The following is a 55,445-nucleotide window of genomic DNA, read 5'->3' on the forward strand; positions in this document are numbered from 1 at the left end:
AGTGGTCTTGCGGGACGTGATCCTCAAGCGAGAACTCGTAGAACAACGCCGGTTGCACCTCCTGCCGCGGTCCCATCATCGCCGATCCTCCCACCCTTCGCAGGAATTGAATCAGCCAGATGCCCCCCGATCAAGGACGAGTTTTTCAACGGAATAAGCCCTTCCACGACATTCGGCGGCGCTCGAATTCCGGCCCAGACCAAGGCCGTCTCGCTTTTTCAGATTAAGTGGCGCGTTCATCCTTAGGTGATCCCATCACGATGTAGGACGTGATGGCATGGACATGGGATTGGGTGCCCAAGACCTCCGTGTGGAAGCGCTTGTATTCCGAGAGATCGGCGCTCTCGACGCGAAGGAGGTACTCGAAAGCCCCTGCTACGTTGTGGCACTCGACGACTTCGGGCGCGACCGACATGGCGCGCTCGAAGCCCTCCTGTGCCGACTTGGTATGGGAGGACAGCCCGACCATGACATAGGCGGCAAAACCGCGACCCATCTGTTCGGGGCTGGTCACGACCCTGTAGCCTCGGATGACCCCAGTTCGCTCCAGCTCCTGAACCCGTCTCAGGCAGGCCGAGGGAGACAGGCTGACACGTTCGGCCAGAGCGACATTGCTGATCCGCCCGTCGCGCCGTAGCTCGCGCAATATTTTCTGGTCGATAGCGTCCATAGGCCGGCAATCATTGTGCAAATATCTATCAGAGTAAAGCATTAGACGACATGTTGCGACCTTTGCCCGCTATTGTTGCGCACAAGCAGTGTTGGAGGAACGCCCCATGAATCTCGCTTTCCTGACCGCCCTTCTGGGCTTCGCATTCGTCGCCACCGCCACGCCGGGGCCGAACAACCTGATGCTGATGGCATCCGGTGCGAACTTCGGCTTCCGGCGGACCCTGACGCACATGCTCGGCATCGCCGGGGGCGTGACGGTGATGGCTCTTCTCGTAGGTGTGGGGCTGATGGCGCTGTTCGACGCAGTGCCTGCGCTGAACCTGGTGCTGAAGGTCGCCTCCGTTGGCTATCTGCTCTGGCTCGCATTCAAAATCGCGACGGCCGCTCCGGTGGAGGAGCGGGACGCGGACAGCCGTCCCATGACCTTTCTTCAAGCGGCCATGTTCCAGTGGGTGAATCCCAAGGCCTGGGCCATGTGCCTTTCTGCCATCACGCTCTACGCGCCTGACCGCTCGCTGCTGTCGGTCGCCATCGTAGCCGGTGCGTTCGCGCTTGTCTGCTTTCCGGCGATCTCGGTCTGGGCATGGCTCGGGACCGTGGTCCGGAAATGGCTGTCGAATGCGACCCGGCTCAGGGTCTTTAACATCACCATGGCGGCTCTGCTGGTGGCCTCGCTCTATCCCGTGCTCGGTCTCGGAACCTGACAGTGGTGTTACTAAACTCGGCTTCGGCAACGTGCGCCTAAACTGCCTGTGGTGTTGGGATGGGGTCCGCTCTGTCCGCATCGGCGGCGCTGCGACGAGACGCAGCGAAAGGTGGGTTTAGATTCCCTGGTTTGACGCAGCCTTCAACGACCGCTTCCGTGATCTGCGCCGCGACGCAGAACCCCGCCGGTTGCAGGTGCCAGCGCCTCCATTGTCATGCTGCAGTTGCATCGGTTGGCCACCGAATGACCGGAAAGTCCGCATAGCGGACCAACACGGTTTGCGGACACCCTCTAAAACTATCCCAGCTGGTGGACCACTTCAGTGGGGGCACTCCACCGGGACCAAAATCCAATATTCAAGGCCAGTGCCGAAGCACAGCAAAACCGCGATAGCCGCAGCGGGTGCGGCGAACGACGACACGGATTGAAACTGGTCGACCGACGGGCCGACCAGTATGCGCGGTGGCTTTCATGCCGAAGCAAGAAAACCTTCAAACGCACGCCGCTTGATCGGGCTCTTTGGCAACCGGATATCGTATTGCTCCACGATCCGGCGCGCCGAACGCACGAGATCGCGATAGATCGCCTTTCTTTCTTTTGGCGCTTCCGGCAGCGTCTTCAGATCAACCGATAGAATTGGCGACGACTGGCTATCGGGGCGAAAGGTCACGCACTCGACCGATTCATCCGCGCCAAGGATCACCTCGACACCAACCTGTATGGCCCCGCCCAGATTACAGTCACGAATAATCGGGAAGCCGTGGCGCGGGCTGTGCGATATCGTGAGACCGAAATCTGCCCGGTCCACGGCCGCCTTCATCTCGACCGTCCGGTGCGCCGTGTAGTGCTTGTTGATGATCGCGTGACGATGGTGTCCGGCAATCGCCTGCCGCAGTCCGTCTTCCACGCCATGCTGGCTCAACATGCTCAGGAAGGTCTTTCGAAGCGCATAGAAGTCCTCGTCGAAATCCTTCAAACCAAGACGTGACAGCATACGCCCCATTGACCGCGAGAAATTCTCCGACGCTTTTCCAGTTTCCGAGCGTTTTGCCGCATCCGGAAAGAGCAGCGGGCCATGGTCATCTGGCAAGGCGCGCACCCAATCGATGAAACCGAGATCAAGAAGAACCTGAGGAATGGGCAGGAAGCGCTCCCCGTCCTCGGTCTTGCTGTGGAGCAGAAGACCGTAGACCCCGTTGCGCAACACGAGCGCCCGGCGCGGTGCGAGGACGATTTCTTCATCGCGGGTCCCGACCGCAAGCCAGAAGAGCGGGATCCAATAGGTGCCGTCGCGCGTGATGACCTGCCCGCGTTTCCAACGGCGATGCGGAGAGGAGTGATCGGTGAATATCGGGCTCTTCAAGAACGCTGAAAGCCGCTCGGCGCTCCATGGCAAGCGGATCTTCGGCTGGGTGACCCGCATGTGCAGCGCGTCATCGGATACGTTCGAGGCTTTCACGATGCGATCGATATCCTTGTAGCCGACCATTGGCGGAACCTCGGCCCCCAGTTCCACGGCAGCCTTAAAGATGCGGGAGAGACCGTCCCGATTGCGCCGGATGGTCAATCTCGCCAGACGTGGCGTAAGGCGTTCTGCGAGCAATTCACGTTTCTCCGGAACCGAAAGGTCCTTGGCACGAATCTCAGCAATGATGAGAGCGTCATCTGCATCGGCCTCGGCAATCTCGGCGTTTTTGTCGAGGAGCTTGCCAGTTTTTTCGAAGCGGTTCCGCCCATGCTTCTTGCCGTGCACTTTCGGCAACCGGGTCATCCAGGTGAAGAATTCTTCCTGGCGCGTTTTCGTAATCGACGTGATCGCACAATTGCCGAAATGATAGCGTGCGAGCTTTGCGATCGCGTCGATGTTCCCCTTCATGTCCTTGGACGGATACAGGCGATAGGTCTCGGCGATCGCATCCTCGAGCAGGATCGTGGGCGCGACGAATTTATCGACGGGCTTGTCCGAAAACCGCGCGACGACATCGCGGGCAAGGTGCCGCGGGTCTTCGAGCTCCAGCGACGCGGTCTTGATATCGAGAAGCTGGCGCTTCAGCGTTGCGCCCTGTAAGGCCAGACCGGTCGGCAGATCATTGGGAAGATCCACGCCTGCAATGCGTGCGGCATCCTTGAGGCGCGGCGTGAGCGCACTGAAATCCCGCGCTCGCGCGCTGGCTTTCAAGGCCTCCCGAGCCTCCTCGATGCGACAGGCGTCGGTCTCCGCGAAAAGCGCTCCCGAGTCGTAACGCTGCAGCAGGTCCGCCAGCTCGGAGCGCAGCAGTTCCATCAGGACGCTGTTGGCCTGAGCGGGTGTGAGGGTTGTGATTTCGGCGAGTTGGGTCATCTGGGTCTCCGCAATTTCAAGGGCGGCGAGGACCCGTCCAACACGGATCATCGCCTCGGAGACCAAGTGGGTTCGCAAGGAAAAACAGATGAACGCGCGTTTGACCCGATTTGCCAGGCAGCCCGAAAGGCGCTTTCGGAAATAGTAGATGCGGCCCCGGCGCTGAAGGTAGGGACCCGCGCTTTTCGCAGATCCCGGTGTCTGGCGTCGCCCCGAAGATCGGACCACAGGTGCCCTCTGCGGCTCTGTCGGCGCGACGTCGCGCGACGGGGCATGTGTCACACCCTGTGTCAGGGTTTGTGTCATACCCCGAGGAATTCGGGCGGTTTCGGTTTTGGAAACCGGCTTTTGGACCCTATGTTCTGGGGTCTTTTCGGACTGAGAGGAAAACATGGCTGGGGTGGTAGGATTCGAACCTACGGTACACGGTACCAAAAACCGCTGCCTTACCGCTTGGCTACACCCCAACTGCGCGCGTATCTACGGCGTCCTCTCCGGGGGATCAAGAGCCGTCGGCAAAATTTCCCGGCGCTTTCGGCGATACATCCGGCGGCGGCTGGCAGCGGGGTTCGGCAAGTATCACGCGGCCGCGGCCTGCAGCTTTGGAGGCGTAGAGCGCCCGGTCCGCCTGCCCCATCAAATCCTCGGTCGAGACATCGCTCCCGCCATGCCAAAGCGCGATCCCTGCGCTCGCGGAGATCGCGTAGATGCGGTCGTTCATCCGGCGCTCCCGCTCGATACGGCCGATCAGGCGTTCGCAGAGCCGGATCAATTGATCAGCATCGGCGAGGCCCGGAAAGACAAGGAGAAACTCGTCCCCGCCGATCCGCGCGGCGAGATCCCCCGGACGGACCGCCTCCGTAAGATCGCGCGCCACGTCTTGCAGGACGATGTCTCCGGCCCTGTGACCGAACCGGTCATTCACCTGCTTGAAGAAATCGAGGTCGACATGAACGAGGCTGAAGGGTGTTTCGCCCGCCTCCAGCGTTCTCAGGGCGAGGTCCGCGGCACGACGGTTCGCAAGACCGGTCAGCCCATCGGTCGTGGCCTCCGTCTCGGCAGCAAGACGGGCCACGTGCAAACGGCGGTTCAGCTTGCGAGAGGCAGCCATCGCGGCTTGCTGCGCCTCGATCAGGAAGAGGATTTCGAGCGTCAGGTCCGTCGCCGAAAAATCAGCGGCGGTCAGCCCGTGTCGCCGCACGGCCTCGGCCACGCCAATGCCGAACCCGAAATCGATCACCATGCCCCCTGCCTCGTCCATCGCGATCTGCGCGACCATCGGCGTCTCGGGCGCGCTCCGCGCCCGAACGTGCAGTTTTGCACCCGATTGGGCCCGGAGCGCGCTCAATGTTCCAATCCCCTTCGGCCGCGAGACGTCGAGCATGTCGAAAAGGGGCGTGCCGACGATATCACCGAGCACCTTCCGCGTGGTCGGTCCGACCGAAACGATGGCTCCAGCAGCATCCACGCAGAGCGACATCGGTCTGAGCGATGACAGGACCGAGCTCTGCGTGCTCATCCCGTGCGGGCCTCGCCTGCCAGCGAAAACGCCCGCCCTGCCGAGAACCTGTCCTGCGCAACGGAGATCGAAAGCAGGTCCCTGTCGCCGCGCCCTTTCGTCAGGTCCAGGATCGCCAGCGCGCCGTAATCGTCCGACATTGCCCGCAAGAGCCCCAGAAGGACGTGGCTGGCACCTGGTGGCTTATCCCGGATCGCAAAGACGATGCGGTTCTCGTCCACCGCCTTGAGGTCGATATCCGGCAGCTCTAGATCCGGAACCGCAAGGCGCACCCGATCGGGCAGCTCGTCGAGCGCATGAAGAAAATCGCGGAAAGAGCGCCCTGAGAACCGCAAGAGCCGGCGCAACGCTTCCCGCCGGGGGTGCGAGACAAGGTAGTGTCCCACATCTTCGAGCAACGTGCCGGGTAGACGCCCCAGCTCCTCCGCGATCGCGGAGACAAGGCGCGCCGTCAGCTCGTCTTCGTAGCTGAGCATCGCCTCGAACCCTGCCGCATCCAAATGCAGCGCGCAGAGCACCTTCGCCCAGCGCGCATCGCCATATGTATCCCGCATGAAGCATTGCAGTGTCGTGTTGATGAGCCCGTGCATCGGAGCCTGCGAAATCCGTTCCGGAGGCTTTATGCGCGCGTCCGGTTAAGATCCGGCAAACGGACATCGGGTCGCGGCCAGCCAGCCCGGCAGACCTCCGATGTCGGGCAGGACCACCTCCGCGAGGGGTGCAAGCTCCGAGTGCGTGGCGATCCCGGTCAGAACCGCGGCCGCGCGCATACCTGCCGCACGCGCCGCCGAAAGGTCATGGCTCGAGTCTCCGACCATCAGGACGCGGGCCGGGGCGACCCCGACACCATTGGCAAAAGCCAGAAGCGGCTCCGGATCGGGTTTTGCGCCGAACCCTGAATCCGCGCCGATCACGAGGCGAAATCGATCGGCAATTCCCACGGCCGCGAGATGCGCCCGCGCGACGGATTCGCTGTCGTTGGTCATAACGCCGAGGGCGAGGCCGCGCGCGTCGAGGTCTGCCAGGAGCGCGGGCAGATCGGTTGCTGGCACCGGGTGCGCGGCGGCGGCCTCCGCGTCGAGCAGGCTGCGAATGTCCCGCGCACTCAGGTCGGGAAGATGCGGCACAAGGCACTCCGTGACCTCTTCGGCGGTTCCGGCAATGACCGGGCTGTCAGGAGAGAAACCCTGATCGCTATCAAAGCCGATCGCGTTCCCGAGCCTACGGGCCAGTGCCGTATCGCCGCCCGAAAGCCGGTCGAGCACCCCGGCCGCCCAGCCCTCCCAGGTCAGTCGAAAGTCGAACAGCGTGCCGTCCTTGTCAAAAAGGATCGCATCGATACCGGGAAGATCGGACGTCACGTCCAATGCACCGCCTCGCCGCCCGGCAGCATTGCGCGTGCCGACATCGGCGCAGTGTAATCGAGGCCGGCATCGTCGCAGAAGGCCGTCAGCCACGCATCGTCCATCAATAGGAAGTCCAGCACCGATCCCTGGAAGTCGGGATCCGAGACGCTGTCGCGGAATTGCGCCTCCGAGGCGCCGGTCGCCCCCAGAAATACCGCAAGCAGCTCTTCGTTCCCTGCCAGCCACCCCACGGCCTGCAGGCCGATGATCTCTGCATTCTGGCGGTTCAGAGCCATTCCCGTGCCTTCTGAAAATGTTTGTTAACCTTTGTGCATAAAGACTATCCGGGCCGGTCGGCGCAAGCGCGACCTGCATCCTGTCAATTATCGGGAGGCGCGGGATTGCCTGGGCGCATTCTCATCCTCGACAGCGTGGCGATCAACCGGGTCGTGCTGCGCGTCAAGCTGGCCGCTGCCTGCTACGAGACCTTCCAGGCCGAGACCCTGGCAGAGGCGCTACGCGTCGCGAAGGCAGCCCGCCCCGATATCCTTCTCTTCTCGGCAGCCGCTCCGGGGGTGGACCCTGCCCGCCTGGTGTCTCGTTTTAAGACACTCATGCCCGGTCATATCATAGCGATCATGATGATCGAGGCAGGCAGCGCGCCAGCCTCACCGGAAGCGGCGCTGGCGGCCGGAATCGACGAGGTGCTGCCACGGACCTGCGAAGACGCCTTTCTCACCGCACGCCTGAGGGCTGTGTTCCGCGCACTCGAGGAGCGGCGCGAATTGCAAGCGCACGAGGATGAAACGCGGCTTCTCGGTTTCGCCGAGGCCACCGCCGCCGCGCCGGGACGGCGACGCGTGGCGCTTGTTGGCAGTCACGTGACGGGAGAGCCGGACCGGTTGTCGGACGCGATCTCGGGACTGGCCGACGCGAATATCGAGCGGCGCAGCGCAAGGGAGGCTTTGAGCGCATCAGGGAGGGGAGCGGACGGATACGTCATCTCTGACGCCGGCCTCGACGGCGATGGATGCCGCAGCCTCATCGCGGATCTGCGATCCCAGACGCAGGGGCGCGAGGCGGCGATCATCGTCTTGACCGATGGTCCATCCGCGCAGGAGCGGGCCGCGGCCGCGCTCGATATGGGTGCCGACGACGTACTCCTTGCTGACGCCAGCCGCGCTGAGATTGCGATCCGCGTGCGGCGTCAACTCGACCGGCGCGCAAGCCTTCGGCGGCAGCGACTCGGCCTTGAGGCCGGGATGCGCGCGGCTCTGACGGATCCGCTCACCGGGCTGTGGAACCGGCGCTATGCGCTGCCAAGGCTCGGCGCATGGCGCGCGTCGGTCGCCAAGAACTCCCGGCCGCTTGCCGTGATGATCGCGGATATCGATCGGTTCAAGGCGGTCAACGATCGGTTCGGGCATCCATTCGGCGACCGCGTGATCGCAGAAGTGGCGACATGCCTGTCAAGCGCCGCGGGGCCCGAAAGCCTTGTTGCGCGGCTCGGCGGAGAAGAATTTCTTATCGCAATGCAAGATACCGGCAGCGCCGAAGCGATCCAGGCGGCCGAGGGTCTGCGGCGTGCCGTCGATGCATGCGGTGTGCTTGCCGATTTCGGAGCCGAGCCGGAGATTGTGCGAGTGAGCGTCTCTATCGGATGCGCGATTTTGACAGTCTCTGACGCAGCCGACCTCGACACCGGAACGTTGATCTCGCGCGCGGATGACGCGCTTTACGCGGCAAAGGATGCCGGGCGCGGGCGCGTCGTCTGCATGTCGATGGCGGATGCGCGCGACCGGGCGATCAGGCGGCTGCCGGCGGGCACGGGCTGAGGCTCGAGGCGCACCCGATACTCATTTCCGTCGATCGCGCCGCGCCTCCATCGCTGCTTCCAGCCGGTCCGCATATTCGTTGCGTTCTTCCGCGCTCATCGTCGAGATCCTGTCGATCAAGGCCGATTGGCCGATCTCCCGCAATTGGTCGCCGCGGGCATTCTGCGCCTCGATGACATCCGCGAATGCCGCGGAGTCGAACGGCTCCGCTCGCAAGATCGACAGCGCGCCGGAGGCATCCCGGATCGACGGACCGCCGATCTCGCGCCGGGCGGTCCGCAGTTCGCTGAAGATCGCGCGTCGATCTGCCTGATCCAGCGCACGCGCATAGGCGAAACTATCGAGCCGGTCGCTCGGGCCTGGCGGGCCGCGCTTGGCGAACGTTCCGACGACGGTGCCGACGATCAGGAGGTTGAGCCCCAGCGACAGCACGAGCAGGACTTTCATCCAGCGCGGCATCGAGCGTGTTTTTTTTTCCGTCCCTGCCATCGCTCAGCCCTCCTGATCCAGGTTGTCGAACCCGAGCGCCGGATCGAGATAAACGGCCATGTCGGCCTCACCCCACCACAGCGCATCAACCGACGGCGCCAGCGTGGCGGGCGGGGACACGCCGATCCAGAGCCCCGCCACAACCGTCGCACCCAGTGCCGCCACGGCACGCCAGCCGCCGAGCGCCTCGAGGACGCGCTGGAGGAACGGCTCACGCGGACCGGGTCTCGGGCGCGTCAGAACCTCCCGCTCGGCGTCGTCCGTGAGCCGCGCGAGGAAATCGCGATCGATCTCGGGCGGCGTCGCGCGGGCGGCCTCGAGATGGTCCTCGAAGAGATCGTCATCGGGCGTCTCAGTCGTCTTCATACCCCAACTCCTTCCGCCTTCCTGCCAGGCGCGCGGTCAGCGCTTTACGGCCTCGCGCAATCAGACTTTCCGCAGCCCTCGGGCCTATGTCCATGATCCGCGCCACCTCTCCGGTGGGCATGTCGTCCAGATGCTTCAACACCACGGCCTGCCGCTGCCGCGCGGGAAGCGTTGCGAGTGCCGCCTCGAGCGCGGCAACCCGCTGTGCGTCGGTCATCCGCTCCCCGACAGGGGGTGCCTCGTCCGCGATCTCGGGCGCGTCCTCGAGATCTGCGCTGCGCCGTCGGCGGATGCGGTCGATGCAAAGATTGGCGGTCACGCGGTAAAGCCAGGTTCCGACCTGCGCCCGTCCCGGCTCCCAATCTGGCGCGATGCGCCAAAGCTTCATCAAGGCATCCTGTGTAGCATCCTCCGCCTCGGCCCGGTCGCCAAGAAGTCGGACCGCATGGGCGAAAATCCGGGGGGCGAGACGCAACGTCAGCGCGCGCGCTGCCGAAGCATCGCCAGAGGCGACCCGCGCCATCAGCTCGTCTTCGCTCTCGTCGTTCATCGCGTCCAGTGCCACGGGCAAAGATCCGGCCTTGGGGTTAGAGCGCCCTCACCCGCCGGGCAAGGGCGCTTGGCGTGCGCGCTTCAGTTGCGACGCGGGCCACGCTTACGGAGCTCGGCGAATTCTTCCGCCGAAACCTCGCCGTCGCCGTCACGGTCAAGCCGCTCGATCATGCGGTCGGGGTTGGCACGGGCAGATATTTCCTCGAGGCTGATCGCGCCGTCTCCGTTGGTATCGAGGCGGTTCATCATCCGCGCCTGCCGCTTGTCGGCGCGATCGGCGCGTGCAGCGTCAAGCTCTGCCGCGGTCAGCTTGCCGTCACCGTCCGTATCGGCGCGCGCGAAGCGTTCGATGCCAAAGCGCTTCAGCTCCTCCGCGCTGAGCCCGCCGCTGCCATCGGTATCGAGTGTCTCGAAGGCGGGCATCTTTCCGCTCGGGCCGTCCTGGGCCGTTGCGATCTGCGGCACAACGAGGCCGAGTGCGATGAAGGTTGCCGTCAGAGCGGCGGGGGCTGCGATGCGTTTCATGCCTGTTTCCTTGAGTTTGAACCAATCCGCGACGCCACTTCCGAGCGGCGCATGTTCGTTACACGCACCGCCCCGCGCAATCCGTCGATTTTTTTCGGCGCCACGCGACCTGCCAGCGGCATTGCGCGACATCCAGCCGCAACAACGGAATGGCACCTTTATATAGCGACGCCGACAGTCCATCTTGTGCAGGTCACACAAGCCCGAAGGAGCGCGCATGTCTGCCGCGCAAGACCACGCCCAGGAACGCGATACGATGCCGGCCCTCATCAAGGGATGGCGCCGGAAATGCCCGAGTTGCGGCAATGGCCCGCTGCTGTCCGGCTACCTCAAGATCCGCCAGAGCTGCACGGTCTGCCGCGAGGAGCTGCATCATCATCGGGCGGATGACGGGCCGGCTTACCTCACGATCCTGATCGTCGGGCACCTGATGGCACCGCTGCTGCTCATCGTGTTCGAAACCTGGCGGCCGCAGCCGCTCACGCTCTTCACCATCTTCGCGGTTGGCTGTGTCGGGCTTTCCCTCTACCTTCTGCCCCGGCTAAAGGGGGCGATCGTCGCCTTCCAATGGGCGCGCGGGATGCACGGTTTCGGACAGGATCCTGTCTGAGGGCCGAGGCCGCGCAGACAGGGCAGAATGAGCGACAGCAGCACGACCGACCGAACCGACAAGACCGCTATCCGCGACGCCGCCACCGTGATCGTGCTGAGAGACCGCGCGACACGGCCGAGCGTCCTGATGGGACAACGCGGCGCGAAGGCAGCCTTCATGCCGTCGAAATTCGTCTTTCCGGGCGGCGCGCAGGATCCTGGCGACCGCGACGTCCCGCTTGCGGAAGACCTGCCCGCAGGGTGCCGCGCCCGGCTTCTGGAAGATACCGAGCACGCCCACGTCGCCGAGGCACTTCCGCTGACCGCCATCCGCGAGCTTTTCGAGGAAACCGGTCAGGTTCTTGGCGCGCCAGCCCCTTGGGAATCGCCGCCGCCCGACTGGCAGGGCTTCGCCGCGACGGGGCATCGGCCATCCGCCGCAGGGCTTCAATTCGTCTTTCGCGCGATCACGCCGCCGGGCCGGCCCCGGCGCTTCGATGCGCGGTTCTTCCTGGTGGACGTGGATGCGCTTGCGAGCGATCCCGATGATTTCTCCGCGGCATCGGACGAGCTCAGCCACCTCAACTGGGTGGCGCTCGACGAGGTTCGGGCGCTCGATATGCCCTTCATCACCGAGGTGGTCCTGGCCGAGATCACAGCGCGCGTCCATGATACCGCGCCGCCCGCGTCAGTGCCGTTCTTCCGCAATGATGACGAGGAGAGCCTCTTTCTGAGACTGAGGGGCCGCGCGCTCTAGCTCGCGGCCCGTCTCAGTTCAGATTTCCTTGGCGAGCGCGTCCGCGAGATCCGTCCGCTCCCAGGAGAACCCGCCATCCGCATCGGGCTCGCGCCCGAAATGCCCGTAAGCCGCGGTGCGCTCGTAGATCGGCTTGTTGAGATCGAGATGCGTGCGAATGCCGCGCGGGGTCAGGTCCATGACCTTCGGGATCGCGCGCTCGATCGCGGCGGCATCCACCTCGCCGGTGCCGAACGTGTCGCAATAGATCGAGAGGGGCTTGGCGACGCCGATCGCGTAGGAGAGCTGGATCGTGCAACGCTCCGCAAGGCCCGCAGCCACCACATTCTTCGCAAGGTATCGCGCCGCGTAGGCCGCCGAACGGTCCACCTTGGTCGGATCCTTGCCCGAGAACGCGCCGCCGCCATGCGGGGCCGCGCCGCCATAGGTGTCCACGATGATCTTGCGGCCCGTCAGGCCCGCATCACCGTCGGGCCCGCCGATGACGAACGTGCCCGTGGGGTTCACCCACCATTCGGTGGCATCGTCGATCCAGCCTTCGGGCAGAACCTCGCGGATATAGGGCTCCACGATGGCGCGGATGTCCTCGGAGGTCTGCGCCTCGTCCGCATGCTGGGTCGAGAGCACGATCTGCGTCACGCCAACCGGCTTGCCGTTCTCGTAGCGCACCGACAGCTGCGACTTCGCGTCGGGGCGCAGGAGCGGCTCGGCGCCCGATTTGCGGGCCTCGGCCAGCCGCTTCAGGATCGCGTGGGAAAAGAGGATCGGCGCGGGCATGAGTGCGTCGGTCTCGTTCGTCGCGTAGCCGAACATGATGCCCTGATCGCCCGCGCCCTCGTCGCCGCGCTCGCCTGTCACGCCTTGCGCGATATGCGCCGATTGCTCGTGCAGAAGATTGGTGATCTCGCAGGTCGCGTGGTGGAACTTGTCCTGCTCGTAGCCGATATCCTTGATGCAGGCCCGCGCGATATCGGGGATGCGGGCCATGTATTCCGTGAGCTTGGCCTGATCGCTCAGTCCGATTTCACCGCCGATCACGACGCGGTCAGTGGTCGCGAAGGTCTCGCAGGCAACGCGAGCCAACGGATCCTCGGCCAGAAGCGCGTCGAGAATGGCGTCGGAGATGCGGTCGCACACCTTGTCCGGGTGCCCCTCGGACACGGATTCCGAGGTGAAGATGTAGTTATTTCTGGCCATGAGAAGTGCTCCATTATGGTCTGCTGCCACGCCAGGAAGCCGTTGTGACAGGGTATAAGACGCAACCTGCTAGACCGGACCCGAACCCGCGTCAATGCGATTGCGCCCCCGGGCCAGGACACCCGCACCACAGAGTCCGATGAGCAACAACAGGATCGGCCAGTCATGGGTTTTCGCATAGAGGGTCGGAGCGCGCGGCGCAGGGATAGGCGCATCGACGAACCCCGTCTCACCGAGGCCGAGCGACGCGGTGATGCGCCCCCACGGATCGATCGCCGCCGAGACGCCGGTATTCGCGGCGCGTAGCACGGGAAGCCCCTGCTCGATCGCGCGCATCCGCGCCTGCATCAGGTGCTGATACGGTCCTGACCATGTGCCGAACCATGCATCGTTCGTCAGTTGCAGGATCATGGCAGGCCGCGCCTCTGTGCCGCGGGTATCTTGTGGGAAGACCGCCTCGTAACAGATGAGCGGCAGGGCCTGGCCGAGCGGACCAAGATCCAGAAGCCGTGGGCCGGGCCCCGCAGAATATCCATACTCGGCGCGCTGCGCGAGGCCCGAGACATTGATATGCCGGAAGAGCCATGCCGCCGGCATGTATTCTCCGAACGGAACGAGGTGGTGTTTGTCGTAGACATCCGCGATCCGGCCCCCCGCATCGAGAACGACGGCGGAGTTGTAGTAGGCGCCGTCCGCCTCGCGCTGGATCCCGAGGACAATCGGCGTATCGCCCGCCGCCCGCGACGCCACGGCCAGCGCCTCGCCCGCCTGGTTCAGCAGCATCGGCACCGCCGTCTCGGGCCAGAGGATGAGATCGGGCGTGCCGTCCGCGCCAGTGGCCCGGATCAGCCGGTCGAAGAAAAGCCGGGCATTCTCGCGCTGCCATTTCTCGTCTTGCGGCGCGTTGGGCTGGACCAGACGGATGACAGGGCGATCCTCGGAAGTCTCAGCGGCCGGAACGAGCCACGCGCCTCCGAGTGCCAGCGCGAGGCCAAAGACGACGGGCGGCGCGGCGAGGCGTACGCTCCGCTTGGCCAGACCTCGGCCAGTGACCGCTGCAAGCGCGAGGGTAAGAAGCGTCAAACCGTAAGGTCCGATCCAAGCAAGCGATTGCACTGCGCCTGTCGGTGCCCAGACATAGGCCACGAGGCCCCAGGGAAAGCCTGTCAGGATGTACCCGCGCGCCAGCTCGGACAGCGCCCAGAACGGCACCACCAGCCACGGAACACCGAGCCGCAGCGCCGCCCATGCTGGCCAGGTCCAGAACAGGGCGAAGCCGGCGGCAGCCAGAGCCAGCGCGAACGGCGCCATCCACCCCGTCACAGCGGCATCGATCATGAAAGGTTCGACGAGCCAGCTGAGCGAGAGGCCGAAATAGCCAAGGCCGAAGGCCCAGCCCGTCCAGCCTGCCTCTCGAGCACCGGCGGCGCGAAACAAAAGCCAGAACAGACTGGCGAGCGCGGGAAGCGCGAGATACCACAGATCCAGCGGCGCTTGGCCTGTCGCGAAGACGAGCCCGGCCACGAGCCCGAGCGCCACGCGCCGCTTTCGCAGGGCTGCGCGCTGCACCGCGGACGTCTCAGCCATTGCGGTCGGCCTGAACCTCCGAAGATGCGCGTACACTCGCAGCGGCCGCCGTGCCCGTGGCGCCCGGCAGACGAACCCTCAGACGCTTGATCCGGCGCGGATCGGCGTCCACCACTTCGAATTCGAGGCCAGCGGGATGCGGCACAACCTCGCCCCGCGCTGGCACGTGCCCGGCAAGGACGAAGACGAGCCCGCCCAGCGTCTCGATTTCCTCGCCATCGATCTCCTCGTCTTCGGTGAGGTCGATGCCGATCTCTTCCTGGAATTCGTCAAGCTGCGTCTTGGCGAGCGCGAGGTAGCAGCCGGACTTCTCGAGCCGCCAGTTCTTGCCCTCTTCGGTGTCATGCTCGTCCTCGATCTCGCCGATGACCTGCTCGATCAGGTCCTCGATCGTGACGAGTCCGTCGACACCGCCATACTCATCGATGACGAGTGCCATATGACGCCGTTCCGTCTGCATCTTGGTGAGCAGCACGCCTATCGGCATGGACGGCGGCACGAAAAGAAGCGGACGGAGCATTTTCTTGAGGTTGAACTGCGTGCCCGAGCCGTTGAAACCGTGCATCAGAGCAAAATCTTTCAGATGCGCCATGCCGACCGGCGTGTCGAGCGTGCCGGAATAGACCGGCAGTCGGGTCAGCCCGCTTTCCCGGAACACCTTGACGAGATCGTCCCGTGTGATCGTGTCGGGAACCGCGATAATGTCGGCCTTCGGGATCGACACATCATCCACGCGCATGCGGCGTAGATTGGCGAGCCCATGCCCGCCGCCAGTCGCCGGGTGCTGCATATCGCCCCCGTCTTCATCCTCGTAGCCGCTGAATCCTTCGAAGAGCCTTCTGAAGAATCCCGGCCGTTCACTGTCGTCCGTATCGAGCGCGCCTTGCGCGGCGCTAGACGATGCGTCGCTGTCACCCATTCCTTTTCCCGTCTGTGCTGGGCCTTGTCATGCCCGTCCCCGTGAATATGGGTCCGGCAGGCCTAATGTGCCAAGTATTTCGACTTCACGCCGTTCCATCAATGTGGCGTCACCGTCACGAACATGGTCGTATCCCAAGAGATGTAACACGCCATGAACCACAAGATGAAGAACGTGTTCCTCGGCGGGGATCCGCTCTTCGGCGGCCTCGCGCAGGCAGGTCTCGCGCGCAATCGCGATATCCCCTAGGAAATGCGGCGCCTCTTCGGGCTGCGGCAGGTCAGGCGGCTCGCCCTCGGTCTCGGGGGCGAGATCTTCCTCGGGCCAGGACAAGACGTTGGTCGGCTGCGGTTTTCCGCGAAAATCGCCGTTCAACTCCGCGATCCGGTCATCGTCGCATCCAAGGATCGCGATCTCGAACGTCTCGGGCGAGAGCCCCAGATGCTCGAGCGTCGACACCGCCCCGCGCTCGGCCAGAGCCGGCAGATCCAGCGCCAGCCAACCTTCGTCTTCGAGGATCGTCTCGGTCAGCATACGTTTCTCAGCCGGTCTCGGCGTCCTTGTCGTAAGCTTCGATGATCGCGGCCACGAGCGGATGCCGCACCACATCCTTCGCCGTGAAATAGTTGAACGAGATCTTCGGGATGCCTGTCAAAAGACGTTCAGCATCTTTCAGCCCCGACTGCACTCCGCGCGGCAGGTCCACCTGGCTGCGGTCGCCGGTGATGACCATGCGGCTGCCCTCCCCAAGACGGGTGAGGAACATCTTCATCTGCATCGAGGTGGCGTTCTGCGCCTCATCCAGCACCACGAACGCATTGGCAAGCGTGCGTCCGCGCATGAAGGCCAGCGGTGCGATCTCGACGGCCTTTTCCTCACGCAGGCGCGCAAGCTGCTTGCCCGGCAGGAAATCGTTCAGCGCGTCGTAGAGCGGCTGCATGTAAGGATCGACCTTGTCTTCCATCGCGCCGGGCAGGAAGCCGAGTTTCTCGCCCGCTTCCACCGCCGGACGCGAAAGAATGATCTTGTCCACGAGCCCGTTGATGAACATGTTTACGCCCACCGCGACGGCGAGATATGTCTTGCCCGTGCCCGCCGGTCCGATTCCGAAGGCCAGCTCATTGGCGTAGAGAGAGCGAACATAGGCCTTCTGAGCCTCGGTCCGCGGCTCGATCAGCTTCTTGCGGGTCTTGATCTCGACCTTGCCGCCCGAGAACATCTCGAGCTGATCCTCGCCCGGCTCGTCCTGGCTCATGCGGAATTCGCGATCGATGTCGCCGCGGCCGACCTCCTTGCCCTGCTCGAGACGGTTGTAGAGGCTCGTCAGCACCTCCACCGCCTCTTTCTGAGCGTCGGGCTCGCCGTGGATCGCAAGCTGGTTGCCGCGGCGCAGGATCTGGACGCCGAGGCGGCCTTCGATGTCTGTCAGGTTTCTGTCGAACTCGCCGCAAAGCTCGATCAGGAGACGGTTATCGGGAAATTCGATGGATGCGTCGGTCAGGGTGCCGGTCGTCACGCAAGGCTCCGTATCTGCGAGTCTGCCTCCACTGTCCCAGCAGGGCGGCCAAAGGGCAAGCGCATTAGGGGCTCTGTCCGGGCGTCCACGCAGGAAAACGCCGCGCGAAGTGGCACTTCGCACGGCGTCGTGATCAATCGGACGTATCGGATCAGAGCGGATCGCCGATGATATTGGTCGAACCCTGCTTGAAATCGCCGGTCGCAACGGTCGGCGGAGCCACGCCCGAGCAGACCGGACGACCATACTTGTCGATCCGTGCCGAGAGGTATCCCTCGACGCCGTCGTCGATGATCCAGTGATCGCAGCCATTGGGATCGACCCAGATGCCTGCGCGCATGGTGGACAGGTCATCGGAATCGATGCCGCGGTCGATGGACTTGTCGGGGCCATAGGCGCCGACACCGTCGGCCAGCTCGCAGCCCGCAAGCGCGATGCCGGCAAGACCGATGAGGGCGAATCTCGTGAGTTTCATGTTATGCGCCCCTTTCAGCGGATGCAGACAATTTCGACGCGGCGGTTCTTCGCCATGCCGGTCGCCGTGGCGTTCGATGCGACGGGCATCCGCTCACCGTAGCCGCGAACGTCGGTGATGCGCGCGCCGACCGACGACCCGATCGCTGCGACCGCGTTCGCGCGGTTGTAGCTCAGGCGCATGTTGTACTCGTCGCTCGCCCGGCTGTCCGTGTGACCCGTGATGACATAGGCCGTCGCGGTGGATTGCTGGAAGAACTCGGCCAAACGCTGTCTGCCGGCATGGCTGATCTTCGCGCTGTCGGTCGCGAAGAACTGGTCGGAATTCATGACACCGCAGACATTGCCGCGCCGGCAGACCGGAATGCCCTTCCGATTGACGTGGGGGCTCATGTAGCCCTCGACGCCGTCATCCATGACCCAGTGCTCGCAGCCATCCGGATCGACCCAGATGCCAGGGATGTACCGCTCGCCGCGGATCGTCGTCGTGTTCTGGGTCGAGATGACCGGCACGCGCGCTTCTGCGGTGTCGGCCGATGCCGCGCCAGGCAGCGCCAGAGACGCGGCGACGGCCACACTCAGGATCGCTGTCTTGGCGATGTTGAAAACGGAATGCGCCACAGCTTCGTTCCTTAATCTTTATTCATTGCCCCACGCTTTGCTTCCGGACGCTGGCAGCGAGGAAATGCAAAGCTACTATAATCAACACTTTAGCAACTAAATTAGCCCTGTGAAGCAAAAACACGCCTATATTGTGCGACAGCGGGAAACAATCGCAGGGATGCCGCAAGGCCGCGAGGCGCGACATATTTTGGCCGCAATTTCAGGCAGATGGCTGCGTTTTTACCAGGTGCGGAGGGCTACAGGACTGTTCCCATAAGCGAATTCGGCCCGCTTTCGAGGACACGAACGCGCCGCAGATCGCCCGGAGCCACATCAGCTCCGGTGACGTGGACGGCATGAAGGTATTCCGATTTACCAACCATTTGACCGTCCGTCCGGCCCGGTTTCTCGAAGAGGACCGACACGTCGCGCCCAACCATCGCATCCTGCAGCGCGCGCTGCTGACGGGTCAGCAGGGACTGGAGCCGTTGCAGCCGTTCGGTCTTCTCGTCTTCGGGCACTTGGGCGCGCTCCGCCGCCGGAGTACCGGGCCGGGTCGAATACTTGAACGAGAAGGCCGAGCCGTATTCGACCGCCTCGACCAGATCGAGCGTCGCCTGGAAATCCGCCTCGGTCTCTTCGGGGAAGCCGACGATGAAGTCGCCCGAGAGGTGCAGATCGGGCCGTGCGGCGCGCAGGCGCTCGATGAGCTTGAGATAGCTCTCGGCTGTGTGCTGGCGGTTCATGCGCTTGAGGATCTTGTCGGAACCCGCCTGCACCGGCAGATGCAGATAGGGCATCAGCTTGTCGCAATCCCCATGCGCCGCGATCAGATCGTCATCCATGTCGTTGGGATGAGAGGTCGTGAAGCGGATGCGCTCGAGACCGTCGATCTTGGCAAGCTCCCGGATGAGCCGGGCCAGCCCCCAGTCGGCGCCTTCGGGCCCGACACCGTGATAGGCGTTGACATTCTGGCCCAGAAGCGTGATCTCGCGCACCCCGCGTTCAACAAGGTCGCGCGCCTCCGAGACAACGCGGTCGACCGGGCGCGACACTTCCGCCCCGCGCGTGTAGGGAACGACGCAGAAGGCGCAGAACTTGTCGCAGCCTTCCTGCACCGTCAGGAAGGCAGCCGGCGCCCGGCGTGCCTTGGGCCGGGCTGTCAGGTGCTCGAACTTGTCTTCTTCGGGAAAGTCGGTGTCGAGGGCCCGTGCGCCCGTCTTCGCCTTCGCCAGCAGATCCGGCAGGCGATGATAGCTCTGCGGGCCGACGACCAGATCGACCATCGGCTGACGCCGCACGATCTCTTCGCCCTCGGCCTGCGCGACACAGCCCGCCACACCGATCTTGAGATCCGGTTTTTCGGCTTTCAGACCCTTGTAGCGCCCCAGCTCCGAATAGACCTTCTCCGCCGCCTTCTCTCGGATATGGCAGGTATTGAGGAGGATCATGTCCGCGTCATCGGGACTGTCGGTGGGCACGTAGCCCTCGCCGCCCAGCGCCTCGGCCATCCGCTCGCTGTCATAGACGTTCATCTGACAGCCATAGGTCTTGATGAAAAGCTTCTTGGGCGCGGTCATGCCCGGCCTCCCGGTGTCGCAGTTTGAGCGCGGCTCTTAACTTAGAATCTCCGCATCTTGCAATGGATACGAAATTTCAGGACTTTTCTCGCAAAACATTCGGGCACGTATGCATTTCAACTCGCTCTCCGCCTGTCTTTCAAAGACCGACCTTGCCAAAGGCAAGCTTCCTCTGGCGATGATCTTCGCAGAGGACACGGTGGAGCTCGACACCACGATCCGCCATCACCAGCATTCGGGCTTCGGGACGGTCCTCGTCTTCATGGCCGATATCATGCCGCTTGCCCCGGACCTGCAGGACAGCGTGATCCGCATCGATTACGACATGACCGCGGTCGATGCCGTGCCGAATGCGGTCAATCGCGTTATCGACGCCGCACCGGGCCGGTGGATGTTCTACTGCTACAACGCCGAATACCTGTTCTACCCGTTCTGCGAGACGAGGACGGTCGGGGAACTCCTGGCCTTCCATACAGAGGAGCGGCGCGAGTCCATGTTGACCTACGTGGTCGACCTCTACGCCGCCGATCTCAGCCGCTACCCGAACGCGGTGTCGCTGGATCAGGCGTATCTCGACAAGTCAGGCTATTACGCCCTGGCGCGGAACGATCCCGCCAACCACAATTACCCCAAAGAGCGGCAACTCGATTTCTTCGGTGGGCTGAGATGGCGCTACGAAGAGCATGTGCCTGCCGCGCGGCGCAAGATCGACCGGATTTCACTTTTCCGCGCCAAGCCGGGACTCGAGCTAAGCGCGGATCACACGTTCTCGGACGAGGAATACAACACCTATGCCTGCCCGTGGCACAACAACCTGACCGCCGCGCTCGCCTCGTTCCGAACGGCCAAGGCGCTCAAGAAGAACCCGGGCTCCACCTTCGATATCCGCACCTTCACCTGGCACAATTCGACGCCCTTCGAATGGCACTCACGGCAGTTTCTGGACATGGGGCTGATGGAACCCGGTCAGTGGTTCTGAGCGCGGCTCAGTCGAATTCCTCGGTGATGATGTCGTCTTCCGGCACACCGATTTCTTTGAGGCATGCCGAGATATCGTCGAGCATCGCGTCGGGCCCGCAGACATAGCATTTGCCGTCGCCCGGCGTGACGTGCTGGGACAGCATCTCTTTCCCGATCTCGCCGGTATAAAGCGGGCTGTCTTCCTGGTCGGTCACGGTGAAGACGCATTCGAGGCCTTTCATGCTCTCGAACGTGTCGCGCAGGATGATGTCCTTCTCGGTCTTGTTCGAGAAGATCAGCTTGCAGCCTTCGAGCGTGCCTTTGTCCTTCAGACGCTGTTTCAGGATCGCGATGAAGGGCGTCACGCCCGCGCCGCCGGCGATGAACCAGCCCGGCCCCTTGTCCTCGATCGCGCCCCAGGGATCGTCGATGAGAACCTTGTCACCCGCCTTGAGCTGCCCGATCTGCTCGGTCACGCCGTCATGGTCGGGATAGGACTTGATGACGAACTCGAGCGTGTCGTCCTCGGGCAGCGAGGTGAAGGTGAAGGGACGTTTCTCGTCGCGCCAGCCCTCCTTGTCGAGCGTAAGATCGACCGCCTGCCCCGGCTTGAACTCGATGCCTGAGGGCTTCTCGAAGACGAGGTGGTTGGTGTCGTGCGTAACGGGTTCGATGGATTTGAGCGTGAGGCTGTGCGCCATGAATGACCTCCTGTCGGTGTTCGGAGGACAACGACAGCGGGCACGGGCGGTTCCCTCAGCTGCAGATCCCCTTGGATCGCATCGCGTCCCGGATTCGCCTTCCGTCGTCGCGCGTGCAGGCTCCAAGGTGGCGATCATAGCTCATCTCGCCGGTCAAGCGGCACGAGAGCGCCCTTCCCCGGGCGGCCCGGACCAGGTGCTGTTTCGCGGTCTCGCCAGCGGACGTTCCCAGCTCGGGACAGTCCAGATCGGTGAAGCGAACGGGCACGCCGCCGATCTCGAGCGTGTCACCATCGCGGATATGGCTGACGCGCCCGGTCAGCACGGCATCGCCCCCAGGGGCAATGAAGGGAACGTCAACCGGTCCATCGCCGCTTAGCTTGTCAGCGCTGAGACGCAGGGTATCGAGCGAAACGCCGGTATGTGCACCCTGAGCCACCGCGAAAAGTCCCACGGAGAGAGCGGCGATCAACAGCAGCAACCGCCGACCTGGCCCTCGCCTGCGCCCGCGCCGTCTAAATGGGATCACCTTCTGCATGCGATCAGTATCAGGACGAAATCGGGCGCTAATTTGGCGCATGTCGCCGGGTCGTCCGATGATCCAAAACGCCTGCCACCTGTGCCACATGCGTCTTGGACCCAAGCGGTCGCCAGTTCAGATATTGTCGTATTGCGGCATGCCGAGGACGTGGAAGCCGCCGTCGATATGGATGATCTCGCCCGTCGTGCAGGCGCCGGCATCGGAGGCGAGCCAAACGGCCGTGCCGCCCACCGCTTCCAGCGTCGCATTGGAGCCGAGCGGCGCGTTCTGGTCGGTGAACTTGAAGGTCTTCCGCGCCCCGCCGATCGCCGCGCCCGCCAGCGTCTTCATCGGCCCCGGCGACAGCGCATTCACGCGGATGCCATCCCGGCCGAGATCATTGGCGAGATAGCGCACGCTCGCCTCGAGCGCCGCCTTGGCAACGCCCATCACGTTGTAATTGGGAACGACCTTGTTCGACCCCTGATAGGTCAACGTCATCAGCGTGCCGCCGGTCTCGGCCATGAGTGGATGCGCGCGGCGCGCCAGTTCGATGAAGGAATAGCAGGAGATGTCGAGCGAGTTCTTGAAGTTGGCCCGGCTCGTGTTCATGAACCTGCCTTGCAGCTCGGACTTGTCCGAATAGGCAACCGCGTGGACAAGGAAGTCGAGCCCGCCCCACCGCTCCGAGATCATCTCGAAGGCGGCATCGAGCGATGCCTCGTCGGTCACATCCATGTCGACAAGCATGTCGGAGCCAACGCTTTCGGCAAGCGGTTTGACCCGCGCGCCAAACGCCTCGCCCTGGTGGGTAAAGGCCAGTTCAGCCCCGGCCTCGGCGCAGGCTTTCGCGATACCCCATGCGATGGAGCGCTCGTTCGCGACCCCGATGATCAATCCGCGCTTGCCGGCGAGTTGTCCGCTCATTGTCCTGTCCAGTTCTTCTTTGCGCTCAGCCCTCGAAGCGCGACAGCAGCATCGAGCCGTTCGTCCCGCCGAAGCCAAAGGAATTGGTCATTACCGTGTCGAGCCCCGCGCCTTCGCGCAGCTCGGTCGCGATCTCTTCGGGTTTCAGTGCGGGATCGAGCGTCTCCACGTTGATCGAAGGCGCGATGAAATCGTTCTGCAGCATCAGAAGGCAATAGACGGCTTCCTGCGCGCCGGTCGCGCCCTGGCTGTGCCCGGTCATCGACTTGGTGGAGGAGACGGGCGGCGTCTGTCCGTCGCCGAAAACGCGACGAACCGCCTCGATCTCACCGACATCGCCCACCGGCGTCGAGGTGCCATGCGCGTTGATGTAACCGACGCGGCGGCCCTCGGGCAGTGTCTGGAGTGCGATCCGCATCGCCCGCTCACCGCCTTCCCCGGACGGCGCGACCATGTCATGCCCGTCGGAAGTCGCACCATAGCCTGTGACCTCGGCATAGATCTTTGCGCCGCGGGCCTTGGCGTGCTCGAGATCCTCGAGCACGAGGATGCCGCCGCCGCCGCCGATCACGAAGCCGTCTCGATCCGCGTCGAACGCGCGCGAGGCTTTCTCGGGCGTGTCGTTGAACTTCGAGGACATCGCGCCCATCGCGTCGAAAAGGCACGACAGCGTCCAGTCGAGCTCCTCGCCGCCGCCGGCGAACATCACGTCCTGCTTACCCATCATGATCTGCTCGGCCGCATTGCCGATGCAATGCAGGGACGTCGAACAGGCCGAGGTGATCGAGTAGTTGATGCCCTTGATCTTGAACGCGGTCGAGAGGTTGGCCGAGATCGTCGAGGACATGCATTTCGGCACCGCGAAAGGACCGATCCGCTTGGGCGAGCCCTTTTCCAGCACGATCTGGTGCGAGGCGAGCATCGCCGAGGTGGACGGACCGCCCGAGCCCGCGACGAGCCCCGTGCGCGGGTTCGAGATGTCGCTTTCCTCGAGCCCGGAATCGGCGATGGCCTGGGTCATGGCGATATGCGCGAAGGCCGCGCCCGGCCCCATGAAGCGCAACGTGCGCTTGTCCACATGCTCGGACACGTCGAGCTTGATGTCGCCCGCGATCTGGCTGCGGAAGCCATGCTCTTTCATGGCCTCATTGGCGGTGATGCCCGAGCGGCCGGCCTTCAGTGAAGCCAGCACCTCTTCGGCGTTGTTTCCGATGGACGAGACGATGCCCAATCCCGTGACGACGACGCGGCGCATGGCGCTCTCCTCTGCTCGATTTGCCTTGTTCGGGATGACGTCAGGTTTCCGACAGCGCCACCTTCATGTCCTTGACCTGGTAGATGGTTTCGCCGTCGGCCTCCACGCGCCCGTCTGCGACGCCCATCGTCAGGCGGCGAGTCTGCACGGCCTTTGTGAAGTCGACGTAATAGGTCAGCATCTTGCGGTCGGGCCGAACCATGCCGGTCAGCTTCACCTCACCGACGCCCAGCGCGTAGCCACGCCCCTGCCAGCCGCGCCAACCGAGGTTGAAGCCGGTCAGCTGCCAGAGCCCGTCGAGACCGAGGCAACCCGGCATGATCGGGTTGCCCGGAAAATGGCATTCGAAGAACCACAGGTCCGGGTGGATGTCGAACTCGGCACGAACGTGGCCCTTGCCGTTCGGACCGCCATCGCCCGAGATGTCGGTGATGCGGTCCATCATCAGCATCGGCGGCTCCGGAAGCTGGGCGTTGCCCGGTCCGAACAGCTCGCCCCGCGCGCATTTCAAGAGGTCATCCCTGTCGAAGCTGGTCGGGTAGTCGGCCATTCGTGGGGCACCTTTTTCTGTCAAATGTCCAAAGTCACGCCCCACTATCACCGGGCCAGCGCGCCATGCAAGCCTGCCACGCCTTCGCGCGCACGGCTCACACTACTGGAAAGCGATTGAAATCAGGCGACCTGAACCCCTATATTCAAGACATTGGACGCAACGGAGGCGCCACATCTCATGACGCTCACGGCTACAGAACGCGGCACCGCATGGCTGACCGAGGCCGGCGTGCGCCCGACGCGGCAGCGGGTGACACTCGCCGCGCTGCTGATGGGCGACGGGCGCCATCGCCACGTCACCGCCGAGAGCCTGTTCGCCGCGGTCGAGCATCGGGGCGAGAAAGTCTCGCTGGCGACCGTTTACAACACGCTGCGCGCCTTCTGCGATGCGGGCCTCATCCAAGAGGTGACCGTCGACGGATCGAAAAGCTATTTCGACACCAATACGCATGATCATCCGCACTTCTTCTGGGAAGAGGACGGCAAGCTGACCGACGCGCCGGCAGAGGCGCTCGAGATCGCGCGTCTGCCCGATGCCCCTGAAGGAGCCGAGATCGCGAGCGTGGATGTCGTGATCCGCCTCAGACGGAAAAGCGTCTAGCACCGCAAGCCTACGGCACCCGGACGTCAAGTCTGCTTTCGAGTATGTCGCTCATCCCGTTTGGCGTCTTCGAAGAAGCCCGATGCACGGCACCCGGGTGCGAGAGCGCTTCTGCGATCGTGTCACTTCCCTGCCCTTTCAGCCTTGAACCGCCACTGACATCCCGCGGGGCGACCACAATCTCGACAAAGTCCTGAACCTTTATGGGGCTGTCAGGAAAGAGGTGTGCCGTGCGTAACTATCCGATTCCCTTCAACGAGACCGAGCGCCTTGGAGCTTTGGCAGAGGTCGCAGGTTTGCGCGACGACAATACCGCGCTCTTCGACCACCTGTCCGATATGGTCCGGCAGCTTTTCGATTGCCCGATCGGGCATATCAGCGTCGTCGAGGATGAGGGGCAATGGTACAAATCCGTTGTCGGCATGGAGCTTGGCCCGATGCCGAAGGAGCACTCCTTCTGCGTGCATACGATCATGTCCGATGACGTTCTGGTCGTTCCAGATCTTTCCAAGGATCCGCGCTTCGCGGACCATCCGATGGTTGCCGAAGGCGGACCGGGCGCGCGTTTCTACGCGGGCGTGCCGCTGGTTCTGAATTCCGGCTACCGGATCGGCAGCATCTGCGCGCTGGACGTGACGCCGCATGAAGCTCCGACTCCGCAACAGCTCGATCTTCTCAGAACCCTCGGAAAGACGGTCGTTGCGGCACTCGAGAAAGCACCCGCCGAAGGCGCGAGTGACGCCCAACCCTCGGGCCCGTCGACCTTTATCGACCTTGTCGGACATGAACTCAGAACCCCGATCACAGTCATGCTTGGCGGCCTGCGGCTCATCGAGGCGACAGGTACGGCGAGCGCGACCAGCGCCTTGGCAAAATCTGCCCGCCGATCGGCAGAGCATCTCGATCAGCTCGTCGAGACCATCATCCGCTATTCAAACGCTGCAACGCACGAGCTTCTGCTTCACGAGCAAACGGCCGGGTTGAAAGCCTTGCTGGAAGAGGTGGTCGACATTCACCGCCCCTCCGCAGAGGACGCGGAAAAGTCGCTCGTACTCGATCAGGACGTGCCCGACATCGAGCTGCAGATCGACACCGACCAGATCAAGCTAGCGCTGACCGCGCTTTTGCTCAACGCGCATGTACATGGCGGGCGCGGCATGACGGTGCGAGCCGCGTTCGATGCGGACGGACATCTCGAGATCGTGGTGACCGATGACGGCAAGCTCGATGACAAGCTCGATCTTCAGGAACTTTACAAGCCGTTCGTGGTCGGCTCGCGTCTCCCCCAGCGCGGAACGCAAGGCGGCCTTGGCCTTGGACTGCCCCTGACCCGCAAGCTCGTCGAGCTGCATGGCGGCGAATTCGAGGTCAGACCGCTTGCCCACGCGACCGAAGCCGTCATTCGCTTGCCGAAATGGCGGATGGAACTGGCAAAATGCAACGAGCTGCTGGCTGCCAGCTGAGAGGCGCGCGACCCGCCCAGAATCGTGGTACCCGCGGCCGGACTCGAACCGGCACGGCCTTTCGGCCCAGGGATTTTAAGTCCCATGTGTCTACCATTCCACCACGCGGGCCCGTGATCCGGCCCTGTCTAGCGGCATGATCGCGAAAGGAAAAGCGGATCAGAGCTCCTGACCCGGAGGTTCGGTCATAAGATGCCGCTCGGCGAGCCAGGGATTGAGATCGAGTGCTGCGCGAAGCGCCGCTTGCGCCTCGGCATCCCGGCCGAGGCCCATCAAGGTCAGCGCCTTCCCGGACAACGCCGCCACGTGGCGCGGGTTCAGCTCGAGTGCGCGCTCGAGATCGGGAAGCGCGGCCGCGAAATCCTCGCGCAGAAAACTGACGAAGGCGCGCTGATTGTAGCCTTCGGCATAATCCGGGCAGTATTCGACGAGCCGGTCGAACGCGTCCATCGCGCGCAGGAAGTCGTAACTGCCCCGAGCGCGCATGCCTGAGTTCAGCAGCTCCTGCGCCGGCTCGTCCGGCGCATCCGTCCACAGCTCCCATAGCTCGTTCGACAGAACCTGCGCGTCCATCTCGCGATCAACGGTCTGGATGCGGCCAAGGATCGCCGAGATCTCCTCGGAATGGTCCGGTGGCGGCGGACAGTCAGCTAATGCCGCGACGGGCGCTAGGGTGGCGATAAGGAAAACCCGGATCATGTCGAAGCGTCACCCAAGCAGCCCTGCCCGATCAAGTCACTTCGGCGAGACCGTCTTCCTTCACCGCCTCCATCGCGACATAGGTCGAGGTCGAGGCGATATGCGGCAGTTTCGAGATATGGTCGGCCAGAACCCGGCGATAGCGGCGCATATCCGGTGTGCGAACCTTCAGAAGATAGTCGAAATTCCCCGCAATGAGATGCGCCTGCTCGATCTCGGGTATCCGAGCGACTGCCTCGTTGAACGCGGCGAGCGCCGCTTCGGACGTGTCGTGCAGCCGCACCTCCACGAACGCGACGTGATCGAGGCCCAGTCGGATCGGATCGAGAATCGCGCGGTAGCCGAGGATCGTGCCGCTTTCCTCGAGCCGTTTAAGGCGGGCTTGCGTCGGTGACTTCGACAGGCCGATCCTGCGGGCTAGCTCGGTAACAGAGAGGCGTCCCTCGGAGGCAAGCGTCGTGAGAATCGCACGATCGAACCGGTCCAAATCGTCCAGATCGGATTGCATCGCATAACCTCCGTTTTTCAGGCGCATTGACTGACAATGATGCGGTCAACAGTCCGCTTTCCCGCTGAATACGCTATAGCTTAGGCCAAACCGACGGAGGACACCATGCCCAGAGACGCCACTTCCGAGCTGCGCCGCGAAATCGACGCACTGACCTACGCCGATGAACGCAAGCTGGTCGAAGAACTGCGCGGCGAGGCCGGGCTCTCCGAGGCCGATCGCAAGCGCATCTCCGAGGCGGGGGCCGAGCTTGTCACCAAGATTCGCAACCACGCGCGTCCGGGCCTGATGGAGACATTCCTCGCCGAATACGGGCTCTCGACCGATGAGGGCATTGCGCTCATGTGTCTGGCCGAGGCGCTGCTGCGCGTGCCCGACGCCGAGACGATCGACGCGCTGATCGAGGACAAGATCGCGCCCTCCGACTGGGGCAAGCACATGGGCCATTCGACCTCGTCGCTGGTCAATGCCTCGACCTGGGCGCTGATGCTGACGGGCAACGTGCTCAAGGATCACGAGCCCGGCCCCGTCGCGCATCTGCGCGGCGCGATCAAGCGGCTCGGCGAGCCGGTCATCCGCCGCGCGGTCGGTCAGGCGATGCGCGTCATGGGTCAGCAATTCGTTCTGGGCGAGACCATCGAAAGCGCGATGAAGCGCGCCGCGAAGCAAGAGGAAAAGGGCTATACCTATTCCTACGACATGCTCGGCGAGGCCGCCCGCACCGAAGAGGATGCGCGGCGCTATCATCTCTCCTATTCCAAGGCGATCAACGCCATCGCGGGCGCTGCGAAATCCAAGGACATCCGCGACAACCCGGGTATCTCGGTCAAGCTGTCGGCCCTGCATCCGCGCTATGACGAGCTGCAATACGAGCAGGTCATGGAATACGTCGTCCCACGTCTGCGGACGCTCTGCGGCATCGCGCGCTCGGCGGGGATCGGCCTCAACATCGATGCCGAGGAAGCGGATCGGCTCGCGATCTCGCTCGATGTGATCGAAACGGTGCTCTCCGATCCCGCGCTCAAGGGCTGGGGCGGCTTCGGTGTCGTCGTGCAAGCCTACGGCAAGCGCGCGGGTCCGACGCTCGACTGGCTCTATGACCTAGCCGAGCGTCTCGACCGCAAGATCATGGTGCGTCTCGTGAAAGGCGCCTATTGGGATACCGAGATCAAGCGCGCGCAAGTCATTGGCGTCGACAGCTTTCCGGTCTTCACTTCTAAATCGGCGACCGACATTTCCTTCATCGCCAATGCGCGGAAGCTTCTCGGCATGACCGACCGGATCTACCCGCAATTTGCCACGCATAACGCCCACACCGCCGCCGCGATCATCGACATGGGGGCCGATCCGGGCGTCTACGAGTTTCAGCGGCTGCACGGCATGGGCGAGGCGCTGCACGAGATCCTGATGCGCGAGAACGGCACGCGGTGCCGGATCTACGCCCCTGTGGGCGCGCATCGCGACCTTCTGGCCTATCTCGTGCGCCGGCTTCTGGAAAACGGGGCGAACTCGTCCTTCGTGAACCAGATCGTCGACGAGAACGTGCCGCCAAAGGTCGTCGCCGCCGACCCGTTTGAAAGCGTCGAGTTTCCCGACCTCGCGACCGGGCCGGAACTGTTCGCGCCCGAGCGCAAGAATTCCCAAGGCTGGGACACGCGGCACCGACCGACGCTCGCAAAGATCGAAGCGGATCGCGGCGCTTACAAGACCCAGAGTTGGGACGCGAAGCCGCTCCTGGCCGTCGAGGCCGAGGCGGGCGAGAAAGACCCGATCCTGAACCCGGCAAATCGCAACGATCAAGTCGGCACGGTCACATGGGCCACGCCCGAAACCGTGACCGCCGCCGCGGGTGCGGCCAAAGTCTGGGATGCGAGCCCGGAAGAACGCTCGCGCATACTCAACAAGATCGCGGATCTCTACGAGGCGCGGTATGGCGAGCTTTTCGCGATCCTGCATCGCGAGGCGGGCAAGATGCTGTTCGATGCCGTGGCCGAAGTCCGCGAAGCGGTCGACTTCCTGCGCTATTACGCCAACCGGACGGCAGGCGATCCGCCGGTCGGCACCTTCGTGTGCATCTCGCCGTGGAACTTCCCGCTCGCCATCTTCACCGGCCAGATCGCCGCGGCGCTCGCGGCGGGCAACGCGGTTCTCGCGAAACCGGCCGAGCAGACGCCGCTCATCGGCTGGCGCGCGGCAGAGCTGATGCACGAGGCGGGTGTGCCCCGCGAGGTTCTGCAGCTCCTGCCCGGTGCGGGAGATGTGGGTGCGGCGATGACGTCCACGCCCGGCGTGAACGGCGTCGCCTTCACCGGTTCGACCGAGACGGCGCGGCTGATCCACGCCTCTGTCGCCAAGCATCTGGAACCCGGCGCGCCGCTGATCGCGGAGACAGGCGGGCTCAACGCGATGATCGTCGATTCCACCGCCCTGCCCGAACAGGCGGTCGCGGCCATCGTCGAATCGGCCTTCCAGTCGGCAGGCCAGCGCTGCTCCGCTCTGCGCTGTCTCTACGTTCAGGAAGATATTGCAGAAAGCTTCCTCGAAATGCTGACAGGCGCGATGGAGGCCCTGCAGATCGGCACGCCTTGGGATGTGTCGACCGATGTCGGCCCGGTGATCGACGCCGAGGCGCACAAGGACATCACCGGCTATATCGACGCGGCGCGAAAGGACGGGCGCATCCTCAAGGAATGCGCCGTGCCCTCGGACGGCTACTTCGTCCCGCCCGCGCTGATCCGGGTGAAGGGGATCGGCGATCTCGAGCGCGAGGTCTTCGGACCGGTCCTGCATGTCGCGACCTACAAGGCCGAGAAGCTCGACCGTGTGATCGACGACATCAACGGCACGGGTTACGGGCTGACCTTTGGCTTGCAGACCCGGATCGACGACCGTGTGCAGCACGTCTCGGAGCGGATCGAGGCCGGCAACATCTACGTCAATCGCAACCAGATCGGCGCGATCGTGGGCTCGCAGCCCTTTGGTGGCGAGGGATTGTCGGGCACCGGACCGAAGGCGGGCGGGCCGCTCTACGTGGATCGCTTCCGCCGCCACACGGCCGATATGTCGGGCGAAAGCTGGTCCGGGAGTGACGATGCCAAGCGGATCGAAAAAGCGCTGACCACTGCAAAGCCTGCAAAGACGCTGGATCGGCAAGAGCTGCCGGGCCCGACGGGCGAGTCGAACATGCTCTACACCATGCCGCGGGACACGGTGCTTTGCCTCGGCCCCGGCAAGGAGGCGGCAGCGGCGCAGGTCAAGGCGATCGAAGCTCTTGGAGGCAAGGCCGTGGCTGCGGAAGGCAGCATCGAGGCGAAGGTTCTGACTTCGCTCAACGGTCTCTCATCTGCGATCTGGTGGGGCGACGAAGAGACGGCACGGACTTATCGCTCCGCGTTGGCAGACCTCGACGGACCGATCGTGCCGCTCATCACCGGGGCCCCCGACACGGGTCACGCGCGGATGGAGCGACATGTCTGCGTCGACACGACCGCCGCGGGCGGTAACGCCAAGCTCCTGAGCGGGGTCTGATCCCTGCGGCCGCACGATCTTTTGCCGGATCGTGCGGCCGTCTGCGCTTGACGCCGCGCTGCCGCATGCCAAGCTCCCTGCCATGTTTCCGATCCGCGATCACAACCCGTCCGGCGTCACGCCTTTCATCACCTACGGGCTGATCGCGGCAAATATCCTGATCTTCATTGGATATTACGACCTTTTCTCGGATGTTCGCGCGCTCAACGTCTTTTTCTGGGACTGGGCGCTCATCCCGGCCCGCATGTCGGCCGGTGAAGGCTATGGCGGCCTTTTGACCTCGATGTTCCTGCATGGCGGCATTCTGCACCTTGCGGGCAACATGCTGTTTCTGTTCATCTTCGGCGACAACGTCGAGGACGAGCTTGGCCATTTGGGCTATCTTGGTTTCTACCTCGCCAGCGGTATCGGGGCGGGCCTCGCGCAATACGTCACCGCGCCCTTCAGCCAGGTGCCGATGGTCGGGGCATCCGGGGCCATCGCGGGAGTGATGGGGGCGTATCTGCTGCTGTTCCCCAAAGCGCGGGTCGATATCCTCGTGATCCTGATCATCATCTTCAAGATCATCACCATTCCCGCCTGGATCATGCTGGCGCTCTGGCTCGGCATGCAGTTCCTCGGCGGGTTTGGCACGCCCGCCGATGCGGGAGGCGTCGCATACTGGGCCCATGCGGGCGGGTTCGTCATCGGGATGCTGCTGGTCCTGCCGCTCTGGCTCAAACGCGGCGGTCCAGCCTTTTGGGAAAAGACCCACGGCCACCCGCCACATCCAGAGGCGCGCTATGCCTTCGTGCGCTCCAACGTGCCCATCGCGGGCCGGAGCAGACGCAGCCAACGAAGGAAGGGGCCTTGGGGACGATGAGCCAGCAGCATGAAACCCGACTGACCTGCCATTGTGGCGCGATCGAATTGCGCGTGACGCTATCGGACGGGCTGAACACGGCGCGGCGCTGCGATTGCTCCTATTGCCGCAGGCGCGCCGTGCCTGCCGTCTCGGTGCCGATGGGGGAGTTGGAGGTCGTCAAAGGCGCGGAGACGCTGACGCTCTACCAGTTCGGCACGATGACCGCGCAGCACCACTTCTGTTCGGTCTGCGGGATCTACATGTATCACCGCCGTCGTTCGAACCCGAACGAGTATGGCGTGAACATGGGCGCAATCGACGGGGTGAACCCCGCCGAACATGAGCCCATTCCCTGGAACGACGGGGTAAACCACCCCTCGGACCGTTAAACCTCGCGGATCAGGCGGGCGAACCCGTCATAGAGCTGGCCGTTGGCGCACAGGATCGCACCGCTTTCGAGCGGATCCTGACCTTCGCGCACACCCGAGACGAGCGCGCCGCCCTCGAGCGCCAGAAGCGATCCCGCAGCGAGGTTCCAGATGTTCAGCTCGCGCTGCCAGAACCCATCGAACCGCCCGGCCGCCACGTAGGCGAGGTTGAGCGAGGCCGCGCCCCAGTGGCGCACGCCGCCGCAAGCGGGCATCAGCTTTGCAAGATCCTTCAGGGTCGCCGGCAGCGTATGCTTGGCCGAGAAGGGCACGCCGGTGGCGAAGATCGCCTCGTGCATGCGCGAGCGGCCCGAGACGCGCATCCGCTTGTTGTCGTTGAGCCAGGAACCCGCCCCGCTCTCGGCATAGAACATCTCGTCCTTGGCGGCGTCGTAGACAACGCCAGCGACGATGCGGCCCTTGTGCTCGAGCGCGATGGAGATGGCCCAATGCGGCAGGCCGTGCTGGAAGTTGGCCGCGCCATCGAGCGGATCGACGATCCAGCGGCGGGTCGGGTCTTCGCCCTCGATCTCGGTCTCGCCCTTGGCCAGCCAGCCATAGGTGCCACGAGCGGTCGTCAGCTCTTCCTTCAGAACCTTCCCGGCGGCAAGGTCGGCGCGCTGCACGAAATCCGCGGCGCCCCGGGCCGAAGCCTGCAGGTTCTCGATCTCGCGAAAGTCCTTCACGAGCGATCGCCCGGCTTTCCGCGCGGCCTTGATCATGATGTTGATATTCGCGCTGCCCTGCATGTGCCCGGCCCTCAAGTCTTGTCAGGCCGGGCGTATACGCGGGGCGGCACGGGATGTGAAGGGCCGCTTAGTAGCGCGTCACACCCTTTTCGCCCTCGGGCGCATAATAGGTGCCTTTCACGCCCGCATGGCTCTGCGCGGGGCGATGATACACCTTACGGACGGCACCGGCGCGGTCGACATAGGGCGCGGCGTTCGGCTTGCCGCAGCAGATCTCGCCGCCGATCTGGACCGGCTGAAGACCCGCCGGGCAGTAATTCGCGACGCCTCGCACCTCGTGATAGAGGAAATTGGAATTAGGATCGTTATGGGTGCCCGTGTAGGCATCGCTGGCCAAGGCCGCGCCGCCCGTGAGGCACAGCGTGGCAAGGCCCAAAGCTGAGGATCTGATGAACATGATTGACTGCCCCTCGGCAAAAAATGATCGGATGCCAAGACCTTGGCCCCTACCAGGGATTTAGTCAATTTCTATCGCCGACGCGGCCGCGTTCCGGCCGGTGCAACTCAGCGTTTCCAAAGCGCAAACAAAAACGCCCGACCCAATGGGCCGGGCGCTTTAACGTTTAGAGGCGCACCTCAGAAACGGTAGTTCAGCGAGACGTTCGCGGAGGTCGCATCAAGCTCTGCGTCGTTGTCGAATTCGTTGAATTCCTGGTACACGACTTCGGTGCCGACGGTCACGTTCTCCTGCAGGAAGACCTCGTAGCCGACGCCTGCGAAGTAGCCATCGGAATCGCCGAGATCGTCATCCGCGCCGGTTGCCCGCGCGTAGCCGCCGGTGCCGTAGAAGAAGTTACGGCCGGAATCGACGCCGAGACGGCCGCCGAGGCGCATGATGTTGTCGAGCTCGCCCGAGTTTTCGAGTTCGATGTTGGCTTCGTCATACTGAAGGCCCACACCCGCGATGATGCTGTTGCCGAGGCGGAAGTCGTAGTTGCCGCGCACACCGATGCTGCCGCCTTCTTCTTCCTCGTCACCGAGGTCGGAGTCGAGGTCGAGGTCGTTGTAGCCGAGCTGCACACCAACCGACGGGCCGGTGAAGTCATAGACCGGCGCCGGAGCGGGCGCCGGCGTCGGGGCGGGTGCCATCGGCGCGGGCTCGGCCTTACCGGCCATCGGGTCGCCTGCGAATGCTGCGGTGGCGGTGGCGGCGCTGAGCGCCACGGCTGCGGTCATGGTTTTTGCGAACATGTATCTGCTCCGATTTTGTCACTGTTCAGGCGCCCTCGCTCCTGAGGACGTCGCAGCAGAAATGGGTATGAAAGCCGCTTCGTTCCGTCACGGAGCGGTCACGAATTTGTTCCGTTGCGGATGAGGAACACAGGCTGATTTCCGCTTCCTTTCCCGAGGCTTATCGGCGGAAAGCAGCGGAGTTCCGCCCGTGATCTCAGGACGTGAATCGCAGCACGAGCCAGACGCCCGCAAATGCCGAGAACCCGGTCAGCAGGGTCCCCCAGAGCGTGTCGGTGACAACCATCTGCCAGGACCAGTCCCGCATCACCGCCATCGAGGTGAACTCGTAGGTGCCATAAGCCATCGCGCCGATGATCGCGCCGTGCAGCCCCGCTCGAAGCGGCACCGCATCACGCAGCGCCGGGGCGGAGACCAGGAACACCAGCCCCGCGACATAGGCGAGGTAGAATGCCGCTGCCGGAAGAAGCATCGGGCTCTCGCGCATCGCATCGCCAAGGTGCCGCGAGAAGATCGGCTTCATCACGCTCGTGAGCATGATCGCGTCGAGGACCAGGAAAATAAGCGCGGTGAGAATATAAAGAAGGAGCATGGCGGGGCCTCTCTGCCGTGTATCGCAGAGGTAGCGGCGCCAAGGCAGGAGGAAAGGACGCAGCCTTTGAATGGCTTGGCGCTTGACGCTTCGAGCGCAAGCCCTTATTGGCTGCCGATCACCCCCTGAAACTCACGCCATTCGCCCTTGGACATGCCGGAATTTTCCTGCGTCACCTCTTCGCCGTTGAGCATCCGGCGCACGCAATCGAGCGCGCCGGCCGAGAGTGTCGCGCCGCCCATACGGTAATCCTCGAACGCCTTGTAAGCGGCGGGCACCCAGTCCTTGACCATCTCGCAGATCGCCTCGGCATAGACGCGGATCTCGTATTGCGCGTGGGCATCCGCACGCAGGCGCAGGAAATGCAGAAGGTTATGCAGGTCCACCTTCCAATACCATTGCGTGTAAATGTTCGCCGGCAGGTTCATCCGCGCCAGTTCCCGCGCGAGGCCCTGCTGCCCTTCGTCCGAGATCATCTCTTCGTAATGGTCGTAGGCGCGCATCGCGTCGTCCCGCAGGTAGCGCAGCACGCGGTCCGCCTCCTCCCCCGAGAGCGCCTCGCCCCGCCCCTGGTTGTTGACCGTCGATTGCGCGGCCAGCGCCTCGGGTGCGGGGATGTAGAATTCGCGGTCGAGGATCGAGTATCGCGCCGAGTATTCGTTCACGTTGGCCGTGCGGTGCCGGATCCACTGCCGCGCGACGAAGACCGGCAGCTTCACATGAAGCTTGATCTCGCACATCTCGAACGGCGTCGAATGCCAGTGACGCATGAGGTAGCGGATCAGCCCCTCGTCGTTCGACACGCTCTTCGTGCCCCTCCCGTAGGAGACGCGCGCGGCCTGACAGATCGCGCTGTCGTCGCCCATGTAGTCGATCACGCGGACAAAACCGTGATCGAGCACGGGCCGCGCATGGTAGAGATGCTGCTCCATCCCCGGCACGGTCGCGCGCAGCGTCGTTTGCGTCTGCCCGCGCAGGGCGTCGATTTCGGCCTGTTGGTCCGGGGTGAGGGTCATGGAGGCACTCCGCCGCTAGATGAGTCGCTTTTGACTATATCTTGCAGAGTATGCGGCAGAAAACCACCATATGAAGTCGTGCAATTCCGTCGCGCGGGCCGCGCTTTCTGCGCCCGGCCCGCGCGACGGAATTGACTTGCCGCACGGCTCTGACAACCAATTCAGGCAAAAGAGCAGACAAAAACCGAGGCAGGACACATGACCCGCATTCTAGCGATGCTCATCGCATTGGCGATGCTATCGGCCTGTGGCGATGGCGGATCCAGCGGCAACCCGATTTCGCGCAGCGCAACGGACGACGGAACCGATGACGGTACGGATGATGGAACCGATGACGGCACGGATGACGGGACGGACGATGGCACCGAGGATACCGATCCCGGGGAAATCGCGCTCGAGGATGTCACACGGATCACGCTGGAAGGCGACACGCTACTGGTCGAAGGGCTGAGCCTCGATGGCGGCGCCCCTGTGACTGCATATGCGCGCCGCGCCGATCTCGATCAGAACGGCTTTCTGGCCTACGTGATCCAGGACGACCCGCTCGATCGCTATTCGCGTGCCTATTCCGCCGCTGACAACAACAGCGGCTCTGTGCGCGGCTCGGTCGTGGCAACCGGCGGACAGTTCAACAAGATCTTCAACGGCGTCTTTGTCGCGCGCGACGGCGATTACGACCCGCCCGAAGCCACCGAGACGACAGGCCTTGTCAGCTATGCCGGCGGCTACGTCGGCATCATGAACATCTTCGGCCCGACCCCCGATCTCATTCCGATCGACCCCGATACGCCGATCGAGGTTGTGCCTGGCGGCGTCGTTCTGACCACGACCGGCGAGGTCTTCATCAACGCCGATTTCGCGGACAACATCGTGAATGGCACGGTGTATGACCGGGTCATCGTCGAGACCGGCGACGATCTGCCGTCGCTCGTTCTTGCGCCGACCGATATCAGCGAGAACGGGGAGTTCTCCGGAACGGTCGAATACAGCGAGGTCCAGCCTGTCTATTCCACCGAGGATGTCGGCAATGGCAGCCCCGGCACCTATGAAGGCGTCTTCGGCGGACCGGACGCGGAAGCGGTGGCCGGTGGTCTGGTGCTGAACAACAACGATGGACAGGCCGACGTTCTGGGCTTCGAAGACGAGCTCGAGGTCGGCACCTTCGTGCTCGACAAATGCGGGACCGCGGGTGCGACGGATCCGATCTGCGATCAGACCAACCCGGATTTCTCGAGGTAACGTGCGGCCCGGGGTCATCAGTCTATTGGCGAGCGCCGCTCTGGCGCTCGCCGCCGGCTCTGCAGCCAGTGCGCAGGAACAGACGCTGACCCTGCCCGAGGCGCGCAGCCTGGCCTATGACCTCGTGCGTTTCGGGCACCTGCCCGCTGCCGAAGACCTTCTGACCGAGATCCTTGCGAAAAACCCTGACGATAGCGGCTCTCTTTTCCTACGCGCCCGCATCGCCGAAGCCAAAGGCGATCCGGCTGGCGCGAAGCGGGCCGCCGCCCGCGTCTTCCGCCTGGCCGAAGATGACCGCGCGCGGTTCGCCGCTTCGGAGATCGCCGCGCGGTCGGCCTTCCGGTCGGGCAGCTACACGAACAGCCAGCTCTGGTTGCGCCGCGCCTACGAGGCCGCGCCGGACGAGATCACGCGCAATGCGGTGGCCGACGATTACCGTCAGGTCCGTGCGATCAATCCGCTGTGGTTCTCGCTCAAGGCCTCCGTCGCGCCGTCGTCGAACGTGAATGACGGCTCGTCGGACGATTTCAACGAGATCGCGGGCGTCGATGCAGTGGGGCTTCTGTCGGGGTCGGCCAAGGCGCTCGAAGGGGTCGAGGCACGGCTGCAATTCGATCTGAGCTACCGGCTCGCGCAGGGCAAGCAGTGGCGCAATTCGGCGATATTCCGTCACTACGAGCGCCGGGTCGAGCTGAGCGCGGATGCGCAGGAACAGGCCCCGGATCTGGAGAATGACGATTTCGACCAGACGACGATGGAGGCCGGGATCAGGCACGAAGTCGTCTCTGCATCCGGCCGAACGGGCGCGGCCCTCACGCTGACCGGCGGGCGGACATGGTACGGGCAGGACTCGCAATTCGATTTCGCGCGAGGCGACACCCGCGGCTGGATCAAGCTGACCGACGCGCTGCGTTTCAGCGCGGGCTATGGCCTCGAGCTGCGACGGCTCGAGGATCGCCCAGAGGAGACCGAACGCTACGACCGGCTGAGCCTCGGGCTGAGCTACGGCCTCTCCGTCGGGACGCTCAGCGGCACCCTGCACGGCCAGATCAGCGTGAGCGAAGCGCATTATTCGGACTATGTCGTCGGCATCATCGAAGTGCCGGGCGGTCGTCAGGACACCTCCTATTCGGCTGGGCTGACGATGAGTTTCTCGGCGCTCGACTATGCCGGATTCGTGCCGGAAGTCGCGGTGACCGCCGAGAGCCGCTCGTCGAATGTCAGCCGCTTCGACACCGAAGAAGTCAGCGTTCGCTTCGGGATTTCTTCGGCCTTTTGACCGCTTCGGGCGCGACGGGCATCTCGACAGCGGGCGGAAAGCCCCTACCCTGTCACCGCAGACTGAACAGGAAAGGTGCGGCATCCATGTCGATCGAATATCTGCACACGATGGTCCGGGTGAAGGATCTCGAGAAATCCATGGCATTTTACGAAATGCTCGGCCTGAAGGAGCGGACGCGCAAAGAGGTCGAGGCCGGCCGCTTCACGCTGGTCTTCATGTGCCCTCCGGGCCAGGACGACGGGCACAACGATGTCGAGTTGACTTACAACTGGGATGGCGACGACCAGCTTCCCGACGACAGCCGTCATTTCGGCCACCTCGCCTACCGCGTCGATGATATCTACGCGCTCTGCCAGAAGCTGATGGATAACGGCGTGACGATCAATCGCCCGCCGCGGGACGGACACATGGCCTTCGTCCGCTCGCCCGACAACGTGTCGGTGGAGCTTTTGCAGAAGGGCGACGCGAAGGAGCCGCAGGAGCCGTGGGCCTCGATGGAGAATACCGGGCATTGGTGAGGCGCGCCCTCTCCGCCGCGGCCCTTGCGGGGGCTGCGGTGTGGGCCGCGCCTCCGGTCGCGGCGCAGGAAGGCTGCCGGCTCGCGCTCGTGCTCGCGCTCGATGTCTCAAGCTCGGTCGATGATCGAGAGTATATCCTGCAACGGGACGGCGCGGCGGCCGCGCTGGACGACCCGGACATCCGCCGCGCGATCCTGTCGGGGCCCGGCCACGTGGCGCTGTCCATCTATGAATGGAGCGGACGTCAACAGAACGAAATCGTCATGGACTGGACCGTGCTGCGCCAGGGTTCCGATCTCGACGCGGTCATCGAGCGGCTGAGGGGCTTTCCGCGCAGCCAGAGCCGCTTTCCGACGGCGATGGGCTATGCGCTGGGCTACGGCTCGACGCTGCTGGCGCGCGGGCCTGACTGCACTCGCCGGGTGATCGACATCTCCGGTGACGGTATCACGAATGACGGGTTCGGGCCGCAACTGGCCTATAAGCACTTCCCCTTTTCCGGCGTCACGGTGAACGGGCTCGCTGTTCTCGGGGCCGATCCGATGGTCGCCGATTATTACGCTTCGAACGTGGCACATGGGCCAGGGGCTTTTGTCGAGCTGTCGGACGGCTACGAAGGATATCGCCGCGCCATGACCCGCAAGCTCTTCCGCGAAATCAACAACATCGTCGTCGGTGGAGACGTCGGTGGCGGGCGTGGCCCGCATCCGGGCTGACGACGCGACCCTAGTAAATATACCGGATCTGATCGCTCCAGTACCGCTCCACCCGTTTGAGGGTATGGGTAAGATCGGCAAACCCGTCCTCGCCGATCACCCCCTTGTCCCGCATCCCATCGGCGTGGTTGGCAAAGAGCCTGGCGATGACATCCCGAATGCCCCGCCCCTTCTCGGTCAGGCGGACGCGAACGGAGCGCCTGTCGATTTCGCATCTTTGGTGGTGCATATACCCGGCATCGACCAGCTTCTTGAGATTGTAGCTGACATTCGAACCCTGGTAATAGCCACGCGATTTCAGCTCTCCCGCAGTGACCTCGTTGTCGCCGATATTGAACAGCAAGAGAGCCTGCACCGCGTTGATCTCAAGGACGCCGACGCGTTCGAACTCATCCTTGATGACGTCGAGAAGCAGCCTGTGCAGCCGTTCGACCATCGCCAGCGTTTCGAGATAGGACCCCATGAAGCCCGTACCGTCGATGCGGCCGATCTGGGACTGGATACTCATGCCTGTGCTCCGCACTTTTGCGATTGGCAGGCAGAACACCTCAAAAGATCGAAAAAACCGTTAAGCCGGCCCAGCGTTATCGGTCGGACGCCGCGTATCCTTCGGCAATGGCTTCCCGGATCTCGCCTACGATCGCCTCATGACGCGCGGGCGGCTCGATTTGACCGGTCACCCACTGGTAGAGATCCTGGTCGTTCTCGGACAGGAGCGCATCATAGGCGTCGAGGCCACCCTCCTCCATCGCCGCGAGCTTGGCCGCGGCGAAGCGCATTAGGATCAGGTCCATTTCCTTGATGCCGCGCCGCATCGAGCGCATGGTCAGGCGCTTGACGCGATGCTCGCGGGTCTCGTGGGGATTGCGGCTTTCCTCGATCATGCGGTTTCGGTCTGGACGGCCGTGCGGAGGCGTTTCTCGACCCGTCCGGCCCGTTCGGCGAGGGTCTTCATCTCGGTTCGGATCGCCCGCAACTCGGCCAGCGCGTCGCGGATATCCGCAGTCTGAGAGATCTCTTCGGAGGGCGCGGAAACCCCGTCACCCTCGCCCGTCAGCAGCCAGATCATCGAGACGTTGAGCAGGCCCGAGATCATCGACAGCTTGTTGGCGCGCGGTTCTGAAAGATCGTTCTCCCAGTTCTGCAGCGTCCGCAGCTTCACGCCGAGACGGCGAGCCAGTTGCTCGGGCGTCATCTGGGCCGCGTCGCGGGCTGCCGCGATCCTGTCGCCGAACGTGGCGGCCTCGGGTCCGTACCAATCGAAATCGCTTGTCACGTCTCACTCTCCTCCAGTTTCCCGCGCCGGACTTGCCTTTCCGTCGCAGCTTTCATTACACCATTGCAAATCATTGTTTGCCCATGGTCCAGAGATGTCTTTCCTGTCGCGATCCTTAGATCGGGTGGCCCCGTCGCCCACTGTTGCCGTCACCCAGCTCGCGCGGGAGCTTGCGCTGGCCGGTCGCGACATCATCGGGCTTGGGGCCGGCGAGCCTGACTTTGACACGCCCGAGAACATCAAGGCTGCGGCCATTGCGGCGATTCATGCTGGGAAAACGAAATATACCGCGCCGGACGGCATTCCAGAGCTGAAGGCCGCGATCTGCGAGAAATTTCTGCGCGAAAACGGGTTGAGCTACGCGCCGTCGCAAGTCTCGGTCTCCACGGGCGGCAAGCAGGTCTTGTTCAACGCCGCCCTCGCGACCCTCAATCCGGGCGACGAGGTGGTGATTCCCGCGCCTTACTGGGTGAGCTACCCCGACATCGTGAAGCTGGCCGGCGCCGAGCCGGTAATTGTGCCGGCGGGCAGCGAAACGGGCTTCAAGATCACGCCCGAAGCGCTCGAGGCCGCGATCACACCGGGCACGAAGTGGTTCATCTTCAACTCTCCGTCGAACCCGACCGGCGCGGGGTATTCGCGCACCGAGCTGCAGGCATTGACCGACGTGCTGATGCGTCATCCGCATGTCTGGGTCATGTCCGACGACATGTACGAGCACCTCGCCTATGACGGGTTCGAGTTCTGCACCCCCGCCGAGGTGGAGCCGGGCCTCATGGACCGCACGCTCACTGTGAACGGCGTCTCCAAAGCCTACGCGATGACCGGCTGGCGCATCGGTTACGCGGCCGGCCCCGAAGAGCTCATCACCGCGATGCGGAAGGTGCAGTCGCAATCGACCACCAATCCATGCTCGATCAGCCAATGGGCGGCGGTCGAGGCGCTGACCGGGCCGCAGGATTTCCTGGCCGAACGGAACGCCGCCTTCGCAAGACGGCGTGATCTGGTCGTCAGCGCGCTCAACGAGGCGCCGCATCTTTCCTGCGAGGTGCCGCAAGGGGCATTCTACGTCTATCCGTCCTGCGGGGCCGCGATAGGCAAGACAAGTGCGGGCGGCACCCTGATCGCCGATGACGAGACATTCGCGCGTGCGCTTCTGGAAGAAGAAGGGGTCGCCGTCGTGTTTGGCGCGGCTTTCGGTCTTTCTCCGCATTTTCGCATCAGCTACGCCACCTCGGAAGATGATCTGCAAGAGGCATGTCGGCGGATTCATCGGTTCTGCGACGGCTTGAGAGAGGCGACATGACAGGCACATTGCCCGACTATTACTTCCGCATCCGCGAGAACGGCGCGCTCGTCTTCCGGATCGATACCGAGAACCGGCAGCGGCGGATCGAAATGGATCCGATCGCCGTCGCTAATATCCGCAACGGCGAGATCAAGCCGCAGGGCGACAGGGTTCTGTCGGATGAGGATTACGAGGAGATCCGGCGCTGGATGACGAAGCGGAAGGCGCTTCTGGCGCTGCGCGACATCGACGACATCCACCGCGCGATCGACCACATGAACCTGACGACGCATTGGGCCCAGACCCGCGCGACGGACGAGCAGCTCGAGGAAGTAACGGACGCGCTGCTTCTGGCGATGCACGATCTGCGGACCGTGCTGGTCCGGAAGAAGGCGGACCGGCTGACGACCAGCGACTGACGCCTCATCCTTGTACCGATCTCTACTGCACAAAGAAAAACCCCCGGCCGCTCGGCCGGGGGTCTTTTTTCAGCGTATGCGCCAGAGGCTTATTCGCGGCTCTCGGAGGTGTCCTCGATCACGGTGTCGAACTCCCCGCCACCGACCACGTCCTCGGCGGGCGCGGCGAGGCGGGCGGCCTCTTCGGCCTCGCTCCGGCGCGCTTCGATGACGACGTTGTCGCGATCGCTGGCGATCTTCTCGACGCGGTTGATCGCGCCGCCGGTGCCCGCCGGGATGAGGCGGCCAACGATGACGTTCTCCTTCAGACCCTGAAGGCGATCCACCTTACCCTGCACCGACGCTTCGGTGAGGACCCGCGTCGTCTCCTGGAAAGAGGCGGCGGAGATGAAGGAGCGCGTCTGCAGCGATGCCTTGGTGATCCCGAGAAGGATCGGCTCACCCTTGGCAGGACGACCGTTCTTCTTCTCGGCCTTGGCATTGGCCTCGTCGAACTCGAGCTTGTCCACGTGCTCGCCCTTGAGAAGCGTGGTGTCCCCGCTGTCGAGGATTTCCCACTTCTGGAGCATCTGCCGGACGATGACCTCTACGTGCTTGTCGTTGATCTTCACGCCCTGCAGTCGGTAGACCTCCTGGACCTCGTTGATCATGTAATTGGCCAGTGCCTCGACGCCCATGATCGACAGGATGTCGTGGGGCGCGGGGTTGCCGTCCATGATGTAGTCGCCCTTCTGGACGTAGTCCCCTTCGACGACCGGGATGTGCTTGCCCTTGGGGATCATGTACTCCTTGGGCTCCAGGCTGTCGTCGACCGGCTCGATCGAGATGCGGCGCTTGTTCTTGTAGTCCTTGCCGAAGCGCACGTAGCCGTCGATCTCCGCGATGATCGCGTGATCCTTGGGCCGGCGTGCCTCGAAGAGTTCGGCCACACGCGGCAGACCGCCGGTGATGTCCTTCGTCTTCGCACCTTCGCGCGGAATACGCGCCACCACGTCACCCGCGGCGACCTCCTGGCCGTCCTCGACCGACAGGATCGCGTCGACCGACATCGGGTAGGTGATCGGGTTGCCTGCCTCGTTGCGCACCGGCTCGCCGTTCTCATCCTGGAGGATGATCTCGGGCTTGAGCTCGTTGCCCTTGGGCGCGGCACGCCAGTCCGTCACGATCTTCTGCGACATGCCGGTGGCATCGTCGGTCTCTTCGCGGACGGCAACGCCGTTCACGAGATCGACGTGACGCGCGACACCCGCCTTCTCGGCGATGATCGGCAGCGTGTAGGGGTCCCACTCGAAGAGCTTCGCCCCGCGCTCGATCTTGTCGCCTTCCTTGACGAAGAGCTTGGTGCCGTAGCCGACCTTGTGGCTCGCGCGTTCGGCGCCGTGCTCGTCCATGATGCGGAGCTTCATGTTCCGCCCCATCACGAGCGTGTCGCCCGCAGCGTTCACCAGGGTGTTGGCGTTCTCGTACTCGATGATGCCCGATTGCGACGCTTCGAGGAAGCTTTGCTGGCCACCCTGCGCGACGCCGCCGATGTGGAAGGTCCGCATCGTCAGCTGCGTGCCGGGCTCACCGATGGATTGTGCCGCGATGATGCCGACAGCCTCGCCGGTGTTGACCATCGTGCCGCGCGCGAGGTCACGCCCGTAGCACATGGCGCAGACGCCCTCCTCGGCATCGCAGGTCAGCGGCGAGCGGATGCGCGCGGTCTGCACCGCGGCCTCCTCGATCGCATCGGCAGAGCGCTCGTCGATGATCTGGCCTTCCTTGACCAGAACCTCGTCGGTGCCCGGCTTCACGATGTCCTCGGCAGCCACGCGGCCGAGGAGCCGCTCGCCGATGGACGCCACGACTTCGCCGTCGCTGATCGCCGCCTCGGCGGTGATCGACCGGTCGGTGCCGCAATCGTGCATGCGGACGATGCAATCCTGCGCCACGTCCACGAGACGACGGGTCAGGTAGCCCGAGTTCGCCGTCTTCAGAGCGGTGTCCGACAGACCCTTCCGCGCACCGTGCGTCGAGTTGAAGTACTCGAGAACGGTCAGGCCTTCCTTGAAGTTCGAGATGATCGGCGTCTCGATGATGTCGCCGTTCGGCTTCGCCATCAGACCGCGCATCCCGCCCAGCTGCTTCATCTGGGTGACCGAGCCACGCGCACCGGAATGCGCCATCATGTAGACCGAGTTCGGTTCCGCCTCGGCCCCGTTCTCGTCGGTCTTGGCCGCCGAGATCGTGGACATCATCGCTTCGGTGACCTTGTCGTTACACTTCGACCAGGCATCGACGACCTTGTTGTACTTCTCACCCTGGGTGATCAGGCCGTCCATGTATTGCTGTTCGAAGTCCTTCACCTGTTCGCGGGTGTCTTCGACGATGGCCCACTTGTCTTCCGGGATGACCATGTCGTCCTTGCCGAAGGAGATGCCCGCGCGGAACGCCTCCTTGAAGCCCATGGACATGATCTGGTCGCAGAAGATGACCGATTCCTTCTGGCCGCAATAGCGGTAGACGGTGTCGATGACGCGCTGAACGTCCTTCTTCCGAAGAAGCGTGTTCACGAGTTCGAACGGTGCCTTCGCGTTGAGCGGCAGAAGCCCGCCCAGGCGCACGCGGCCCGGCGTCGTCTCGTAGCGCTTGAAGACCTCCTGGCCCTCGTCGTCGATCTGCTTGATGCGGCACTCGATCTTGGCGTGCAGATGCACCTCGCCCGCGTTGAGCGCGTGCTCCACTTCCTCGACTGAGCCGAAGACCATGCCTTCGCCCTTCATGCCGTGACGCATGATCGAGGTGTAGTAGAGACCGAGGATCATGTCCTGCGACGGCACGATGATCGGCGCGCCGTTGGCCGGCGACAGAACGTTGTTCGTGGACATCATCAGGACGCGCGCCTCAAGCTGCGCCTCGAGGCTCAGCGGCACGTGAACGGCCATCTGGTCACCGTCGAAGTCGGCGTTGAACGCCGCGCAGACGAGCGGGTGCAGCTGGATCGCCTTACCTTCGATCAATGTGGGCTCGAAGGCCTGGATGCCGAGACGGTGCAGCGTCGGCGCGCGGTTCAGCAGAACCGGATGCTCACGGATCACCTCGTCTAGGATATCCCAGACTTCCGGGCGCTCTTTCTCGACCAGCTTCTTCGCCTGCTTGACGGTGGAGCTGAGTCCCTTCGCCTCGAGCCGCGAGTAGATGAACGGCTTGAACAGCTCGAGCGCCATCTTCTTCGGAAGACCGCACTGGTGCAGCTTGAGTTCGGGGCCGGTCACGATGACCGAACGGCCCGAGAAATCGACGCGCTTACCGAGGAGGTTCTGCCGGAACCGGCCCTGCTTGCCTTTCAGCATGTCGGACAGCGACTTCAGCGGACGCTTGTTCGCGCCCGTGATGACGCGCCCGCGGCGGCCGTTGTCGAAGAGCGCGTCGACCGATTCCTGCAGCATCCGCTTTTCGTTCCGGACGATAATGTCCGGTGCGCGCAGCTCGATCAGCCGCTTGAGACGGTTATTCCGGTTGATGACCCGGCGATACAGGTCGTTGAGGTCGGACGTCGCGAAGCGGCCGCCATCGAGCGGCACCAGCGGCCGGAGTTCCGGCGGAATGACCGGAACGACGGTCATGATCATCCACTCGGGGCGGTTGCCGGACTCGAGGAAGTGCTCGACGACCTTCAGGCGCTTGATGATCTTCTTGGGCTTCAGCTCGCCGGTGGCTTCCTTCAGCTCCTCGCGAAGCTGCTCGGCATCGGCCTCGAGGTCGATCTGGGCAAGCATTTCGCGGATCGCCTCGGCACCGATATTGGCGGTGAAGGCGTCCATGCCATACTGGTCCTGCGCGTCGAGGAATTCATCCTCGGTCAGGAGCTGGCCATAGGTCAGATCGGTCAGACCCGGCTCGATCACGACGTAGTTCTCGAAGTAGAGAATGCGCTCGAGATCGCGCAGCGTCATGTCCAGCATGAGGCCGATGCGCGAGGGCAGCGACTTCAGGAACCAGATATGCGCGCAGGGTGCGGCCAGCTCGATATGGCCCATCCGCTCACGGCGGACTTTCTGGAGCGTAACCTCGACACCGCATTTCTCGCAGACGACGCCGCGATACTTCATGCGCTTGTACTTGCCGCAGAGGCATTCGTAATCCTTGATCGGACCGAAGATGCGCGCACAGAACAGACCGTCACGCTCAGGCTTGAACGTGCGGTAGTTGATCGTCTCGGGCTTCTTGATCTCGCCGAAGGACCAGCTGAGAATCCGCTCCGGGGAGGCCAGCGAGACCTTGATCTCGTCGAACGCCTTGGGCGGGGTCAGCGGGTTGAACGGGTTGTTGGTGATTTCCTGGTTCATCTCATGTCCTCAGAGTTCAGAGGGTGCGGGGAAGGGACAACCCACAGATTTTTAGATAAAAATCTGTGGGTTGCGCGAGGTGGAGGCGTTCTGCCTCACTCCGCGTCTTCCTCCTCCGCATCCAGGAGTTCCATGTTGAGGCCCAGACCCCGGACCTCCTTGACGAGCACGTTGAACGATTCCGGCACGCCGGCCTCGAAGTTGTCCTCGCCCTTGACGATCGACTCGTAGACCTTGGTCCGGCCCGCCACATCGTCCGACTTGACGGTGAGCATCTCCTGAAGCGTGTAGGCCGCGCCATACGCTTCGAGAGCCCAGACCTCCATCTCGCCGAAGCGCTGACCGCCGAACTGCGCCTTGCCGCCGAGCGGCTGCTGCGTGACGAGGCTGTAAGGCCCGGTCGATCGCGCGTGGATCTTGTCGTCCACGAGGTGATGCAGTTTCAGCAGGTACTTCACGCCCACGGTGACCGGCCGTGCGAATTGCTCGCCCGTGCGCCCGTCGAAGAGGATCGACTGGCCGCTTTCGTCAAAGCCGGCGCGCTTCAGCGCGTCGTTGACGTCAGGCTCTTTCGCACCGTCGAAGACCGGGGTGGCGATCGGCACACCGCGTGTGACGTTGGACGCCGCCTCGACCAGACGATCTTCGTCGAGATCCTTGAGGCCCTCTTCGTAGACGTCGTCGCCATAGGCGTTCTGCAGCGCTTCGCGGACCGGCGTCAGATCACCCGAACGACGGTATTCCTGCAGCGCCTCGTCGACCTTGATGCCGAGGCCGCGCGCGGCCCAGCCCATATGGGTCTCAAGGATCTGACCGACGTTCATCCGGCTCGGCACGCCGAGCGGGTTGAGGCAGAAGTCCACCGGCGTTCCGTCTTCGAGGAACGGCATGTCCTCGATCGGCACGACCTTGGAGATGACGCCCTTGTTGCCGTGACGGCCGGCCATCTTGTCGCCCGGCTGCAGCTTGCGCTTCACCGCCACGAAGACCTTGACCATCTTCATCACGCCCGGGGGCAGATCGTCGCCGCGGCGCACCTTCTCGACCTTGTCGTCGAACCGCGCGTCGAGTGCGCGCTTCTGCGCCTCGTACTGCTCGTTCAGCGCCTCGACATGCTTTGCGTCCTCTTCCTCGCCGAGGGCGAGCTGCCACCAATGGCTGCGCGGCAGCCCTTCGAGCAGCTCTTCGGTGATCTCCGAATTCGCCTTCACACCCTTGGGCCCCTTCACCGCGGTCTTGCCGAGGATCATGGAGCGAAGACGCGCGTAGATGTTGCGGTCGAGGATCGCGAGCTCGTCGTCGCGGTCGCGCGCGAGGCTCTCGATCTCTTCACGCTCGATCTGCAGCGCGCGTTCGTCTTTCTCGACGCCGTGACGGTTGAAGACGCGGACTTCCACGACGGTGCCGTAATCGCCCGGCTTAACCCGCAGCGAGGTGTCGCGCACGTCCGAGGCTTTCTCGCCGAAGATGGCGCGGAGGAGCTTTTCCTCCGGCGTCATCGGGCTTTCGCCTTTTGGCGTGATCTTGCCCACGAGAATGTCGCCCGGCTCCACGTCGGCGCCGATATAGACGATGCCCGCCTCGTCGAGGTTACGCAGCGCCTCTTCACCGACGTTCGGGATGTCGCGGGTGATTTCCTCGGGCCCGAGCTTGGTGTCACGGGCCGCGACCTCGAATTCCTCGATATGGACCGAGGTGAAGACGTCGTCCTGCGCAATGCGCTCGGAGATGAGGATGGAGTCCTCGTAGTTGTAGCCGTTCCAGGGCATGAAGGCGACGATGACGTTCTTGCCGAGCGCCAGTTCCCCCATATCCGTGGACGGGCCGTCCGCGATAACCTCGCCCTTCGACACTTCCATGCCCACCGTCACCAGCGGACGCTGGTTGATGCAGGTGTTCTGGTTCGAACGCTGGAACTTGCGCAGGCGGTAGATGTCCACGCCCGGATCGCCCGGCTCCAGATCCTCGGTCGCACGGACCACGATCCGGGTTGCGTCGACCTGGTCGATGACCCCGCCGCGACGCGCCATGATCGACGCGCCGGAATCGCGGGCGACGATGCCCTCGATGCCGGTGCCAACGAGCGGCGCCTCGGAGCGCAGCGTCGGCACGGCCTGCCGCTGCATGTTCGAGCCCATCAGCGCGCGGTTCGCGTCGTCGTTCTCGAGGAACGGGATCAGCGAGGCCGCGACCGACACGAGCTGCTTCGGCGAGACGTCGATGAGATCGACATTCTCGGCCGGCGCGAGCGTGTAATCGCCGGACTGGCGAGTGTTCACCAGCTCGTTGATGAAACGGCCGTTTTCGTCGAGCAGCGCGTTCGCCTGCGCGATCGTGTGGCGCATTTCCTCGGTCGCGGACATGTAGCGGACTTCATCCGTCACCGTTCCGTCCTTGACGAGGCGATACGGGGTTTCGATGAAGCCGTACTTGTTGACGCGTGCGAAGGTGGCCAGCGAGTTGATGAGACCGATGTTCGGGCCTTCCGGCGTCTCGATCGGGCACATCCGGCCATAATGCGTCGGGTGCACGTCGCGCACCTCGAAGCCGGCACGCTCGCGGGTCAGACCGCCGGGCCCGAGTGCGGAGAGGCGGCGCTTGTGCGTCACTTCCGACAGCGGGTTGGTCTGGTCCATGAACTGCGACAGCTGCGAGGAGCCAAAGAACTCGCGCACGGCAGCCGCGGCGGGCTTGGCGTTGATCAGATCCTGCGGCATCACCGTGTCGATCTCGACAGAGGACATACGCTCCTTGATCGCGCGCTCCATCCGCAGCAGGCCGACGCGGTACTGGTTCTCCATCAGCTCGCCGACCGAGCGCACCCGGCGGTTGCCGAGGTGGTCGATGTCGTCGATGTCGCCGCGACCATCACGCAGATCCACAAGCGCCTTGATGCAGGCCACGATGTCTTCGCGGTCGAGCGTGCGCTGGGTGTCGGGCTTCTCGAGGGCGAGACGCATGTTCATCTTCACGCGGCCGACGGCAGAGAGGTCATAACGCTCGCTATCGAAGAACAGCGTGTCGAAGAGCGCCGAAGCGGCTTCGACGGTGGGCGGCTCGCCCGGACGCATGACGCGGTAGATGTCCATGAGCGCGGTGTCGCGGTTCATGTTCTTGTCCTGCGCCATCGTGTTGCGCATGTACGGACCGACCGTGATGTTGTCGATGTCGAGGACCGGGATCTCGGTCACGCCGGCATCCACGAGTTCCTTGAGCGTGCCGCCGGTGACTTCGCCATCCTTGTCGACGTTCCAGGTGAGCTCATCGCCCGCCTCGACGTAGATCGCGCCGGTTTCCTCGTTGATGATGTCCTTGGACACGAAGCGGCCGACGATGTGGTCGAACGGCACGAGCAGGTTCTCGACCTGTCCGTCGTCCTTCAGTTTCTTCACCGCGCGGGGCGTGACCTTCTTTCCGGCCTCGGCGATGATCTCGCCGGAATCCGCATCCACGAGATCGTAGGTCGGCCGTGTGCCGCGGACGCGATCGGGGAAGAACTTGGTGACCCAGCCCTTGCCCTTCTCGAGCTTGAAATCGACCGTGTCGTAATACGCATCCATGATCGCTTCCTGGTCGAGACCCAAAGCGTAAAGAAGCGTGGTGACCGGCAGCTTCCGGCGGCGGTCGATGCGCGCGAAGACGAGATCCTTGGCATCGAATTCGAAATCGAGCCAGGAGCCACGGTACGGAATGATGCGGCAGGCGAACAGGAGCTTGCCGGAGGAATGCGTCTTGCCCTTGTCGTGATCGAAAAACACGCCGGGGCTGCGGGGCATCTGGGAGACGATGACCCGCTCCGTGCCGTTCACGATGAACGTGCCGTTGTGCGTCATCAGGGGCATGTCGCCCATGAAGACGTCCTGCTCCTTGATGTCCTTGACCGATTTCGCGCCGGTATCCTCATCGACATCGAACACGATCAGACGCAGCGTGACCTTCAGCGGAGCCGCGTAGGTCATGTCGCGCTGCTGACATTCGTCGACATCGTATTTCGGCTTTTCGAGCTCGTAATCGACGAATTCGAGGACGGCCGTCTCGTTGAAATCCTTGATCGGGAAGACGGACTGGAATACGCCCTTGATCCCCTCGCCGTCAAGCGGCTGGGGCTCGTCGCCGGATTTCAGGAACAGATCGTAGGACCGCTTCTGGACCTCGATCAGGTTCGGCATCTCCTGCACTTCGCGGATTTTGCCGTAATACTTACGAAGACGTTTCTGGCCAAGGTAGGATTGCGCCATGGTCGCTTGTCACCTTTCAGTGTCTCTTCCGAGCGCGCGGCCGTCGGGCCCCGGGCGCGTGCTCAACCGAGAGGGCTTGCTCCGATCTATTCTCGGCCTCTGTCCCACCAGAGGCCTTCCCGATCATGGAGCCTTGCCTGAGAAAAGCCCTGCTCTGTCAGGGCCTCTCTGAGACAGGCTCGGCTGGACCCGGATTTCTCCGGATCCAGCCTTGAATATGCTCATCCAGGCCGGGCTTGCCCGACCAGTGGATTACTTGAGCTCGACTTCGGCGCCAGCCTCTTCGAGCTTCTTCTTGATCTCTTCGGCTTCTTCCTTCGGGCACTGTTCTTTGACAGCCTTGCCACCGGCTTCGACCAGTTCCTTGGCTTCTTTGAGGCCAAGACCGGTGATGCCGCGGACTTCCTTGATCACGTTGATCTTGGATGCGCCTGCCGACTTCAGGATGACGTCGAATTCGGTCTGCTCTTCAGCAGCCGCGCCGCCTGCGTCGCCTGCCGGACCGGCCATCATCACTGCGCCGCCGGAAGCGGGCTCGATGCCGTATTCGTCCTTGAGGATGGTCTTGAGTTCCTGGGCTTCGAGAAGCGTCAGGTTGACGATGTCTTCTGCGAGTTTCTTCAGATCAGCCATTGTGACTTCTTTCCGTTACTAGATGTGTCCCAACGCGCGGTTTGCAACCCCACGATGATCTCCATGGATGCCTTAGGCCGCCTCGGCCTTTTCCTCGATGGTGGAAAGGATGGAGGCGATATTCGAAGCGGGCGCGCCGATCGCACCGGCGATGTTCGAAGCGGGTGCGCCGATGCAGCTCGCGATCTGAGCGATGAGCTCGTCGCGCGAGGGCATTTTCGACACGGCTTCGACACCGGCCCGGTCCAGAGGGTCGGTACCCATTGCCCCGCCGAGGATCTGCAGCTTGCTGTTATCCTTGGCGAAGCCCTCGACCACCTTGGCGGCTGCCACGGGGTCTTCGGAATAGGTGAGGACCGTCATGCCCTCGAGATAGGTCTTGATGCTTTCGCACGGACGACCCTCGAGAGCGATCTTTGCGAGCCGGTTCTTGGCGACGCGAACGGACGCCCCGGCGTCGCGTGCGCGACCCCGAAGATCCTGCATCTCGGCAACCGTGAGACCCTCGTAGTGGGCAACCACCACGACGCCAGAGCTTTCGAAGATTTGGCCGAGTTCCTCGACCACTTTCTCTTTCTGGGCTCTATCCACAGTTCTACTCCAAGTATTGGAGGGTCTCCCCTCCGGCTCTTTTTGCTGAGCCTCCGAAGAGGCACGGCGATAAAGTCCGAACGGGGTGTCGCAATCGCGGATCCAACGCTTCACGAAGCGCAGGAAAAGTATGCTCTTCCCGTCTCAGGCAGGATTTAGCGGCACTGGGCCAACCCACCGTCTCGGACGAAACGAGGGCTCTCGCGAATCGCACGAGTGCCCTCAGGAAATGGACCTAGATTATCGGAGGGACATTGCCAAGGGGTCCGGGGAGCAAAATGCGCCGGACAGTTCATCCGAAACTCTGCCCGCTCGGCTCGGATCGGTCAAGCCTGCACGCACCCGCAGCCGGTCGGCCATCGATCGGCCCCGCTCAAGCGGCAATGGCCCCCGCCACCGTGCCAAACCGGCCCGCCGGTACGCTCACCAACTTGCCCGCCCGATCCAGCATGGCCAAACGTTCGGGTCCAAAGACATGCAACTCGGCATAAAGCGTCCAGAGCACCTCTTCAGGTGTTTCTGACGCAAGCGCATTCTCTAGAAGGACATTCATGCGACTACCATATCCGCGGGACGACATTCGCCATTCCAGCTTGGACCGCCAGTTGTCGAACCCGCGATCCACGAAGTGCAGCAGATGCGCGCCGTCCGCCGGGCCCATCACGCGCGAGGTCACCTGCGTTCGCCCTTGAACCGCCGCCCAATGCTGGCGGATTCGGACCCGGCTTCCAAGGCCGACGCGCGTGCAACTTTTCCCTACGAGATGCCCCGCCAGCCCGTCACGGCTGCGCGTCACAAGTGATAGGGTCGGATACACACTCTGGCGTAGCCAGCGCGGCATCGGCAGCCGGAAATGAAACTGCTCCGGATCGTGCGGGGTCTGCACATGTTCTGCGGTACGGAATGTGACGCTAACCGTTTCTGGTTCCTGCGCGTCCAGCTCTTCGGCGAGGCTGCGGCCATCGAGATGGAAGAACTCATCGCCGTCGCATGCCGCGAACCAGCCTGCGGGTGCGGCACGGTAGGCATATGTCAGGAAATGGTTCTGGCGCATCGGAAACGCCTTATTCGCGTCAATCCCGCAGACTGACCAGAACTCGGACGTCCCACGCTCGACAACGACATCAGGCGCGCCCAAGAACAGATCCGCCGCAGGATCGGACGGGTCGTCGAAACACAGGTGAAACCGCGTCACGCCCTGGCCGCGGTGCCAATCGACGAAACTCAAGACGCTATCCGCCGGCTCTTTCAGGATCGCGGCAAGCGTCAGTTGGACGGCCATGAAAACGGTCTCTATGCATCTGCCGGTTCGGCACGACGCCCCCGGATCTGCACGCGAATTTACCTACGCATCCGGAGCCTCAAAGTAAAAACGGGCCGCCACTTAAGGCCGCCCGTCTCTTTGTTTTCAAGGTGATGCACCGCGGACTCAACCGCTGGCCATCAAATGTGTCAGTTTCCTGTCGCGTTCGAGATATCGACCGTGATGCCAGGGCCCATGGTCGAGGACAGGCAGACCTTCTTCATGTAGGTGCCTTTCGCGCCGGCGGGCTTCGCCTTTGAGACCGCGTCAACGAACGCGCGGATGTTCTCAGCAAGCTTGGCCTCGTCGAAGGAAACCTTGCCGACGCCCGCGTGAATGACGCCAGCCTTCTCGGCCTTGAACTGGACCTGACCGCCCTTCGCCGCCTCGACGGCTTCCTTGACGTCCATCGTCACCGTGCCGACCTTGGGGTTCGGCATCAGGTTCCGCGGGCCGAGGATCTTACCCAGGCGGCCGACGATCGGCATCATGTCCGGCGTCGCGATGCAGCGGTCGAAGTTGATCTCGCCGCTCTGGATCGTTTCCATCAGGTCTTCGGCACCGACGATGTCGGCTCCGGCGGCCTGCGCCTCTTCGGCTTTTGGGCCGCGGGCGAAGACGGCGACGCGGACGGTTTTGCCGGTGCCGTTCGGCAGGCCGACGACGCCGCGGACCATCTGGTCGGCGTGACGCGGATCGACGCCGAGGTTCATCGCGATCTCGACGGTCTCATCGAACTTGACGTTCGCGTTCGACTTGATGAGCGACACGGCCTCTTCGACGGTCACGTTTTCCTTGCCTGCGAAGGCCTCACGAGCGGAGCGGGTGCGTTTTCCGAGCTTTGCCATCTTACTTCACCTCGATGCCCATGGACTTCGCGGAGCCCAGAACGATCTTCATTGCCGCTTCGACGTCGTTTGCCGAAAGGTCCTTCATCTTGGCCTCGGCGATTTCGCGCACCTGCTTGCGGGTGACGGTCGCGACGGTCTCACGGCCCGGCGTGGTCGCGCCCTTCGGGCGGTTCCGCTTGCCGACCGGCTTCAGGCCGGCTGCCTTCTTCAGATAGTAAGACGCGGGCGGCGTCTTGATATCCATCGTGAAGGACTTGTCCTGGTAATAGGTGATGAGCGTCGGGCACGGTGCGCCCTGCTCCATCTCCTGCGTCTTGGCGTTGAACGCCTTGCAGAATTCCATGATGTTGATGCCGCGCTGACCCAGTGCCGGACCGACCGGCGGGGAGGGGTTCGCTTGGCCTGCAGGAATCTGCAGCTTCATCGTGCCAGCAAGCTTCTTGGCCATCTGGCGTCTCCTTTCTTCCAACAGCCGGGGAACGCGATCCGCCGGCATTTTTCGTTGTGTGGTCAGGTCCGGACAGCGCGCTTCCCTCGCCTCCCACATGAGATCTGATCCGAACGGGTCGGAACAGGCGCTGCGCGTACACCTCACGGGCGCGCTTGGCAACCCCCGGACACACCGACTACCGTTGGGTGTCGGAAGAAGAG

56 protein-coding genes, 2 tRNA genes and 1 riboswitch are annotated in these 55,445 nt (G+C 63.5%); of the genes, 16 read left to right on the plus strand and 42 right to left on the minus strand.

Annotated features, from left to right (window positions below; all coding sequences use genetic code 11):
• Positions 1-223: 223 nt before the first annotated feature.
• A complete protein-coding gene (locus BM171_RS16900) occupies positions 224-670 on the minus strand; it encodes an Lrp/AsnC family transcriptional regulator (protein WP_093015222.1) in 447 nt (148 codons plus the stop codon).
• A gap of 106 nt (positions 671-776) precedes the next feature.
• On the opposite strand from BM171_RS16900, the gene BM171_RS16905 reads away from it, so the two are divergent.
• Positions 777-1,376 carry a LysE family translocator gene (locus tag BM171_RS16905; RefSeq protein ID WP_093015225.1) on the plus strand — a complete coding sequence of 200 codons (600 nt, stop codon included), beginning with the start codon at positions 777-779 and terminating at the stop codon, positions 1,374-1,376.
• A gap of 471 nt (positions 1,377-1,847) precedes the next feature.
• Here BM171_RS16905 and BM171_RS16910 read toward each other — a convergent pair whose 3' ends face one another.
• The 6 genes from BM171_RS16910 to BM171_RS16935 form a co-directional block, all read right to left on the minus strand.
• The gene (locus BM171_RS16910) at positions 1,848-4,112 is read right to left on the minus strand and encodes a DUF6538 domain-containing protein (protein ID WP_342742000.1); all 2,265 of its coding nucleotides are present in this window, start codon (positions 4,110-4,112) and stop codon (positions 1,848-1,850) included.
• Positions 4,112-4,186, minus strand: a tRNA-Gln gene (locus tag BM171_RS16915). Before BM171_RS16915 ends, BM171_RS16910 begins: the two co-directional genes overlap by 1 nt.
• Positions 4,187-4,221: 35 nt before the next feature.
• On the minus strand, positions 4,222-5,238 hold the full coding sequence (locus BM171_RS16920) for a GGDEF domain-containing protein (RefSeq protein ID WP_093015231.1): 1,017 nt from the start codon (positions 5,236-5,238) through the stop codon (positions 4,222-4,224).
• Entirely contained in the window at positions 5,235-5,828 is a 594-nt protein-coding gene (locus BM171_RS16925; RefSeq protein ID WP_093015234.1) for a heme NO-binding domain-containing protein, read from the minus strand. Before BM171_RS16925 ends, BM171_RS16920 begins: the two co-directional genes overlap by 4 nt.
• 45 nt (positions 5,829-5,873) lie before the next feature.
• On the minus strand, positions 5,874-6,599 hold the full coding sequence (locus tag BM171_RS16930) for an HAD family hydrolase (protein WP_093015434.1): 726 nt from the start codon (positions 6,597-6,599) through the stop codon (positions 5,874-5,876).
• Positions 6,596-6,880, minus strand: coding sequence for a DUF3572 domain-containing protein (locus BM171_RS16935; protein WP_093015237.1), 285 nt, complete (start codon positions 6,878-6,880; stop codon positions 6,596-6,598). The genes BM171_RS16930 and BM171_RS16935 overlap by 4 nt, the downstream gene beginning before the upstream one ends.
• A 105-nt stretch (positions 6,881-6,985) precedes the next feature.
• On the opposite strand from BM171_RS16935, the gene BM171_RS16940 reads away from it, so the two are divergent.
• Entirely contained in the window at positions 6,986-8,419 is a 1,434-nt protein-coding gene (locus tag BM171_RS16940) for a diguanylate cyclase (protein WP_093015240.1), read from the plus strand.
• Between the two features lie 21 nt (positions 8,420-8,440).
• On the opposite strand, the gene BM171_RS16945 is transcribed toward BM171_RS16940, so the two are convergent.
• From BM171_RS16945 to BM171_RS19040, 4 genes are all read right to left on the minus strand, one after another.
• Positions 8,441-8,908, minus strand: a complete 468-nt coding sequence (locus tag BM171_RS16945) for a periplasmic heavy metal sensor (protein WP_093015242.1) — start codon at positions 8,906-8,908, stop codon at positions 8,441-8,443.
• Positions 8,909-8,911: 3 nt separating this feature from the next.
• Positions 8,912-9,274, minus strand: coding sequence for a hypothetical protein (locus BM171_RS16950; RefSeq protein ID WP_093015245.1), 363 nt, complete (start codon positions 9,272-9,274; stop codon positions 8,912-8,914).
• Complete coding sequence (locus BM171_RS16955) at positions 9,261-9,845, minus strand: sigma-70 family RNA polymerase sigma factor (protein WP_245760318.1); 585 nt, start codon at positions 9,843-9,845, stop codon at positions 9,261-9,263. The genes BM171_RS16950 and BM171_RS16955 overlap by 14 nt, the downstream gene beginning before the upstream one ends.
• A gap of 62 nt (positions 9,846-9,907) precedes the next feature.
• Positions 9,908-10,351, minus strand: coding sequence for an EF-hand domain-containing protein (locus tag BM171_RS19040; protein WP_175497616.1), 444 nt, complete (start codon positions 10,349-10,351; stop codon positions 9,908-9,910).
• Positions 10,352-10,568: 217 nt separating this feature from the next.
• Between BM171_RS19040 and BM171_RS16965 the strand changes: the two genes are divergently transcribed.
• On the plus strand, positions 10,569-10,961 hold the full coding sequence (locus tag BM171_RS16965) for a DUF983 domain-containing protein (protein WP_093015251.1): 393 nt from the start codon (positions 10,569-10,571) through the stop codon (positions 10,959-10,961).
• A gap of 27 nt (positions 10,962-10,988) precedes the next feature.
• Positions 10,989-11,699 (plus strand): NUDIX hydrolase, encoded by a 711-nt coding sequence (locus BM171_RS16970; protein WP_093015254.1) that lies wholly within the window; start codon positions 10,989-10,991, stop codon positions 11,697-11,699.
• 18 nt (positions 11,700-11,717) lie between these two features.
• Here BM171_RS16970 and metK read toward each other — a convergent pair whose 3' ends face one another.
• From metK to miaB, 8 genes are all read right to left on the minus strand, one after another.
• A complete protein-coding gene (metK, locus tag BM171_RS16975; protein WP_093015256.1) occupies positions 11,718-12,896 on the minus strand; it encodes a methionine adenosyltransferase in 1,179 nt (392 codons plus the stop codon).
• Between the two features lie 6 nt (positions 12,897-12,902).
• Positions 12,903-12,950, minus strand: a riboswitch (SAM-SAH riboswitch).
• A gap of 15 nt (positions 12,951-12,965) precedes the next feature.
• A complete protein-coding gene (lnt, locus tag BM171_RS16980; protein ID WP_093015259.1) occupies positions 12,966-14,483 on the minus strand; it encodes an apolipoprotein N-acyltransferase in 1,518 nt (505 codons plus the stop codon).
• Complete coding sequence (locus tag BM171_RS16985) at positions 14,476-15,402, minus strand: transporter associated domain-containing protein (protein WP_093015262.1); 927 nt, start codon at positions 15,400-15,402, stop codon at positions 14,476-14,478. The genes lnt and BM171_RS16985 overlap by 8 nt, the downstream gene beginning before the upstream one ends.
• Positions 15,403-15,429: 27 nt before the next feature.
• Positions 15,430-15,936 carry an rRNA maturation RNase YbeY gene (gene ybeY, locus BM171_RS16990; protein WP_093015265.1) on the minus strand — a complete coding sequence of 169 codons (507 nt, stop codon included), beginning with the start codon at positions 15,934-15,936 and terminating at the stop codon, positions 15,430-15,432.
• A 7-nt stretch (positions 15,937-15,943) separates the two neighbouring features.
• On the minus strand, positions 15,944-16,918 hold the full coding sequence (locus tag BM171_RS16995) for a PhoH family protein (RefSeq protein ID WP_093015268.1): 975 nt from the start codon (positions 16,916-16,918) through the stop codon (positions 15,944-15,946).
• Positions 16,919-17,069: 151 nt separating this feature from the next.
• The gene (locus tag BM171_RS17000; protein ID WP_093015271.1) at positions 17,070-17,393 is read right to left on the minus strand and encodes a hypothetical protein; all 324 of its coding nucleotides are present in this window, start codon (positions 17,391-17,393) and stop codon (positions 17,070-17,072) included.
• A gap of 14 nt (positions 17,394-17,407) precedes the next feature.
• A complete protein-coding gene (locus BM171_RS17005) occupies positions 17,408-18,013 on the minus strand; it encodes an OmpA family protein (protein WP_371418193.1) in 606 nt (201 codons plus the stop codon).
• 239 nt (positions 18,014-18,252) lie between these two features.
• On the minus strand, positions 18,253-19,575 hold the full coding sequence (gene miaB, locus BM171_RS17010; protein WP_093015274.1) for a tRNA (N6-isopentenyl adenosine(37)-C2)-methylthiotransferase MiaB: 1,323 nt from the start codon (positions 19,573-19,575) through the stop codon (positions 18,253-18,255).
• Between the two features lie 109 nt (positions 19,576-19,684).
• Between miaB and BM171_RS17015 the strand changes: the two genes are divergently transcribed.
• Positions 19,685-20,554 (plus strand): hypothetical protein, encoded by an 870-nt coding sequence (locus BM171_RS17015; RefSeq protein ID WP_093015277.1) that lies wholly within the window; start codon positions 19,685-19,687, stop codon positions 20,552-20,554.
• Positions 20,555-20,561: 7 nt separating this feature from the next.
• Here BM171_RS17015 and BM171_RS17020 read toward each other — a convergent pair whose 3' ends face one another.
• The 5 genes from BM171_RS17020 to fabA all read right to left on the minus strand — a co-directional run bounded on the left by BM171_RS17020 (position 20,562) and on the right by fabA (position 24,488).
• Positions 20,562-21,236, minus strand: a complete 675-nt coding sequence (locus BM171_RS17020) for an FAD-binding oxidoreductase (protein ID WP_093015280.1) — start codon at positions 21,234-21,236, stop codon at positions 20,562-20,564.
• 55 nt (positions 21,237-21,291) lie between these two features.
• Positions 21,292-21,675 (minus strand): thermonuclease family protein, encoded by a 384-nt coding sequence (locus BM171_RS17025; RefSeq protein WP_139218734.1) that lies wholly within the window; start codon positions 21,673-21,675, stop codon positions 21,292-21,294.
• Between the two features lie 216 nt (positions 21,676-21,891).
• Complete coding sequence (locus tag BM171_RS17030; RefSeq protein WP_093015286.1) at positions 21,892-22,683, minus strand: enoyl-ACP reductase FabI; 792 nt, start codon at positions 22,681-22,683, stop codon at positions 21,892-21,894.
• Positions 22,684-22,708: 25 nt separating this feature from the next.
• Entirely contained in the window at positions 22,709-23,938 is a 1,230-nt protein-coding gene (gene fabB / locus BM171_RS17035) for a beta-ketoacyl-ACP synthase I (RefSeq protein ID WP_093015290.1), read from the minus strand.
• Positions 23,939-23,978: 40 nt separating this feature from the next.
• Entirely contained in the window at positions 23,979-24,488 is a 510-nt protein-coding gene (gene fabA, locus BM171_RS17040) for a bifunctional 3-hydroxydecanoyl-ACP dehydratase/trans-2-decenoyl-ACP isomerase (RefSeq protein ID WP_093015293.1), read from the minus strand.
• Positions 24,489-24,668: 180 nt separating this feature from the next.
• Here fabA and irrA point away from each other — a divergent pair, with 180 nt between their 5' ends.
• A complete protein-coding gene (gene irrA, locus BM171_RS17045; protein WP_093015296.1) occupies positions 24,669-25,091 on the plus strand; it encodes an iron response transcriptional regulator IrrA in 423 nt (140 codons plus the stop codon).
• Between the two features lie 230 nt (positions 25,092-25,321).
• Positions 25,322-26,554, plus strand: a complete 1,233-nt coding sequence (locus BM171_RS17050) for a GAF domain-containing sensor histidine kinase (protein ID WP_093015299.1) — start codon at positions 25,322-25,324, stop codon at positions 26,552-26,554.
• Positions 26,555-26,579: 25 nt separating this feature from the next.
• On the opposite strand, the gene BM171_RS17055 is transcribed toward BM171_RS17050, so the two are convergent.
• The 3 genes from BM171_RS17055 to BM171_RS17065 all read right to left on the minus strand — a co-directional run bounded on the left by BM171_RS17055 (position 26,580) and on the right by BM171_RS17065 (position 27,761).
• Positions 26,580-26,665 (minus strand) — tRNA-Leu (locus tag BM171_RS17055).
• Positions 26,666-26,713: 48 nt separating this feature from the next.
• Entirely contained in the window at positions 26,714-27,253 is a 540-nt protein-coding gene (locus tag BM171_RS17060; protein ID WP_093015302.1) for a tetratricopeptide repeat protein, read from the minus strand.
• Between the two features lie 31 nt (positions 27,254-27,284).
• Positions 27,285-27,761: an Lrp/AsnC family transcriptional regulator gene (locus BM171_RS17065; protein ID WP_093015444.1), complete on the minus strand. Its 477-nt coding sequence runs from the start codon at positions 27,759-27,761 to the stop codon at positions 27,285-27,287.
• 105 nt (positions 27,762-27,866) lie between these two features.
• Between BM171_RS17065 and putA the strand changes: the two genes are divergently transcribed.
• From putA to BM171_RS17080, 3 genes are all read left to right on the plus strand, one after another.
• Positions 27,867-31,289, plus strand: coding sequence for a bifunctional proline dehydrogenase/L-glutamate gamma-semialdehyde dehydrogenase PutA (gene putA / locus BM171_RS17070; RefSeq protein WP_093015308.1), 3,423 nt, complete (start codon positions 27,867-27,869; stop codon positions 31,287-31,289).
• Positions 31,290-31,371: 82 nt separating this feature from the next.
• Entirely contained in the window at positions 31,372-32,151 is a 780-nt protein-coding gene (locus BM171_RS17075) for a rhomboid family intramembrane serine protease (RefSeq protein WP_093015311.1), read from the plus strand.
• Complete coding sequence (locus BM171_RS17080; protein WP_093015314.1) at positions 32,148-32,522, plus strand: GFA family protein; 375 nt, start codon at positions 32,148-32,150, stop codon at positions 32,520-32,522. Before BM171_RS17075 ends, BM171_RS17080 begins: the two co-directional genes overlap by 4 nt.
• Here the strand turns inward: BM171_RS17080 and BM171_RS17085 are convergent.
• The 5 genes from BM171_RS17085 to thyX form a co-directional block, all read right to left on the minus strand.
• A complete protein-coding gene (locus tag BM171_RS17085) occupies positions 32,519-33,310 on the minus strand; it encodes an inositol monophosphatase family protein (RefSeq protein ID WP_093015317.1) in 792 nt (263 codons plus the stop codon). The genes BM171_RS17080 and BM171_RS17085 overlap by 4 nt on opposite strands.
• A gap of 67 nt (positions 33,311-33,377) precedes the next feature.
• Positions 33,378-33,707 carry a hypothetical protein gene (locus tag BM171_RS17090; RefSeq protein ID WP_093015320.1) on the minus strand — a complete coding sequence of 110 codons (330 nt, stop codon included), beginning with the start codon at positions 33,705-33,707 and terminating at the stop codon, positions 33,378-33,380.
• A gap of 179 nt (positions 33,708-33,886) precedes the next feature.
• Positions 33,887-34,501, minus strand: a complete 615-nt coding sequence (locus BM171_RS17095) for an outer membrane protein (RefSeq protein ID WP_245760319.1) — start codon at positions 34,499-34,501, stop codon at positions 33,887-33,889.
• A 196-nt stretch (positions 34,502-34,697) separates the two neighbouring features.
• Positions 34,698-35,093: a DUF2177 family protein gene (locus BM171_RS17100; RefSeq protein ID WP_093015322.1), complete on the minus strand. Its 396-nt coding sequence runs from the start codon at positions 35,091-35,093 to the stop codon at positions 34,698-34,700.
• A 104-nt stretch (positions 35,094-35,197) separates the two neighbouring features.
• On the minus strand, positions 35,198-36,109 hold the full coding sequence (gene thyX, locus BM171_RS17105; RefSeq protein ID WP_093015325.1) for an FAD-dependent thymidylate synthase: 912 nt from the start codon (positions 36,107-36,109) through the stop codon (positions 35,198-35,200).
• Positions 36,110-36,307: 198 nt separating this feature from the next.
• Here thyX and BM171_RS17110 point away from each other — a divergent pair, with 198 nt between their 5' ends.
• The 4 genes from BM171_RS17110 (at position 36,308) to BM171_RS17125 (ending at position 39,864) form a co-directional block, all read left to right on the plus strand.
• Complete coding sequence (locus tag BM171_RS17110; protein ID WP_093015328.1) at positions 36,308-37,348, plus strand: hypothetical protein; 1,041 nt, start codon at positions 36,308-36,310, stop codon at positions 37,346-37,348.
• 1 nt (position 37,349) lies between these two features.
• Complete coding sequence (locus tag BM171_RS17115; RefSeq protein WP_093015331.1) at positions 37,350-38,627, plus strand: tetratricopeptide repeat protein; 1,278 nt, start codon at positions 37,350-37,352, stop codon at positions 38,625-38,627.
• Between the two features lie 86 nt (positions 38,628-38,713).
• The gene (locus BM171_RS17120; protein ID WP_093015334.1) at positions 38,714-39,148 is read left to right on the plus strand and encodes a VOC family protein; all 435 of its coding nucleotides are present in this window, start codon (positions 38,714-38,716) and stop codon (positions 39,146-39,148) included.
• A complete protein-coding gene (locus BM171_RS17125) occupies positions 39,115-39,864 on the plus strand; it encodes a DUF1194 domain-containing protein (protein ID WP_093015337.1) in 750 nt (249 codons plus the stop codon). Before BM171_RS17120 ends, BM171_RS17125 begins: the two co-directional genes overlap by 34 nt.
• 10 nt (positions 39,865-39,874) lie before the next feature.
• On the opposite strand, the gene BM171_RS17130 is transcribed toward BM171_RS17125, so the two are convergent.
• The 3 genes from BM171_RS17130 to BM171_RS17140 all read right to left on the minus strand — a co-directional run bounded on the left by BM171_RS17130 (position 39,875) and on the right by BM171_RS17140 (position 41,140).
• Positions 39,875-40,372, minus strand: a complete 498-nt coding sequence (locus BM171_RS17130; RefSeq protein WP_093015340.1) for a MarR family winged helix-turn-helix transcriptional regulator — start codon at positions 40,370-40,372, stop codon at positions 39,875-39,877.
• Between the two features lie 76 nt (positions 40,373-40,448).
• The gene (locus BM171_RS17135) at positions 40,449-40,748 is read right to left on the minus strand and encodes a succinate dehydrogenase assembly factor 2 (RefSeq protein ID WP_093015343.1); all 300 of its coding nucleotides are present in this window, start codon (positions 40,746-40,748) and stop codon (positions 40,449-40,451) included.
• On the minus strand, positions 40,745-41,140 hold the full coding sequence (locus BM171_RS17140; RefSeq protein WP_093015346.1) for a helix-turn-helix domain-containing protein: 396 nt from the start codon (positions 41,138-41,140) through the stop codon (positions 40,745-40,747). Before BM171_RS17140 ends, BM171_RS17135 begins: the two co-directional genes overlap by 4 nt.
• 94 nt (positions 41,141-41,234) lie before the next feature.
• Here BM171_RS17140 and BM171_RS17145 point away from each other — a divergent pair, with 94 nt between their 5' ends.
• Positions 41,235-42,446 (plus strand): pyridoxal phosphate-dependent aminotransferase, encoded by a 1,212-nt coding sequence (locus BM171_RS17145; RefSeq protein ID WP_093015349.1) that lies wholly within the window; start codon positions 41,235-41,237, stop codon positions 42,444-42,446.
• Positions 42,443-42,847, plus strand: coding sequence for a hypothetical protein (locus tag BM171_RS17150; RefSeq protein ID WP_093015352.1), 405 nt, complete (start codon positions 42,443-42,445; stop codon positions 42,845-42,847). The genes BM171_RS17145 and BM171_RS17150 overlap by 4 nt, the downstream gene beginning before the upstream one ends.
• An 89-nt stretch (positions 42,848-42,936) precedes the next feature.
• Here BM171_RS17150 and rpoC read toward each other — a convergent pair whose 3' ends face one another.
• The 7 genes from rpoC to rplK form a co-directional block, all read right to left on the minus strand.
• Positions 42,937-47,178, minus strand: a complete 4,242-nt coding sequence (gene rpoC, locus BM171_RS17155; protein WP_093015355.1) for a DNA-directed RNA polymerase subunit beta' — start codon at positions 47,176-47,178, stop codon at positions 42,937-42,939.
• A 95-nt stretch (positions 47,179-47,273) separates the two neighbouring features.
• Positions 47,274-51,416: a DNA-directed RNA polymerase subunit beta gene (gene rpoB / locus BM171_RS17160; protein ID WP_093015358.1), complete on the minus strand. Its 4,143-nt coding sequence runs from the start codon at positions 51,414-51,416 to the stop codon at positions 47,274-47,276.
• Positions 51,417-51,668: 252 nt separating this feature from the next.
• The gene (gene rplL, locus BM171_RS17165) at positions 51,669-52,049 is read right to left on the minus strand and encodes a 50S ribosomal protein L7/L12 (RefSeq protein WP_093015361.1); all 381 of its coding nucleotides are present in this window, start codon (positions 52,047-52,049) and stop codon (positions 51,669-51,671) included.
• 72 nt (positions 52,050-52,121) lie between these two features.
• A complete protein-coding gene (gene rplJ / locus BM171_RS17170; protein ID WP_093015364.1) occupies positions 52,122-52,640 on the minus strand; it encodes a 50S ribosomal protein L10 in 519 nt (172 codons plus the stop codon).
• A gap of 373 nt (positions 52,641-53,013) precedes the next feature.
• Positions 53,014-53,922 (minus strand): glycosyltransferase family 2 protein, encoded by a 909-nt coding sequence (locus BM171_RS17175; protein ID WP_093015366.1) that lies wholly within the window; start codon positions 53,920-53,922, stop codon positions 53,014-53,016.
• A gap of 170 nt (positions 53,923-54,092) precedes the next feature.
• Complete coding sequence (gene rplA / locus BM171_RS17180) at positions 54,093-54,791, minus strand: 50S ribosomal protein L1 (RefSeq protein WP_093015369.1); 699 nt, start codon at positions 54,789-54,791, stop codon at positions 54,093-54,095.
• Position 54,792: 1 nt separating this feature from the next.
• Positions 54,793-55,242 (minus strand): 50S ribosomal protein L11, encoded by a 450-nt coding sequence (gene rplK / locus BM171_RS17185; protein WP_093015372.1) that lies wholly within the window; start codon positions 55,240-55,242, stop codon positions 54,793-54,795.
• Positions 55,243-55,445: the final 203 nt, after the last annotated feature.

Origin of the sequence: Roseivivax halotolerans, assembly GCF_900115815.1 — a bacterium.
Taxonomy (GTDB): domain Bacteria; phylum Pseudomonadota; class Alphaproteobacteria; order Rhodobacterales; family Rhodobacteraceae; genus Roseivivax; species Roseivivax halotolerans.

Bases quoted from the DNA above. Each gene is read 5' to 3' on its own strand.
- BM171_RS16900 (WP_093015222.1), bottom strand. From the start codon at position 670: ATGGACGCTATCGACCAGAAAATATTGCGCGAGCTACGGCGCGACGGG.
- BM171_RS16905 (WP_093015225.1), top strand. From the start codon at position 777: ATGAATCTCGCTTTCCTGACCGCCCTTCTGGGCTTCGCATTCGTCGCC.
- BM171_RS16910 (WP_342742000.1), bottom strand. From the start codon at position 4,112: ATGTTTTCCTCTCAGTCCGAAAAGACCCCAGAACATAGGGTCCAAAAG.
- BM171_RS16920 (WP_093015231.1), bottom strand. From the start codon at position 5,238: ATGAGCACGCAGAGCTCGGTCCTGTCATCGCTCAGACCGATGTCGCTC.
- BM171_RS16925 (WP_093015234.1), bottom strand. From the start codon at position 5,828: ATGCACGGGCTCATCAACACGACACTGCAATGCTTCATGCGGGATACA.
- BM171_RS16935 (WP_093015237.1), bottom strand. From the start codon at position 6,880: ATGGCTCTGAACCGCCAGAATGCAGAGATCATCGGCCTGCAGGCCGTG.
- BM171_RS16945 (WP_093015242.1), bottom strand. From the start codon at position 8,908: ATGGCAGGGACGGAAAAAAAAACACGCTCGATGCCGCGCTGGATGAAA.
- BM171_RS16950 (WP_093015245.1), bottom strand. From the start codon at position 9,274: ATGAAGACGACTGAGACGCCCGATGACGATCTCTTCGAGGACCATCTC.
- BM171_RS19040 (WP_175497616.1), bottom strand. From the start codon at position 10,351: ATGAAACGCATCGCAGCCCCCGCCGCTCTGACGGCAACCTTCATCGCA.
- BM171_RS16965 (WP_093015251.1), top strand. From the start codon at position 10,569: ATGTCTGCCGCGCAAGACCACGCCCAGGAACGCGATACGATGCCGGCC.
- BM171_RS16970 (WP_093015254.1), top strand. From the start codon at position 10,989: ATGAGCGACAGCAGCACGACCGACCGAACCGACAAGACCGCTATCCGC.
- metK (WP_093015256.1), bottom strand. From the start codon at position 12,896: ATGGCCAGAAATAACTACATCTTCACCTCGGAATCCGTGTCCGAGGGG.
- lnt (WP_093015259.1), bottom strand. From the start codon at position 14,483: ATGGCTGAGACGTCCGCGGTGCAGCGCGCAGCCCTGCGAAAGCGGCGC.
- BM171_RS16985 (WP_093015262.1), bottom strand. From the start codon at position 15,402: ATGGGTGACAGCGACGCATCGTCTAGCGCCGCGCAAGGCGCGCTCGAT.
- ybeY (WP_093015265.1), bottom strand. From the start codon at position 15,936: ATGCTGACCGAGACGATCCTCGAAGACGAAGGTTGGCTGGCGCTGGAT.
- BM171_RS17000 (WP_093015271.1), bottom strand. From the start codon at position 17,393: ATGAAACTCACGAGATTCGCCCTCATCGGTCTTGCCGGCATCGCGCTT.
- miaB (WP_093015274.1), bottom strand. From the start codon at position 19,575: ATGACCGCGCCCAAGAAGCTTTTCATCAAGACCTATGGCTGTCAGATG.
- BM171_RS17015 (WP_093015277.1), top strand. From the start codon at position 19,685: ATGCATTTCAACTCGCTCTCCGCCTGTCTTTCAAAGACCGACCTTGCC.
- BM171_RS17020 (WP_093015280.1), bottom strand. From the start codon at position 21,236: ATGGCGCACAGCCTCACGCTCAAATCCATCGAACCCGTTACGCACGAC.
- BM171_RS17030 (WP_093015286.1), bottom strand. From the start codon at position 22,683: ATGAGCGGACAACTCGCCGGCAAGCGCGGATTGATCATCGGGGTCGCG.
- fabB (WP_093015290.1), bottom strand. From the start codon at position 23,938: ATGCGCCGCGTCGTCGTCACGGGATTGGGCATCGTCTCGTCCATCGGA.
- fabA (WP_093015293.1), bottom strand. From the start codon at position 24,488: ATGGCCGACTACCCGACCAGCTTCGACAGGGATGACCTCTTGAAATGC.
- irrA (WP_093015296.1), top strand. From the start codon at position 24,669: ATGACGCTCACGGCTACAGAACGCGGCACCGCATGGCTGACCGAGGCC.
- BM171_RS17060 (WP_093015302.1), bottom strand. From the start codon at position 27,253: ATGATCCGGGTTTTCCTTATCGCCACCCTAGCGCCCGTCGCGGCATTA.
- BM171_RS17065 (WP_093015444.1), bottom strand. From the start codon at position 27,761: ATGCAATCCGATCTGGACGATTTGGACCGGTTCGATCGTGCGATTCTC.
- putA (WP_093015308.1), top strand. From the start codon at position 27,867: ATGCCCAGAGACGCCACTTCCGAGCTGCGCCGCGAAATCGACGCACTG.
- BM171_RS17075 (WP_093015311.1), top strand. From the start codon at position 31,372: ATGTTTCCGATCCGCGATCACAACCCGTCCGGCGTCACGCCTTTCATC.
- BM171_RS17080 (WP_093015314.1), top strand. From the start codon at position 32,148: ATGAGCCAGCAGCATGAAACCCGACTGACCTGCCATTGTGGCGCGATC.
- BM171_RS17085 (WP_093015317.1), bottom strand. From the start codon at position 33,310: ATGCAGGGCAGCGCGAATATCAACATCATGATCAAGGCCGCGCGGAAA.
- BM171_RS17090 (WP_093015320.1), bottom strand. From the start codon at position 33,707: ATGTTCATCAGATCCTCAGCTTTGGGCCTTGCCACGCTGTGCCTCACG.
- BM171_RS17095 (WP_245760319.1), bottom strand. From the start codon at position 34,501: ATGTTCGCAAAAACCATGACCGCAGCCGTGGCGCTCAGCGCCGCCACC.
- BM171_RS17100 (WP_093015322.1), bottom strand. From the start codon at position 35,093: ATGCTCCTTCTTTATATTCTCACCGCGCTTATTTTCCTGGTCCTCGAC.
- thyX (WP_093015325.1), bottom strand. From the start codon at position 36,109: ATGACCCTCACCCCGGACCAACAGGCCGAAATCGACGCCCTGCGCGGG.
- BM171_RS17110 (WP_093015328.1), top strand. From the start codon at position 36,308: ATGACCCGCATTCTAGCGATGCTCATCGCATTGGCGATGCTATCGGCC.
- BM171_RS17120 (WP_093015334.1), top strand. From the start codon at position 38,714: ATGTCGATCGAATATCTGCACACGATGGTCCGGGTGAAGGATCTCGAG.
- BM171_RS17130 (WP_093015340.1), bottom strand. From the start codon at position 40,372: ATGAGTATCCAGTCCCAGATCGGCCGCATCGACGGTACGGGCTTCATG.
- BM171_RS17135 (WP_093015343.1), bottom strand. From the start codon at position 40,748: ATGATCGAGGAAAGCCGCAATCCCCACGAGACCCGCGAGCATCGCGTC.
- BM171_RS17145 (WP_093015349.1), top strand. From the start codon at position 41,235: ATGTCTTTCCTGTCGCGATCCTTAGATCGGGTGGCCCCGTCGCCCACT.
- BM171_RS17150 (WP_093015352.1), top strand. From the start codon at position 42,443: ATGACAGGCACATTGCCCGACTATTACTTCCGCATCCGCGAGAACGGC.
- rpoC (WP_093015355.1), bottom strand. From the start codon at position 47,178: ATGAACCAGGAAATCACCAACAACCCGTTCAACCCGCTGACCCCGCCC.
- rpoB (WP_093015358.1), bottom strand. From the start codon at position 51,416: ATGGCGCAATCCTACCTTGGCCAGAAACGTCTTCGTAAGTATTACGGC.
- rplL (WP_093015361.1), bottom strand. From the start codon at position 52,049: ATGGCTGATCTGAAGAAACTCGCAGAAGACATCGTCAACCTGACGCTT.
- BM171_RS17175 (WP_093015366.1), bottom strand. From the start codon at position 53,922: ATGGCCGTCCAACTGACGCTTGCCGCGATCCTGAAAGAGCCGGCGGAT.
- rplA (WP_093015369.1), bottom strand. From the start codon at position 54,791: ATGGCAAAGCTCGGAAAACGCACCCGCTCCGCTCGTGAGGCCTTCGCA.
- rplK (WP_093015372.1), bottom strand. From the start codon at position 55,242: ATGGCCAAGAAGCTTGCTGGCACGATGAAGCTGCAGATTCCTGCAGGC.